Raw genomic sequence first — 56,016 nt, 5'->3', positions numbered from 1 at the left:
GTGAAAGACCTTCCCTTTGGCAAGCATTTTTTTCAATTTTTTCATGCATTTGCATTTGAGCCCCGGCGAACGCTGACCGACCAGTCAGCCTTACTGCTTTACCTCGCCCCTGGCGCTGGGTAACGTCGTCGCCACGCCAACAAAAGGACTCTGCCATGAGCGAGCTGATTACCTACCACGCCGAAGACGGCATCGTCACCCTGACCCTGAACAACGGCAAGGTCAACGCCATCTCGCCAGACGTCATTGCCGCCTTCAACGCCGCGCTCGACCGCGCCACCGAAGAGCGCGCGGTGGTGATCATCACCGGGCAGCCCGGTATCCTGTCTGGCGGCTACGACCTCAAGGTGATGACCAGCGGCCCCAAGGAGGCGATCAGCCTGGTCACCGCCGGCTCCACCCTCGCCCGCCGCCTGCTGTCGCACCCGTTCCCGGTAGTGGTCGCCTGCCCGGGCAACGCCGTGGCCAAGGGCGCCTTCCTGCTGCTGTCGGGCGACTATCGCATTGGCGTCGAAGGGCCGTACAAGGTGTGCCTGAACGAAGTGCAGATCGGCATGACCATGCACCATGCCGGCATCGAACTGGCCCGCGACCGCCTGCGCCGCTCGGCCTTCCACCGCTCGGTGATCAATGCCGAGGTTTTTGACCCGCAGGGCGCGGTGGATGCCGGCTTCCTCGACAAGGTGGTGCCGGCCGAGCAGTTGCAGGATGCAGCACTGGAGAAAGCGCGGGAGCTGAAGAAGCTGAACATGCTGGCGCACAAGCACACCAAGCTGAAGGTGCGCAAAGAGCTGCTGGAGGCGCTGGACAAGGCGATCGAGCTGGATCAGCACTATACAGGTTGACCGTACCGGCCTCTTCGCGGGTGAACCCGCTCCCACAGGGATATCGCACGCCTCAAGAGCAGTGAGGTACCCGTGGGAGCGGGTTCACCCGCGAAAGGGCCAGTACAGGCTTGCACCAGGGTTTGCCCCGACCAGTGCACATCCGTACACTGCCCGGCGACTGTCTGGTGTGAGTCGTACCATGCTTTATTCATTGCGCATGTTCCTGCTGGCGCTGCATTTCCTTGTGGTTGGGGCCCTGGGCCTGGTCATTGGCCTGTGCCGCCCCTTCAACCCCGACAACAGCCGCGTGTTCGCACGCCTCTACAGCCTGCCGGCCACCTGGCTGATGCGCATCAGGGTCAAGGCCGAAGTCGGCCCGCTGTGGGATCAGCCGCCAGGCTGCGTGATCGTCGCCAACCATCAGTCCAACTTCGACCTGTTCGTGCTAGGCCAGGTGGTGCCGCAGCGCACCGTCGCCATCGGCAAGAAAAGCCTGGGCTGGATCCCGCTGTTCGGCCAGCTGTTCTGGCTGGGTGGCAACGTGCTGGTCGACCGCAAGAATGCCTACCAGGCACGCAAGGCCATGCAGAAGACCACCCGGGTACTGCAGGACGACACCTCGATCTGGATTTTCCCCGAAGGCACGCGCAATCCCGGCGAGCACTTGCTGGCCTTCAAGAAAGGCGCGTTTCACATGGCCATCGAGGCCGGAGTGCCGATCGTGCCGGTATGCGTCAGCCGCTATGCCGGGCGCCTCAGCCTGAACAGCTGGCGCCAGCGCACGGTGATCGTGCGCTCGCTGCCACCGATCGCCACGGCGGGCATGACCCTGCAGGACCTGCCGGCGCTGATCGAACAGTGCCGCGGGCAGATGCAGCAATGCATCGACCGCATGGAAGGGGAACTGGCCAAGAGCTAGGTTGCTCTTGAGCCCACTACAGCCCAAGCTGTAACCCGTGTCCAACCGGAATAAGCGAACAACCATGGGTCGAGTCGTGGCATCGGCGGTATACAGCGCCGGCAGAAAGGTCACCAACATCAGCATCGACGAAGGCAGCGAATGGGCACGCAAGCCAGGGCATTTTGTGTGGATTGGCCTGGAAGAGCCCAACGCTGAGGAACTGGCCAACCTGCAATGTCAGTTCAATTTGCACGAACTGGCCATCGAAGACGCCCTGGAAAAGCACAGCCGGCCCAAGCTGGAAACTTTCGGCGACGCCCTGTTCATCGTCACCTATTCGCCGGTGCGCCACGAAGGCAAGCTGGAGTTCATCGAAACCCACATCTTCGCCGGCAACGGCTACATCATCACCTGCCGCAACGGCCACTCCAAATCCTATGCCCTGGTGCGCCAACGCTGCGAGGCGCGGCCGTTGCTGCTGGAGCACGGCGAAGACTTCGTGCTGTACGCCCTGCTCGACTTCGTCACCGAGAACTACCAGCCGGTCAGCGAGGCCATTCATGGCGAGATCGAGGAGCTGGAGCAGAGCGTGCTTGGCGGTTCGCTGCAAGAGGACGATATCCGCCGCTTGCACAGCCTGCGCCGCGACATCCTGCGCCTGCGCCGCTACGTGGCACCGATGGTGGAAGTGAGCGAGGAACTGCAGCGCCTGAGCTTCCCGTTCATCGACAAGAACATGCGCCCGTACTTCCGTGACGTGCAAATCCACGTGACGCGGCAGATGGAAGACCTGGCCGGTATCCGTGACATCGCCAGCCAGACCATCGAGATCGGCATGCTGCTGGAGTCGTCACGGCAGAGCATCGTGCAGCGCAAGTTTGCAGCCTGGGCGGCGATCCTGGCGTTCCCCACGGCAATTGCCGGGGTTTACGGGATGAACTTCCAGAACATGCCGGAGTTGGGGTGGCACTATGGGTACTTCGGGGTACTGGGGGTGATCGGGCTGGGCTGTACCGCGTTGTATGCCAGCTTCAAGAAGTCTGGCTGGCTTTGAGATTGTCGGGGCCGCTTTGCGGCCCCCGTGCCCTCACGCCGCGTCGTGTTTGCTCACCGGTTGCTGGATAAACCGCAACATCCACTCCCCCACCAGGTCGCCCTGGTGCTCGGTGGCCAGGCTGGCCACGGCCTTGTGGTACACCTCATCACCCAGAAACTCCTGGCGCGCATCGAGCAGCGCGCGGGAGTAGTCGTGCACGAACTCGGGGTGCCCCTGGAAGCACAGCACCTGGTCACGAATGTGGTACGCAGCGTTCGGGCAGAAATCGCTGGAGGCGATCACCGTGGCGCCTTCCGGCAGCTCGGTCACCTGGTCCTGGTGGCTGATCAGCAAGGTCAGCTCCGACACCTCCGGGTCCATCCACGGCGCATGGGCCGCCAGCGAATAGCGGTGGATACCCACGCCCCAGCCCTGCTCGGCACGCTCGGCCTTGCCACCCAGGGTCAACGCCAGCAACTGGTGGCCGAAACATACACCCAGCAACTTCTCGCCGCGCTCGTACAGCTTCAGCAGGTAGGCCTTGAGCGTCTGGATCCACGGGTCGGTACCAAACGAGTCGGCCTTGCTGCCCGTCACCAGATAGGCATCGAACACTTCGTTGTCGGCGGGGTAATCGCCGTTCATCACGTTGTACACACGAAATTCGGCGGCGATCGGCTGACGCGAGAAGAGCTGCTCGAACATCCTGCCGTAGCCCTGGTACTGCGCGGTCAACTCCGGTCGCAGGACATCGGTTTCAAGGATGCAGATGCGTAACGACATAGGGATAGTCCTGAACGACATGGGTGGGAATCTGCTGTAGAGACTGACGCGAAAGGCACGTACAAGCAAGTAGGCCGCACTGACGAACGGTCACATTTCATCGGTGCCCTGCTGGCACTTGCGCCACCGTCTAGCGAGAGCATGCCAGCCGGCTGGCACTTGGCCTCATAGCTCGAAGAAATTAATGACCGACCACATTAGAACAAAGGGTTCTCAAACATGGATGACGCACACCCTACTGTTGGTTGTATATCCACTTTCAAGAGGCAGGCAGTTCAGGCGTCACGCAACGCCACTGCGATCGACCCGAAGCGCGACAGGGAAGCCAACGGGTATTCAGGAATAACAACAAGAAGGCGGTCCGCCATGTTCAGACAATCGAAAATTCGCCAAGCTGGGCTCATTCTCTTCGCCACGACTTTGCTGCTGATCCTGCCGAACCTTACACGTTTGTTCGGCTGACTGCCGCTGTGGCGCCAACAGGCAACGCACAGGTAACCTGCTGGCCTTGATGGTCGGAGATTACCCATGCGCCACTGCCTTGCACTGTTAGTGTTGCTCCTGAGCCTGCCGCTGTCGGCGGCGCAACTGCACCTTGAACTGGGCGCTACGACGCGCCAATGGAGCAGTGAAGAACTGCTCGACCACCCGCAGGCCCGGGACATCAGCATCGACCAGGACGTTTCCTACAAGCAGCCCATGCGTTATCGGGCTGTGCCGCTGGCCGCGCTGCTGGACGGCGTGAGCGCCAGCGACCACCTGCAGGCAGTGGCGCTGGACGGTTTTGCCGCCGAAATGCCCGCAGCGCCACTGTTGCAGCAGGGGCCGGCACAGGCCTGGCTGGCGGTGGAGGAAACTGACCGGCCATGGCCACCACTGGGCCAAGGCAAGCCGAGTGCGGGACCGTTCTACCTGGTGTGGACTGCACCGCAGGCCAGCGGTATCCGCCCGGAGCAGTGGCCGTTCCAGATTTCCACGATTCGCAAGCTGGCCTCCGTCGAAGCGCGTTTTCCGGCGCTGCTGCCCGACCCGAAGTTGCCGGCCGACAGCCCGGTGCGCCGAGGCTTTGCCTTGTTCCAGCAGAATTGCCTGGCGTGTCATAGGTTGAATGGCGCAGGGGATGCACAGGTGGGGCCGGACCTGAATGTGCCGCATAACCCGACCGAGTATTTTCGGCCGGAATATCTACGCCAGCTGATTCGTGACCCGCAAAGCCTGCGGCAGTGGCCGCAGGCGAAGATGCCGGGGTTTGCAGAGAGTGTCTTGAGTGAAGCGGAGCTGGATGAATTGCTGGCTTACCTGGGGCATATGGCTGGGCGCAGGCCTTGAGGGCTGTGTGTGCTTCTTCGCGGGCTTGCCCGCGAAGAAGGCAACACAAAACTCTCAGGCTATGGGCCGCTCCTGCTTGACCCCCCACCCTTCCACCTCACCGCCATAAGGTGTCACCAGCTGCTCGAAGGCCTCTTCAAAGTCGCCAATCCCGCCATGGGTGGCATACATGACCTTGCTCAGTTCCAGATGCCATGCACCGTCGCCCAGTTCCTTGACCTGGGCATTCAGCGATTCCCCACGAAACTGCCCGGCCGCACGGCGGGCCCCTGCTTCGTCGGGGAATATGGCGTAGAACTCGATGGGATGGATCTGGGTGAAGTCGAAACCGCCTGCCTTCATCTGGCGCAGGACGTTGCTGCTGATATCGTCGTTCTGGCTGCTCATGAAACGTCCTCCTGAATAATGCGATGGATAGACTTTCCGTGCACTACGCACCTGCCGGCAGCGGCCGGGCAGTTCGAGCTGATGCAAGACGCGAAGGGATGCGGTGCCGACCCGCAGAATAGGCCGGCACCTTCATGCAGCGTAGTGCCTGCAAGGGCACCACGCAAACGTGTGGTTCAGGGCGTTTCGTGGATGCTGGTGATGGTCACGCCACTCTGCTCCTTCAGCCAGCGTGCGGTGGGGGAAATGGTGCGGTCCTGGAAGTCGTTGAGGTCCAGCTCGTCCATCACCGGGAACAGGTGCGAACGGATGGCCCGCGCGGCGTCCTCCTCGCTGGGGCACTGGTCGCCGTGCAGCGTCAGGGTGGTGAGCACGCCCTTCTGGTCGGCAAAGATGACTTCCCACTCTTTCATTGAACGAACCCTCTAAGTCAACGAACACCGGGTGTGTGATGCCTGAAACAAGTGACCTTGAGGTGGGGAGAATGTTCAGTCTGTGCCGGCCTCTTCGCGGGTAAACCCGCTCCCACAGGGATTTCACAGGGTCTGAGGGCAGTGATATCCCTGTGGGAGCGGGTTCATCGATGCGTCGAACCGCCGCGAATGGGCCGCAAAGCGGCCCCTGTTGCAGCCTTACTTAGGCGTGCCGTGCACTACACCAGCAGTGTTATCCAGCAAGCTCTTGGTCGCAGTCTGGATATACGCTTCCAGCTTCTTCAGCATTTCCGGCTGGTCCTGGCTTTCGATCAGCTCGGCCTTGAACTCGCTGCCCAGCTGGTAGCGGTACATGCGCGGGGTCATGTCCTTGGACTCGATCAGGATACGGTCGCCCTGTACCAGGCCGACGATCTGCTCGCTGCCCGATGGCTTGATCATGCCCATGCCCTGGTCGCCCTCAGGCAGGTTGAGCAGGTCGCGGCCCCAGCACTGGTGACGGGCCTGGCCACCCAGGCGGCCCATGATGGTCGGCACGATGTCGACCTGGGTACCCACGGTGTGGTTGACCGCACCGAACTTCTCCTGGATGCCTGGGGCAATCAGCAGCAGCGGCACGTTGAAGCGGCCCAGGTCCAGCTCGGTGACCTGCTGGTGGTTGCCAAAGCCATGGTCGCCAACGATGACGAACAGGGTTTCCTTGAAGTACGGCTCCTTGCGCGCCTTCTCGAAGAACTGCCCCAGCGCCCAGTCCGAATAGCGCATGGCAGTGAGGTGCTCGTCCAGGCGGCCCTGGCCGGTTACCGGCTCTACCGGCAGGTCTTTGGGCAGTGCGTACGGGGTGTGGTTGGACAGGGTCTGCAGCAGCGCGTAGATCGGCTTCTTGCCATCGTGCTTGGCCAGCTCTTCGGCGCCGCGGTCGAACATGTCCTGGTCGGACACGCCCCAGGTCGGGTCGGAGAACACCGGGTTGACGAAGTCGTTACGGCCAATGAAGGTGGTCATGCCCTGGTTGCCGAAGAACCCGGACTGGTTGTCCCAGGCAAAGTCGCCGTTGTAGACGTAAACGTCGTCGTAATCGCGGGCGCTGAGCAAGGCTGGCAGGCCGGAGAGCTTGTGGCCGCCTTCCGGGGTCTGCATCAGGTACTCGAAGCCTGGCAGGTTGGGGAAGCAGGCCATGGTGGCGAACATGCCCTGGTGGGTATGGGTGCCGTTGGAGAAGAAGCGGTCGAACAGCAGGCCTTCTTTGGCCAGCTTGTCGAAGTACGGGGTGATGTTGTTGGGGCTGCCCAGCGCGCCCACCGAGTGGCCGGCGAAGCTTTCCATCAGGATCACCACCACGTTCTTGATCGGCAGGGTGCGCTCGGCCGGCGGCACGAAGTCGCGGCGGATTGCAGCCTCGTCGGCATCGACCAGGGTGTCGTGGGCGGTCAGCAGCTGCTCGCGCACGCTCTGCGTGGCTACGTCCTGCTCCAGCACCGGCTTCCAGATGTTGGCGCGGTCTTCGCCGAAGCGGCTCTTGGCAGCATCGATCAGGGTCAGGGTGCCGTTCAGGCCCAGCTGGTTGACGAAGTTGGAATCGGTGGTGAAGGCATCACCCCAGCGCATCGGCGGGCCCTGACGCAGGGTGCCACGGGCGGCGACCACGGCCACCAGCAGGATCACCATGAACACCGCCAGGCGGTTGTACCACGGCGCTGCACGGCGCTGCAGGGTGACCTCGCCGGCACCGTTGCCACGGGTCATGCGGTCGATGCCCTTGAACAGCAGGCTCAGCAGCCAGGTGCCGAACAGCCAGGCCAGCAGGTAGCGCACCACCGGGAAGCCGTACCAGAGCATGCTCAGCACGGTCTTCGGGTCTTCCTTGATGTACTGGAACACCAAACCGTTGAGGCGCTGGTGGAACTCGCGATAGAAGTCCATTTCCATCAGGCCGAGGAACATCACCACGCTCGAGGTGATGGTCAGCCAGAAACGGAACAGGCCACGCCGGGCCATGGCCCAGGGACTGAGGATGGCCAGCAGCAGCGGAATGCTGATGTACACCACTACCCGCAGGTCGAAGCGCAAGCCATTGAGAAAGCCTTCTGCGACGGTCGCGCTGGGGGTATCGCCGATCATGTCGCTGTTGTAGACCAGCAGCGCCAGGCGCACGAGGCTGAGCATCAGCATGATCACCAGGCCGCTGAGCAGCGTGTAGGCCAGGTGGGATTTCAGAGTGGGCGAGAACGACGCTCGCGCGCCCCGTTGCTTCAAGGCGTCCAGGTTAGCCATGAATGGGAAGGTCCTAGGATTGCGGGTTTGCGGAGATGGCGCAGGTGTATACCAACGCAGCATTGTGCGGGTGCGGATTCTGTTTAAACCAATGTGAAAATTTTGTCACGGGGGTGTTGCCGCTTTTGTCTGTTACGGCCTCTTCTCGGGCACGCCCGCTCCCACAGGGGGATCACTGCCCTCAGGTCCAGTGATCCCCCTGTGGGAGCGGGTTCACCCGCGAAGAGGCCAGCACAGCCATTCAGATCCGCACATTCCCCCGTGGCCCGGCGATCGCCCAGATCACCAGCCCCACCACCGGCAGCAAGGCGATCAGCAGGATCCACAACACCTTGATGCCCACTTCGCTGCCACTCTTGATCACATTCAGGATGGCCCAGATATCCAGCGCCAGGATGATCAGCCCGACCAGGCTGTTGAACGTCGACCCCATGCCAAAACTCCTGTCAAAGGCTTTGCTGCACAGCATAGTCAGCTATCAAGGCGATAGAAGGGAATCCTTGGCGATTGCCGCAGGTCCCTGAGTAGACTGCCGTTAATCACTGATTCGAGGTTCACATGCCCCCCGCCCACACTCAAAGCGCCGCCCCGACCTCGCTGCTGAACGCCTGGCGCCAGCAAGCCGTGAACACCCCGTGGCTCAGCGCCGGCCTGGGGTTGAGCCTGCTGGCGGTGTTGCTACTGCTGGCCGCCAGCCTGTGGAACGCAGTGAACGGCGACCACGCCGAAAACCTGCACCTGGCCGCACTGGGCGGGTTGTCCGGCTTTGGCGCCACGGCGCTGGGCGCGGTGCTGGCAGTGGTGCTGCGCGATGTCAGGGCCCGCACCCAGGATGTGATGCTGGGTTTTGCCGCCGGCATGATGCTGGCGGCCAGTTCGTTTTCGCTGATTCTGCCGGGCCTGGATGCCGCCCGCGAAATTACCGGCAACGGCCCGGCCGCGGCCTTTACCGTGGTGCTGGGCATGGGCCTGGGCGTGCTGCTGATGCTGGGCCTGGACCGCTTCACCCCGCATGAACACGAAAGCACCGGCCCTTGCGGCCCGGAGGCCGAGCGCATCAGCCGGGTGTGGTTGTTCGTGCTGGCGATTACCCTGCACAACCTGCCTGAGGGCATGGCCATTGGCGTGAGCTTTGCCAATGGCGACATGAACATCGGCCTGCCGCTGACCAGCGCCATCGCAATTCAGGACATCCCCGAGGGGTTGGCCGTGGCGCTGGCCTTGCGCGCTACCGGGTTGTCGAACCTGAAAGCCGCGCTGGTGGCGATCGGGTCGGGGCTGATGGAGCCGCTGGGTGCGGTGATCGGCCTGGGGATTTCGACCGGCTTTGCCTTGGCCTACCCGGTCAGCATGGGGCTGGCGGCGGGGGCGATGATTTTTGTGGTGAGCCACGAGGTGATTCCCGAAACCCACCGCAATGGGCACCAGACGGCGGCGACCCTGGGGTTGATGGGTGGGTTTGCGGTGATGATGTTCCTCGATACCGCGCTGGGCTGAAGATTGAAGCTGCCTGTACCAGCCTCTTCGCGGGTAAACCCGCTCCCACAGGGATCTCACTGGGCCCGAGGGAAGTGATATCCCTGTGGGAGCGGGTTTACCCGCGAAGAAGCAAACGCGGAAATCAGACGTGTACGGCGACCTTCAACGCCTCAAGCGCCGGCTCGACCTTGATCCCCACCTCAGCACCCAGCTCCAGCACCCGCGCCAGGTCGTTCTGCCCTACCATCACCATCTGCAGCTCGTCATCCAGCAACTGGCTGAAGTTGAGCAGCACATACCCACCCGCCTCCTTGTTCAGCGCCCCCATCTGCACCTGAATGCGATTGAGCGCGGTCAGCGGCTCGGTGCGGGCCAGTTGTTTGGGCTTGAGGGTGAACGGCACGCTCTGGTCGAACGAGTCGCTGATCTGCTGGAACAGGTCCTGGTAGCTGTCGGCCTGGAACACCACGGTGTCCGGCAGGCTGCCCAGCACCACCCATTCGCCCAGCGGAATGGGGAAGCTGTCGTCGTAGTTGATGTCGGGGTTGGCGGCCAGGAAGGCAGCGGGGTCGGCGTAGGCCTGGGCGGCCTCGTCGGCGATGCGCTCGATGTCTTCCTCGCGCATGCAGCCAGCGCCAATGAGGCTGATGAATTCGAGCAACTGAGTTTTCATGAAAGGGGGCCTGCGACGGGTGAAAAGTCGCCAAGGATAGCCGCAAATGCCCCCTTGCGGTTAGCCGGCCAGCACTTGCAGGCGCGCTGCGGCGTCCACGGCCCCCATGGTTTGCGCTGCCACCAGTGCGGTGATACCGCGGGCATCCTGACGGGCCGGGTCGGCCCCCTGGGCCAGCAGGTACTCGAGGATTTCGCTGCGGTTGAACATGGCTGCCAGCATCAGTGCGGTGCGGCCATCCTGCGCGGCGGCGTCCACCGGTACGCCGTGCTCCAGCAACAGGCGAATCATGGCCAGGTCACCCTTGAACGCGGCGCCGGCGATGGGCAGTTGGCCGTTATCGTTGGCAATCAGCGGGTCGGCGCCATGCGCCAGCAGCACACGCACTGCGTCGTGGTGGCCGTGGTAGCTGGCCAGCATCAGCAGGGTGTCGCCCTTGTGGTTGCGCAGGTTGGCCGGCAGGCCGCTGGCCAGCAGGCGCCCGAGCATCTCGGCATCGCCCTGGCGGGCACGTTCGAACACCTGCTCGGCAAAGGCGGCGGTTTCGTCGTCGGTCATGGTGGTGGGCGTGGGTTGGCTGGACATTTGGAACCTCCTGGCAGAAATCGTTGCCCAAGTCTTTGTCAGGCAAGGCTGCCGGGTCAAAGGTTCAGATTCTATCGGGCTGATAGCTGGCCGCGGGTCGTGCAATATGCACTGTGCAAAATGCACGACCATGCAGGTTGCACGAAAGCGCCTCGACGAAAAATACGTAACCTACTGAAATTAAAGGATTTTTTCAGAAAAAGCTTCCTGGCACGGTCACTGCAACGATCAACTCACGTCTGCCACGCAACAGCCAGGAGTTGATATGGACCTCATCCAGGAAAAGTTCGTTTCGGTATTTTCGGCCTACCAGGTGAATACCCAGGCCCGCCCAGACGGCGGTGTGCTGCTGACTCTGCGCGCAGCTGATGGCAAGGTCACCCGCCGCGTGCTGACCTACGCGCAATTGCACAGTGCCGAGCAGCTGTCCTGGGCGATCAGTGCGATTCGCCGCGATTTGGCCGAGCAGGCCAGTGAATTGCCGGTGATTTCGATGCTGCAGAGCCAGCAGCGGTTTGCCTTGCCGACTTATCGCTGAGTTTTGTATTGGTTGATCTGGCCTCTTCGCGGGCTCGCCCGGGAAGAGGCCGGTAAAGCCATTACAGTTCGTCGATGCCCAGAAACGCCCGCGCAGTCACATCCCCGGTAAACCTCGGCTGCATCCCTTCCTCGCTGCTGTACAACCGCAACGCCAAGCAAAACGGTGTATCGCCCAGCTCGACCCAGCGCCGAGTCCCCGCCGGGAGCACCAGCTGGTCGCCCTTCTCGCACAGCACCGAATACACCCAATCCCCCGCACGCAGGCCAACCTGAGCCCGCCCGCTGACCACGGCAAACACCTCGTCGGCGTCATGCACATGCTCATCGCGAACGTCCACCTGCGCAGGGGCCTCACCCTCACGGTTGAGTAACACGAAAGCCTTGCTGCCATGCGCCGTCATCAACTGGTCAAGGTGCTCGCGACAGGCCTCCAGTACCTCCTCCTGGGCGGTGCCAGGGCGCACACGCAGGCCATGCTCGGCATGGGCAAAGCGCACGCCCTGCTCGGCCAGAGTGGCAACGATATCGTCGTGGTGGGTCAACACCTTGTTCGGCAGTTCCGGGCTGGAGGGGTGGAAAACGCTGAGAATGCTCATCAGGGGCGGGTCCTGGTCGGTTGCGAACAAAGGGCAATGATAACGGCTGCAGCCAAGGCTGCGGCACTGGCCATACCAAAGGTGAAGGTGGGCCCCAGCAGTTTCCAGCTGTAACCCGAATACAATGCCCCCAGCGCACCGCCAGTGCCCGACAGCGCCGCATACAGCGCCTGGCCCTGGCCCTGCTGGCGGGCGCCGAAGCTGGCCTGCACGAAAGCGATGCTGGCGGCATGGAAGCAGCCGAAGGTGGCCGCGTGCAACACCTGGGCAAACACCAGCACCGCCGGCTCGCCGGCCAGGTTGCCCAGCAACAGCCAGCGCAGCGCCGCCAGCACGAAGCTGGCCAGCAGCACCCGCTGCACCGAAAAGCGCGCGAAGATACGGCTCATGGCCATGAACACCAGTACTTCGGCCACCACCCCGAGTGCCCACAGCAGACCGATGGCACCCCGGGCATAGCCCAAGTGCTCCAGGTGCAGGGTGAGGAAGGTGTAGTACGGCCCATGGCTGAGCTGCATCAGTGCCACGCAGGCGTAGAACGCGACCACCCCCGGCGCCCGCAGTTGCTGCAGGAAGCCGCCCGCGCCACTGCGCTCGCCCTGCTCCACCGGCTGGGCATTGGGCACCCACAGGCTGGCGGCGACGATGCCGGCCATGATCGTGACCAGCGCCACCGGGTAGATGTCCAGGCTCAGCCACTCGAACAGCCGGCCCAGGCCGACCACGGTGAGTATGAAGCCGATCGAGCCCCACAGGCGCACCTGGCTGTAGCGCGCGGTTTGCCCGTGCAGGTGGGCCAGGGTGATGACCTCGAACTGCGGCAGCACCGCATGCCAGAAGAACGCGTGCAGGGCCATGACCAGCGCCAGCCAGGCGTAGCTTTTGCCAAGGAAGATCAGGGCGAAGGTGGCCAGGGTCGACAATGCGCCCAGCCGCACGATCAGCAGGCGCTGGCCGGTGCGATCACCCAGCCAGCCCCACAGGTTGGGGGCGATGCAGCGCATGAGCATGGGTATGGCCACCAGCTCGCCGATGCGTGCCGGAGAGAAGCCCAGGTGGTCGAAGTACAGCGCCAGGAACGGGGCGGTGGAGCCGAGCAGGGCGAAGTAGAACAGGTAGAAGCTGGACAGGCGCCAGTAGGGGATTGGTTGCATGGGGTGACCTTGTGGGGACCTGTGCCGGCCTCTTCGCGGGTAAACCCGCTCCCACAGGTACCTCACCGCCCTCAGGCCCAGTGATATTCCTGTGGGAGGGGATTGGTTGCATGGGGTGGCCTTGTGGGGACCTGTACCGGCCTCTTCGCGGGTAAACCCGCTCCCACAAGTACCCCACTGCCCTCAGGCCCAGTGATATTCCTGTGGGAGCGGGTTTACCCGCGAAGAGGCCGGTACTGGCGAATCAGAGCTGGCCCAGCACCGGGGTATTCACCTTCACATCGGCATTCTGCGCGCGGTGGCGCAGCAGGTGGTCCATCAGCACGATGGCCATCATCGCCTCGGCGATCGGCGTGGCGCGGATGCCCACGCACGGGTCGTGGCGGCCTTTGGTGATGACGTCCACCGGGTTGCCGTCGATGTCGATGGAGCGGCCCGGGGTAGTGATGCTGGAGGTCGGCTTCAGCGCCAGGTGAGCAACGATCGGCTGGCCCGAGGAAATACCGCCGAGGATGCCGCCAGCGTTGTTGCTGAGGAAGCCTTCCGGGGTCAGTTCGTCACGGTGCTCGGTGCCGCGCTGGGCCACACTGGCGAAGCCGGCGCCGATTTCCACGCCCTTGACCGCGTTGATGCTCATCAGCGCGTGGGCCAGTTCGGCATCGAGGCGGTCGAAGATAGGCTCGCCCAGGCCCGGCATGACGCCTTCGGCGACCACGGTGATCTTGGCACCCACCGAGTCCTGGTCACGGCGCAGCTGGTCCATGTAGGCCTCCAGCTCCGGCACTTTGCTCGGGTCAGGGCTGAAGAAGGCGTTCTGCTCCACCGACTCCCAGGTCTGGAACGGGATTTCGATCGGGCCCAGCTGGCTCATGTAGCCGCGCACGGTGATGCCTTGGGTGGCCAGGTATTTCTTGGCGATGGCACCGGCGGCCACGCGCATGGCGGTTTCGCGCGCCGAGCTGCGGCCACCGCCGCGGTAGTCGCGAACGCCGTACTTGTGGTGGTAGGTGTAGTCGGCGTGGGCCGGGCGGAACAGGTCCTTGATCGCCGAGTAGTCCTTGGACTTCTGGTCGGTGTTGCGGATCAGCAGGCCGATCGAGCAGCCGGTGGTGCGGCCTTCGAACACGCCGGAGAGGATTTCCACCTCGTCGGCTTCCTGGCGCTGGGTGGTGTGCCGGCTGGTGCCGGGCTTGCGCCGGTCAAGGTCGTGCTGCAGGTCGTCGAGAGAAATCTCCAGGCCCGGTGGGCATCCATCGACAATGGCGACCAACGCCGGGCCATGGCTCTCGCCAGCGGTGGTGACAGTGAACAGCTTGCCGTAGGTATTGCCGGACATGGACGCTCCGCGAGATCTGCCTGAAGTGAACGAAAGCGGCAGTATACAGATGGATTGATCGCCTGTGCTGGCCTCTTCGCGGGTAAACCCGCTCCTACAGGGTCATCACAAGATGCGAAAATTGTGCTGTACCTGTGGGAGCGGGTTTACCCGCGAAGAGGCCAGTACAGGCAACCTCCCCTTCGAACCTTCCCGCAAACACTGGGTCAAACCCTCATCTCCCCATGTAGTACCGAATGATGTCGCGCCTCGTCGCCCTCTTCTTCCTGCTGTGCACCGGCCTGGCCCAGGCCGCCGCCCCCACCGTGCTACAACGCCCGATCGACCTCGACACCGGCCAGGGCGTGCTGCACGGCAGCCTGCTGCTGCCGCAACAGCCAACCCCGCCACCGGTGGTGCTGATCATCGCCGGCTCCGGCCCCACCGACCGAGACGGCAACAACCCGGCGTCAGGCCGGGTCGACAACCTCAAGCGCCTGGCCCTGCTGCTGGCCAACGAACACATCGCCAGCGTGCGCTACGACAAGCGCGGGGTGGCCGCCAGCCAGCCGGCCACGCCCGACGAGCGTGACCTGAGCGTGGAGCGCTATGTAGCCGACGTGGTCGCCTGGAGCCGCAAGCTCAAGGCCGACCCGCGCTTCGGCCCGTTGATCCTGATCGGCCACAGCGAAGGCGCGCTGATCGCCAGCCTGGCCGCCGAGCAGGCCGGCGCCAGCGCGGTGATTACCCTGGCTGGCAGCGGCCGACCGCTGGCCGACGTGCTGCGCGAACAGCTGGCACAGCGCCTGCCGCCGGCACAACTGGCCGGCGGCAGCGCCCTGCTCGACCGCCTGCAGGCCGGGCAGACCAGCCTGGAGGTACCGGCGCCGCTGCGTCAGGTGTTCCGCCCCAGCGTGCAGCCCTACCTGATTTCGCTGTTCCAGCAAGACCCAGCGGCGGCCTTCGCCCGCCTGCCCATGCCCGCGCTGATCGTGCAGGGGCGCAACGACGTGCAGGTAGGCGTGATCGACGCCGAACGACTGAAGGCGGCCAAGCCGGATGCACAACTGGTGTTGATCGATGGCATGAACCACATGCTGCGCATCAGCCCCAAGGCAATGAGCCAGCAGCGCGACAGCTACCTCAACCCTGGGTTGCCGCTGGCAAGGGAGCTGGGCGAGCAGATTGTGACGTTTATCCAGCATTTGCCTTCTGCCTGACCCTCAGGTCTTGGACGGTACGGCCGATAAAGGGAGTAACGGCGAAGATTGGGGCCGCGGCGCGGCCCATCGCGACGCAAGGCCGCTCCCAAAGGGACAGTGCCAGGTTCAGGCTCGGCGCCGTCCCTGTGGGAGCGGCCTTGCGTCGCGAAAGGGGCACGCAGTGCCCCCTCTTGCAGCCGGCACGCACTTGAGGACAAGCCCTGATGACAACCGCCCCCGCCGCCGTAGAGCCAGCCGAAGAGCCCGAGGAAAGCCCTGCCCTGCCCTGGGCCGAGCTGGCCGCCGAACACTTCCAGCTGTTGCGCCTGGCCGCCCTGCCCACCGACCGCAACACCGGCGCGCGGCCCCTGCGCTTCGTGCAGTTCGGCTATGCCGAACGCCACGACAAGGCCCACAGCCTGCTGCGCATGGAAATCCAGCTGCCCGGGCAGAAGGTGCACAAGGAACAGAACCGCCTGGACATTCGCGTCGACCACTCCGCGCGCCTGGTGCGCATTGGCAATGAACATGGCCTGCAACTGGAGCCGCTGAACCGTGGCATCGGCCGCTTCCTGCTGGCCCAGGCCGCGCAATGGCTGCAGCGCAAGTGGTCGCACTACCGGATCGAGGGCATGGCGCTGCCGAGCAAGGATGCGCTGAACGAAGACTCACGCCTGCGTCGTGACCACTGCCTGCGCGGGATGGGTATCGAGGTGGAGTACGAGGATAGCCAGCATCTGAAGGGCCGTACCGTGGAAATGACGGTGGGCGAGCTCAAGGGGGCGTGGAACAGCGAGCGCTTGCAGCGAGTGGGGATACTGGATGCTGCCGGCCTGCTGCAGCAGGCTGACCAGCAGTTGCAGGAGAAGGAAGGGCAACTGCGTGAGCGAGATGAACGGGTTGCCAAGTACCAGCGTGAAGACAGCGGGTTGCGCTTTACGATTACCTGCCTAGTGGCGTTTGCGGTGTTCCAGGCGGGGTTGCTGATCTGGATTGCCACGCGCTGAGACCGCGTCGCCTAATTCGCGGGTAAACCCGCTCCCACAGGGTCCGCGTCGCACCTGAGGGCAACGCTATACCTGTGGGAGCGGGTTTACCCGCGAAGAGGCCCTGGAATCAGACCCGGGCCTTGAACAGTTCCTGATGCTGGCGGCACTGCTCGGCGGTCAGCATGAACACCCCGTGCCCACCGCGCTCGAACTCCAGCCAGGCAAAGTCCACCTCGGGGTATAGCGCCTCGACATGCACCTGGCTGTTGCCCACCTCGACAATCAGCAAGCCCTTGTCGGTCAAGTGGTCCGCCGCCTCGGCCAGCATGCGCCGCACCAGGTCAAGGCCATCGTTGCCGCAGGCCAGGCCCAACTCGGGCTCGTGGTGGTACTCGACCGGCATGTCGTCGAAGTCTTCGGCATCGACATACGGCGGGTTGGACAGGATCAGATCGAAACGCTGCCCCGGCAAACCACCAAAACCGTCGCCCTGCACGGTGTACACGCGCCCGTCCAGGCCGTGGCGTTCGATGTTCTGGTTGGCCACTTCGAGCGCTTCGAACGACAGGTCGGCCAGCACTACCTCGGCCTCGGGGAACACGTCGGCGGCAACGATGCCGATGCAGCCAGAACCGGTGCACAGGTCGAGAATGCGCGCCGGCTCGCTCGCCAGCCACGGCTCGAAGCGTTTCTCGATCAGCTCGCCAATCGGCGAACGCGGCACCAGCACGCGCTCGTCGACGATGAACGACATGCCGCAGAACCAGGCTTCGCCCAACAGGTAGGCGGCCGGCACGCGTTCTTCGATACGGCGCTTGAGCAGGTGCTGCAGGCGTACCCGCTCGTCGTCCTCGAGCATGCAGTCCAGGTAGCTGTCGGCCACCTCCCACGGCAGGTGCACCGCCCCCAGTACCAGCAGGCGGGCCTCGTCCCAGGCATTGTCGGCACCGTGGCCGAAGAACAGGTCGTGCTCGTGGAAGCGGCTGACCGCCCAGCGGATGTAGTCGCGCAGCGTGCGCAGGCGGGATGTGATCACGGGGTACTCCTAATTCAGACCGGACAAAAGTCTAACAGCCCCACCCGCACATTTGTTCCTTTGCCTTACCCAATGGCTAGCCACAAGCCAGTAACCATGCCGCTTGCGTTGTCAACCATTCCCATTGGCGCCAAGGCAGGGGAGAATAGGTATACAAAAGCCCTATCCAAGGAGCCCTTGATGTCCGTTCCAACCACGATGTTTCGCCTCACTGGCCGCGACTACCCGCCGGCCAAGCTGAGCCACGCCAGCCTGATCATCATCGATGCGCAAAAGGAGTACCTCAGCGGGCCCCTGGCGCTGTCGGGCATGGACGAGGCCGTGGCCAACATCGCCAGGTTGCTCGACGCCGCGCGCAAGAGCGGCCGTCCGATCATCCACGTTCGCCACCTGGGCACTGTCGGTGGCCGCTTCGACCCACAAGGGCCGGCCGGCCAGTTCATTCCAGGGCTGGAGCCGCTGGAAGGCGAAATCGTCATCGAAAAACGCATGCCCAATGCATTCAAGAACACCCAGCTGCATGAGACCCTGCAGGCGCTGGGCCACCTGGACCTGATCGTCTGCGGTTTCATGAGCCACTCCAGCGTCAGCACCACGGTACGCCGCGCCAAGGACTATGGTTACCGCTGCACCCTGGTGGAAGACGCTTCGGCGACCCGCGACCTGGCATTCAAGGATAGGGTGATCCCGGCCGCGCAGATCCACCAGTGCGAAATGGCCGTGATGGCCGACAACTTCGCTTGCGTGGCCCCCACCGCCAGCCTGATCTGAGCGGCTGAGTACAACCGCCCGGCAGCCGGGCGGAACCCGATGGGCGGCCCCAGGTCGAATTCCGGATATCCACAGAGGAGAGCGGAATGAAGCTCAAAGGCAGTTTCGACGCCAAGCGCCTGCGCCCGCGCGAACCGCGTAACTGGGGTGCCCGCCTGGCGGCCGGCCTGGCGGCCATGCTGGCGACCCTTGGCGTGCTGTTGGCGATGGCCGGCGTTGCTGGCTTGCTGGGCAACTACCCTGCCCTGGCGGAGCTCAATGCCAACAAACCACTGGCCGGCATCCTCACCGTGGCCGGTTTGCTGCTGCTGTGGCTGGGCGTGCGCTTCTGGCGGCGCAGCCGCATTCGCCTGCGCCGCGGGCGGGAACTGAACCTGTCGCCGCACCTGATGAAAAAACACGATTGAGGCACTGCTGACGCGGTCCCTGTGGGAGCGGGTTTACCCGCGAAAGGGCCGGCACAGGCTGCACAAGGCCCCACAGTCGCGTAAACTACGCCGCCCACGTGGAGGCATCATGCAAGACGACGATTTTTCCCTGTTCAAGGCCGAAGTGCGCGGTGTCAAACCGATCAGGCACGACCGCGCCGAAGTCGGCAAGCCCAAGGCCGACCGCCAGAAGCTGGCCGGCCTGCGTCAGGCGGCGACCGTGCGCAGTGACAAGGCGCTGGTGATCGACGGCATGTCCGACCAGTTCGTCATCGACGTTGGTGCCGAAGACGAGTTGCTGTGGCGCCGCGATGGCGTACAGGAAGGCCAGCTGCGCAAGCTGAAGCTGGGGCAGATCCCGTTCGAGGGCAGCCTCGACTTGCACGGCATGACCGTGGAAAAGGCCCGCGAAACCCTGTGGGATTTCATCGCCGAGGCCACCAGACTGGAAGTGCGCTGCGTGCGGGTTACCCACGGCAAGGCCGCGCGCCTGGACGGCAAGCGCCCGATGATCAAGAGCCACGTCAACACCTGGCTGCGCCAGCACCCGCAGGTGCTCGGTTTTGCCTCGTGCAGCGCCCGCCACGGCGGCACCGGCGCGGTGTATGTGATGCTCAAACGAACCATGCTCGAAGGCCGCGACGAGTAACGCCGCGCTTGCAGCGCCGCCCTCACCGCCGTAACCTTCGTTTTTGCGATTTTTTCCCACAGGTAGATCCATGTCCCTGGAACAGAACTACACCGAGATCCTCAGCCAGATTGGCGAGGACGTCTCCCGTGAGGGCCTGCTCGACACGCCCAAGCGGGCTGCAAAGGCGATGAAGTACCTTTGCCGCGGTTATGAGCAAACACTGGAAGAAGTCACCAACAACGCGCTGTTCAGCTCTGACAACAGCGAAATGGTGCTGGTCCGGGACATCGAGCTGTATTCGATGTGCGAACACCACATGCTGCCGTTCATCGGCAAGGCGCACGTGGCCTACCTGCCCAAGGGCAAGGTACTGGGCCTGTCGAAGGTGGCGCGCATCGTCGACATGTACGCTCGCCGCCTGCAGATCCAGGAAAACCTCAGCCGCCAGGTTGCCGAGGCCGTGCAGCAGGTAACCGGTGCCGCCGGCGTTGCCGTGGTCATCGAAGCCAAGCACATGTGCATGATGATGCGCGGTGTCGAGAAGCAGAACTCGACCATGATCACCTCGGTGATGCTGGGTGAGTTCCGCGAAAACGCCGCCACCCGCAGCGAGTTCCTCAGCCTGATCAAGTGATTGGCTGCTGACCCCGAGCCGACCCTGCCGGGTCGGCTTTTTCATTTCAGGAGTTGCCCATGATCGTCAAAGCCCTGCGGGTTGGCCTCGGCCAGCTCATCGTGTTCGGCGACTGGATCAGCCGCCCGGCCAAGCGCAAACGCGACGCCACCGCCCAGGCTCGCGTCGAGCAAGCGGCCAAGGGCCTGGCGCTGTACCAGTTCCACGCCTGCCCGTTCTGCGTCAAGACACGCCGCACCCTGCACCGTTTGAACGTGCCGGTGGCGCTGCGCGATGCCAAGAACGACCCAGTACACCGCCAGGCCCTGCAGGAAGGTGGCGGCCGGGTGAAAGTGCCGTGCCTGCGTATTGAAGAAGCGGGCAAGGTGACCTGGATGTATGAGTCCAAGGCGATCATTGCCTACCTGGATGAGCGGTTCGCGTCGGCCTGACCGTTTGCAGGTGGCCTGTACTGGCCCTTTCGCGGGTAAACCCGCTCCCACAGGTACTCCGCTACCCTCAGGCCCTGTGATTTCCCTGTGGGAGCGGGTTTACCCGCGAAGAGGCCGGCACAGGCTATAAACTAGCCCACCATCGGCACATGCCGCGGGTGGCTGCTGACCCGCTCCAGCCAGGCCCTCACTGCCGGGTAGTCGGCCAGGTCGAACCCACCCTGCTGCGCCACATGGGTGTAGGCATACAACGCCACATCGGCAATCGAATACTGTTCGCCGACCAGGTACGGCGTCATCTGCAACTGCCGCTCCATCACCTTCAGTGCCTTGTAACCCCCCTTGTGCAGCTTGCGGTATTCCTCCACTCGCTCGTCCGGCAACCCCAGGTAGAACTGGATGAAACGCGCCACGGCAATGTAGGGCTCATGACTGTACTGCTCGAAGAACTGCCACTGCAGCACCTGGGTGCGCAGGCGTGGCTCGGTGGGCAGGAACTCGCTGCCGTCGGCCAGGTAGTTGAGAATGGCATTGGACTCCCACAGGTAGCTGCCGTCTTCCAGCTCCAGCACCGGTACCTTGCCGTTGGGGTTCATCGCCAGGAACTCGGGCGTTTCGGTCTCGCCCTTCAGGATGTCCACCGGGTGCCATTCATATGGCCGGCCCAGCAGGCTCAACATCAGCTTGACCTTGTAACAGTTGCCCGACTGGTAGTCGCCGTAGACCTTGTACATCGCCCCCTCCACTCCCAAGCAGTTCTGCATTTGCACCCAATAGTTGGCGACTGTACGGCTAAAAGCAATGGTCGCTGTATGGCAAGGATCAACCTTGCTCGCTGTAGTCTGAAAAAACTGCTTACACCTTTACAAGGATTTTGTTCATGACCGATGCCACTTCCATACGCCTGCGGCCCCTGGCAGACAGCTCCCCGTCGGCGGTGGTCGCCGGCTTCATCGCCATGCTCACCGGCTATACCAGCTCGCTGGTGCTGATGTTCCAGGCCGGCCAGGCAGCCGGGCTGACCACCGCGCAGATTTCCTCATGGATCTGGGCGTTGTCGATCGGCATGGCGGTGTGCAGCATCGGCCTGTCGCTGCGTTACCGCACACCGATCACCGTGGCCTGGTCCACCCCCGGCGCCGCCTTGCTGATCACCAGCCTGGGCGGGGTCAGCTATGGCGAAGCGATCGGCGCCTACATCACCTGTGCCGTGCTGGTGCTGATCTGTGGCCTGACCGGCAGTTTCGAGCGCCTGGTCAAGCGCATCCCGGCCTCGCTGGCCTCGGCGCTGCTGGCGGGTATCCTGTTCAAGATCGGCAGCGAAATCTTCGTTGCCGCCCAGCATCGCACCCTGCTGGTACTGGGCATGTTCTTCAGCTACCTGCTGGTCAAACGCCTGTCGCCGCGTTACTGCGTGCTGGCCGCGCTATTGGTGGGTACGGCGCTGTCCGGCGCCCTGGGCCTGCTGGACTTCAGCGGCTTCCGGCTGGAAGTGGCCACGCCAGTGTGGACCACGCCAAGCTTCTCGCTGGCGGCGACCATCAGCATTGGCATTCCGCTGTTTGTGGTGGCGATGACCTCGCAGAACATGCCGGGTGTGGCCGTGCTGCGCGCCGACGGCTACCAGGTGCCGGCCTCGCCACTGATCTCGGCCACCGGTTTTGCCTCGCTGCTGCTGGCGCCGTTTGGTTCGCATGGGGTCAACCTGGCGGCGATCAGCGCGGCGATCTGCACCGGGCCGCATGCCCATGAAGACCCGGCCAAGCGTTATACCGCGGCTGTGTGGTGCGGGATTTTCTATGGCATTGCCGGGGTGTTCGGCGCGACCTTGGCGGCGCTGTTTGCGGCGCTGCCAAAAGAGCTGGTGCTGTCGATTGCGGCGCTGGCGCTGTTCGGCTCGATCATGAACGGGCTGACCGTGGCCATGAGCGAAGCGCGTGAGCGCGAGGCTGCGGTGATCACCTTCATGGTGACCGCTTCGGGGCTGACCTTGTTCTCGATTGGTTCGGCGTTCTGGGGGATTGTGGCGGGGGTACTGGCCCTGATGATTCTCAACCCGCGCAGAGCCTGAGTTTTTTATAGCCTGAACGGGCCTCTTCGCGGGTAAACCCGCTCCTACTGAGATCACACAACATTCAGCCCTGCGGTATTCCTTGTAGGAGCGGGTTTACCCGCGAAGAGGCCCGTTCAGGCCACACAAAGCCCAGGCCCAGATCACAACCTGAAATGCCCCACCATCCCCTTCAGGTCGGAACCCAACTGCGCCAGCTCGATACTCGACCGGGCATTGTCCTGCATCGCCAACGCCGCCTGATCGGCACTACCACGGATCTGCGTGACGCTGCGGCTGATCTCTTCTGCCACCGAACTCTGCTGCTCGGCCGCCGCGGCAATCTGCTGGTTCATCTGCTGGATCAATGAAACCGCCGCCGCAATGCTGCCCAGCGCGCTTTCGGTCTGCAGCGCATCAGCCACCGCCAAACGCACCAGCTCGGTACTGCCGCGAATCTGCGCCACCGACTGCTGGGCATTGCCCCGCAGGCTGGCGACCAAGGTCTCGATCTGTTCGGTAGACTGCCGGGTACGCCGCGCCAGCGCACGCACCTCGTCAGCGACCACGGCAAAGCCACGCCCCTGCTCACCCGCGCGAGCGGCTTCGATAGCAGCATTCAGCGCCAACAGGTTGGTCTGCTCAGCCACGCTCTTGATCACTTCCAGCACGTCGCCAATGGTGTGGATCTCGGCACTGAGGCTGTCGATACCGGCGCTGGCCGTCTCCGCCGCCGACGCCAGTTGCTCGATGCGCTGCATGCTCTGGCGCACCACCTGCTGCCCGGAATCAACCTTCTCATCCGCAGCCTGGGCCGCCTGCGCCGCCTCCTCGGCATTACGCGCCACATCGTGCACGGTGGCGGTCATCTGCTGCATGGCGGTGGCCACCTGCTCGGTCTCTTCCTTCTGGCTGCCCACCTCGCGGTTGGTCTGCTCGGTCACCGCCGACAGCGCCTGCGCATTGCCGGCCAGTTGCTCGATGCCCTGCTGCAAACCGCTGACAATGCCCGACAGGCCCGCCGCCATCTGCTGCATGGCCTGCATCAACTGCCCTACTTCGTCCCGGCGCGGTGCCTGGGCGTCGAAGCTCAGCTCGCCGGCAGCGATACGTTGGGCGCGGGCAATCACATGCTTGAGCGGCCCGACCACGGCGCGGGTGATCAGCCAGGCGGCCAGCACACCTACCAGCAGCGCCAATGCGGTAGCCAGGCCGATGGCTACGGCATTGCGTTGCAATTCGCCCTGCAGGGCCTGCTCCTGCCCCAGGTAAGCCTGGTCGACCCGACTGGTGACTTGCTCGGCACTGGCCTGCAACTGCGCCTTCAAGCCCTGCTCGCGGGCTAGCTGGTCCGTGTATTCGTTGAGCTTTTCCGAGAAGCTGCCAATGTGCCCCGCCACTTCGCCCAACACACTCTGGTAGCCAGCATCGCTGACAGCGCCCTGCAACTGGCTGACAAGGCTGGCGGCTTCGACGGTCTGGGCAATGCGCTCCTGGCTGACGCCCTCTTCGCCCTTGCGGCTTTTTTCCAGGCGTACCCGCGCTTCGTCCATGGCCTGCAGCATCAGCCGCGACACCTGCGCCACCTGCGTGGCCTGCTCGAGGAACGCGCCGCCCTGCTGGCCCTGGGACTGCTTGAGGGTATACACGCCGTCGTCAGCCAGGCCGGCCTGCAGTACGTCGAGGTTGTTGGCCACGCTGGAAACCGACCAACTGGCCATGTCCAGCGCCAGCTCCTTGGCCTGCACCGCCTCGACAAAGGCCTCGAACGCCTGGCCATAGGCTGCCAGGTCGGTTTCCGCCGCCGCCAGCGCCGGCAGGCCACGGGCGCGTTCGACCAGGCCCTGCAAGCCGCTGCGCAAGGCCTCGGCCTGTTGCAGGTCGGAGCGCAGGGCAAAGGCCTGCTCGTGCTGGCGCAAGCGCAGCAGGTCAGTATTGAACTGGGCCAGCTGGCGCAAGCTGTCGAAGCGCTGGCTAACGCTGTGCAGCGCGGCAATGCCAATGCCGGCCACCGCCAGGGTCAGCACCAGCACCAGGGCAAAGCCCAGGCCGAGTTTGCGGGCCATGCCCAGGTTGGCCAGCATACCGTGCTTGCTCGCGCCCATGCCGATTCCCCTTCTGCGTGCGAGGTTATCCCGAAAGCCAAGGGTGGCAACGTTGCCAGCCGATGAACAAGAGGCTGGCGTCAGAATAGTGTCAAATAGCTATGAGCGTGTCGGTATCAGCTTGGTGGGGGTCGCATGGCGTATGGAAGGATGGTTTGGGCGGGGGAATCCTGCCCGAGGGCGACATTGATGCGCAGCCGGACTGCTAATCCGCCCCCACAGGCTGAGGAGGCCCCGTGGGAGCGGGCAAGCCCGCGAAGAAGGCGACGCGGTGCCTGCTCAGATCGCCGTAGCCCCACCATCCACCGTCAGGCAATGCCCGGTGGTGAACGCCGCGCCGTCACTGCACAGGTACAGCACCGCGCTGGCAATTTCCTCGACCTTGCCGATGCGCCCCACCGGGTGCATGGCGGCGGCGAATTCGGCCTTGCGCGGGTCTGCCTCATAGGCGCGGCGGAACATATCGGTGTCGATCACCGCCGGGCATACGGCATTCACGCGGATACCCTTCTTGGCGTACTCGATGGCCGCCGACTTGGTCAGGCCGATCACCGCGTGCTTGCTCGCGCTGTAGATGCTCATCTTCGGCGCCGCCCCCAATCCCGCCACCGAAGCGGTATTGACGATCACCCCGCCGCCCTGGGCCTGCAGCAACGGCAACTGGTACTTCATGCACAACCACACGCCCTTCACGTTCACGCCCATGATGGCATCGAACTCGGCCTCGCTGCCTTCGGCCAAGCGGTGCTGTTCTATTTCGATACCGGCATTGTTGAAGGCGTAATCCAGCCGGCCATACGCAGCAATCAGGCGCTCGTGCAGCTGGTGCACCTCGGCGTCGCGGGTAACGTCACAGGCCATGAACAGCGCTTCGCCGCCCGCCGCCTGGATGTGCGCCACGGTGGCCTCGCCGCCGACCGGGTCCAGGTCGGCCACCACCACTTTCAGGCCCTGCCGGGCGAAGGCCAGGGCGGTTGCCCGGCCAATGCCGGCCGCAGCGCCGGTAACCAGAGCTACCTGGCCAGAAAAGGTCATGCTCATCGCGTGCTCCTGTGACGCTATGGTGGGGTTCAGAGCATAGTCAGCCACCGCCCGGCCGGGCAGCATCATCACCCCACCGGTTGGGCTACCATGCCTGTCAGTGATGTTAAGGACCTGCCTTAATCAACAAGGTAGATTGAACGCCTGATTCCCTCCACTGCCCACAAGGACCCCGCCATGACCCAGACCAACCGCCGCTTCCTGCTTGCCAAACGCCCGGTCGGCGCCGTGCGCCGTGACGACTTCAATTTCGAGACCGTGCCTGCCGAACAACCCGGCGCAGGCCAGGTGCTGGTGCGCAACCTGTACCTGTCGCTGGACCCGGCCATGCGTGGCTGGATGAACGAAGGCAAGTCCTACATCCCGCCTGTGGCCCTGTGCCAGGTGATGCGCGCGTTGGGCGTGGGTGAAGTGGTGGCCTCCAACCACCCGAATTTCAAACCGGGGGACCACGTGAGCGGTGCGCTGGGCGTGCAGGATTACTTCACCGGCGAGCCCCAGGGTTTGCACAAGATCGACCCCAACCTGGCGCCCCTGCCGCGCTACCTGTCGGCGCTGGGCATGACCGGCATGACCGCCTACTTTGCCCTGCTGGACGTCGGCCAGCCCAAGGCGGGCGACACCGTGGTGATTTCCGGCGCGGCCGGCGCGGTGGGCAGCATTGTCGGGCAGATTGCCAAGGTCAAAGGTTGCCGCGTGGTGGGCATTGCCGGCGGTGCCGAAAAGTGCCAGTACCTGCTGGATGAGCTGGGCTTTGACGGGGTGATCGACTACAAGGCCGAAGACGTGCTGGCCGGGCTGAAGCGTGAATGCCCGAAAGGCGTAGACGTGTACTTTGACAACGTGGGTGGCGACATCCTTGATGCGGTGCTGACGCGCATCAACTATAAGGCGCGCATCGTGATTTGCGGCGCGATCAGCCAGTACAACAACAAGGAAGCGGTGAAAGGCCCGGCCAATTACCTGTCGCTGCTGGTGAACCGTGCGCGCATGGAAGGCTTTGTGGTGATGGATTACAGCAAGGACTACGGCAAAGCCGCACTGGAGATTGCCGGCTGGCTGGCCAGTGGGCAGGTGAAGAGCAAGGAAGATGTCGTGGAGGGGCTGGAGACCTTCCCTGAGACCTTGTTGAAACTGTTCAGCGGTGAGAATTTTGGCAAGTTGGTGTTGAAGGTTTAAGCGCATGTCATGCCATTTGCAGCGGCTGTGAGATTGAGCGCCGCTTTATCCACAAAAAAAGGCCAGCGCTCGCGTGCTGGCCTTTCTCCATCGCCGGGCTAGTTACCCCCGAATCTCCGCCACCACCGCCGCCAACGCCTGCGCCGGGTCGGCAGCCTGGCTGATCGGGCGGCCGATCACCAGGTAATCGGAACCGGCATCCAATGCCTGGCGCGGGGTGAGGATACGGCGCTGGTCATCCTGCGCGCTGCCCGCCGGGCGAATGCCCGGGGTTACCAACTGCAGCGACGGGTGCGCCGCCTTCAATGCCGGGGCCTCCAGCGCCGAGCACACCAGGCCGTCCATGCCGGCCTTTTGCGCCAATGCCGCCAGGCGCAGCACCTGCTCTTGCGGGTCGACATCCAGGCCGATACCGGCCAGGTCTTCACGCTCCATACTGGTCAGCACGGTAACGCCAATCAGCAACGGCTGCGGGCCGCTGCGCTTGGCCAGCTCTTCACGGCAGGCCGCCATCATGCGCAGGCCACCGGAGCAATGCACGTTGACCATCCACACACCCATCTCGGCCGCCGCTTTTACCGCCATGGCCGTGGTGTTGGGGATATCGTGGAACTTGAGGTCCAGGAACACTTCGAAGCCCTTGTCACACAGGGTTTCGACAATGCCCGAAGCGCTGCTGGTGAACAGCTCTTTGCCCACCTTTACCCGGCACAGCGCAGGGTCAAGCTGGTCAGCCAGCTTCAGGGCGGCCTCACGGGTAGGGAAATCCAGGGCGACGATCAGGGGCGTCTGGCAGGCGGACATGGGCAGGGTCTCTTGGCAAGTCGAAAACGGCGCGCATTGTAAACGAAGTGGCGCAGGCTTTGGGGCCCGCGGGTCACGGAATTGGCCCGGCACGGGCTGACACCTATAATTGAACCAACGGAACGGGTAATCGCTCAAATTTCATACAAGCGTTGCCCACGGCCCGATCAAAGGAGAACGACAATGCCCTGGTATGCCTGGCTGATACTCATCATAGCCCTCGGCTCCATCGTCGGCGGGTTGATGATGCTGCGCGATACGGCAAAAAAACTGCCGCTGACCGAAGAGCAACTGCGCAAGGTACATGAGCGCAACGCCGAGGCGGACGCCAAGGACGCGCAAGACCGCTAGAAGGCCCAGCGCTGCTCATTGTGTTTGCGCAGGAAACAGCGACCACAATGTGGGAGCGGGCTTGCCCCGCGAACACCGGCTTAGCCGGTGCCACATACTTATTTGACAACATTCGCGGGAGATGCCCGCGTAGGGCTTTACGCGGCTGGGGCTTCTTCTGTAAGTTTCATTCGCCCTCATCTGGATCGGTGTAAGAAACCTGCCCCTTGATCCATGGGTCCACAATAATTGCATGGATATTGCGCAGATACGCCCCCCCATTGCTCTCTGCTATGTGCATCCGGGCCCATGATTGTCAGCAACAGATACTCATCCCGGAGCAGGTCATAGGCATAAACCACCCAAAAATCCTCTTCCGGTTGACCCGGATCTGTCGTCCGCCTGAATTGCATCTTGGCAGCGCGCTACTTCGCCTGTACTGCATCAGTGGCAGCGAGATGAATGTGGAACATATCCGCGAGGTCAAGCTCCTCGTCCCGTCCAAAAATGTCAGGAAGGTCACCGCAGAGCTTGTAATCATGAAAATCAATGAAAAAGTCGTACCACCCCGTCGACTCTTTGAAGAGGTCAGAAACCTTTACTGCAGACAAATAAGCTCACTTAGTGACTGGTAGCGTTCCGTTCTCGACATAGTAGCGGAAGGCAGATTCACCACCACGCGCAGCGGTACGCACGTCTTCATGCGTAAGTTGCTTGTCGGTCTTCTTGCGCTTGGCAACCACCTTCTTAGGGGCTGCGGCTTTTACCGTCATATCCGCCTCCTGTCGCGGGTTTCCTCTTGCACATGATAGGTGCTGCTTTTTTTTTTGATCAACTTGATGCTAGCCAGGCGTATCTCGCTGATCAAAGCCTTAACATCTCCGGCCCCTGAAAAGGCCGGGCCAGGGCATCACCCCGGCCCCTCCCCGCTTACTCCACCATCACCTTATCCCGATTACGCTCCAGCAGCGCATTCCCGATGCCCTTGATCTCCAGCAGTTCATCCACCGAAGCAAACGGCCCATTGGCCTCGCGGTAGGCCACGATCGCCTCGGCCTTGGCCTTGCCGATGCCGTTAAGCTCCTTCTGCAGGGTCAGTGCATCCGCCGTGTTCAGGTCCAGCCGCGGCGCCTGCTGGGCCTGCACCTGGGCCACCACTGGCACCGGCTCGGCCACTGTTGTGGTACTGGCCGGGGCGGCGCTTAGGGAGAAGGACAAACTGGCGAACAGCGGCAGCAGCAGGTACGACAGAACGTTATTTCGCATGGTCAACACTCCTTGGGTTGGTCATTTTCCAGCAGCCGTTTTCCTTCGGCTGCGCAAACAACCCTAGCGATTAACCCGCCCGCAAAACACCCACCAGCCCTGGCGAATGGTTACCGAATCGGTCAGCAAAACGACCTGCTTCGCCCACTCACAACCAGCGCCCTTTTCACCGCCGCCGGCCCAAGCCCCGGCAGCTCAAGCCCTTGGCCCTGTACGCGTAGGCAAATCCCCGTTTATCCGATAACCCCTACCTACCCATGTATTGCCAATTTCCCACAGCGCCCGCCGAACAAGGCCCGCCACGCAAACCACCCCACCCGCCGGCCGGCAAACACCCCCCAGCAAACTGGCACCCCACTGCCCGCCTGCTAGATTTCTTGAGCAATGGAAACCGCCGTGCTCAAGGACCCGAGCAAGAGGATCACCGCCGTGCCCCTCAAGACCCTGACTGTTTTCGGTACCCGCCCGGAAGCCATCAAGATGGCCCCGCTAGCCCTGCAACTGGCCCAGGACAACCGCTTCGATGCCCGTGTATGCGTCACCGGCCAACACCGGCAAATGCTCGACCAGGTGCTGGAGCTGTTCGGCATCCGCCCCGACTACGACCTGAACATCATGAAAGCCGGCCAGGACCTGACCAGCGTTACCACAACCATCCTGCAAGGCATCCAGCCCGTGCTGGCCGAATTCAAGCCCGACGTGGTGCTGGTGCACGGCGACACCGCCACCACTTTTGCCACCAGCCTGGCGGCTTACTACCAGCAAATCCCCATTGCCCACGTAGAAGCCGGCCTGCGCACCAACAACCTTTATTCACCCTGGCCCGAAGAAGGCAACCGGCGCCTCACCGGCGCCCTGGCCGCGCTGCACTTTGCCCCCACCAGCACCTCACGCGACAACCTGCTGCGCGAAGGCACCGACCCCGCGCGCATCTTTACCACCGGCAACACCGTGATCGACGCCCTGCTGCAGGTAGAGCAAAAGCTGCAAAGCCCGGCGCTGAACGCCCGTTTCGCCAGCCACTTCAGCTACCTGGCCGCTAACCGTCGGCTGTTGCTGGTCACCGGCCACCGACGCGAGAACTTTGGTGGCGGCTTTGAACGCATCTGCCAGGCCCTGGTGCAGATTGCGCGGCAATTCCCCGAAGTGGACGTGGTGTACCCGGTACACCTCAACCCCAACGTGCGTGAGCCGGTCAACCGGCTGCTGGGGGATGTGCGCAACATCCACCTGATCGAGCCACTGGATTACCTGCCGTTCGTGTACCTGATGACCCGCGCGTACGTGATCCTGACCGACTCGGGGGGCATTCAGGAAGAAGCGCCCGCGCTGGGCAAACCGGTGCTGGTGATGCGCGACACCACCGAACGGCCCGAAGCTGTGGCGGCGGGTACGGTCAAGTTGGTGGGGACAGAAGTGGCATCAATTGTGGGGGCGCTGAGTACCCTGCTGACCGACGAGGCGGTGTACCGCGAGATGAGTGTTGCGCATAACCCGTATGGTGATGGCAAGGCGTGCGCGCGCATTCGCGAAGCGCTGGCGGCGTTTGCAGGTGCGTGATGCAGCGCCTGTGAGACCGTGGCTCATCATCGACAGAACCTCCTGTAACCTTATTTTTTGAATGAACTCAAGGAGCAGGTTACACGGCTAGCGTCAGAGGATTAGAGCTGTTTGCGAGGCATTTCGCCGAATACAAAGACCGCTACGTCTTGATCGGGGGGGTGGCATCCGCGCTCACCAGGGATGAAGCCGCGACTTCAGAGCTACCAAGGATCTCGATATTGTTCTGATATTCGAGGCCCTGGATGCTCAGTTTGTGCCGCAATTCTGGGATTTTCTGTCAGGCCTGCTGACAGGAGAGCATATAGAGTTGAGCGAAAGTATTTTGGCTGATTTGCAGGTGTTCTTGACACTATTGGCAAAGGAAGAGGTGAACTTGAAAGACCTCGGCCTGCGAGGAAGCCTTGATGATCTCGTCACACGACTTGAGCAGAGCTTCGGGCTGGAGCATGAAAGAAGAGATGCTTGATGCGATACGCAGTGTTGGCCAGAGGCAGGAAGGCAACCCTCACCTGAACATTTCACCCCAACGATCCTGTGAGGCGCTAAACACCTGCCGCCACACATTAAGTATCAAGGCCTGTTCGTGACAGGCCGCTTTAGACCCCAAGGGCACTCTGGCACAAATCACAGATGCGCCAACCGTTGTGGGGGCGGGTTCACCCGCGAATGCGTCCGCACCAACACCACCACATGCACGGTAGAAGCTGGCCAGCAGGCGCGGGCCTTTCGCGGCGGTTCGACGCGTCGATAAACCTGCTCCTACAACGGTCGGCGATCGCAGCGAAGACATTTGCCCGGGCGCGCAGGGGCATTCGCCTTCCGCCTCACAGTATGCCCACCCCGTCAGACTTTCCTGAAACCTAGCCCCCCCCTTCAACTCGGATAACCAGGCGAACTATCCTACACACCAGTCAGAAGCAGCTGAATTGTCGGGGAAATGCCCTAAGGATAACGTCACCGGGTCGCCATGTTGGTGACCGGGTGTGAGAACCTGACAAGCACTGCTGCTCGACTGTTCAATGGCAGCCATTCGCGGGCAAGCTTCGGCTTGGCCGGTTTTCAGTGCATCGGTTTCTCACCCCGCGCAATGGCTGCCACCTTTGTCCGTGAGAGAACAAGCGCCACTAAAACGCGCGCCTCCAAGCCAGGCGAGGCCCTACCTCGCCTACCGAGCTTTTTGGTAGGAGCGGGTTCACCAGCGAATACGCCCGCACCGACAACACCACATGCCCGATAGAAACCGGCCAGCAGCCCCACCCTTTCGCGGGTAGACCGCCCCTACACCAGAGTGGCCTGCTATGGAAGTGGCCCTTCTCCCAGGCAGAGATCCCCCACCCCAGTCCGCAAAAAAACGCAAGCCATAAAGCGTTAAGAACTTGTAGGAAAAATGTGAAAGTCCTGTAACATTGGATCCATTGAAAGAGTAGCTTTTTGATATTACAAGGTTGACGCGTGATTGGCGATTCAAAGATCTGGCAAAACGAATTCCCTTTTACATTGCGCCATGGCAGCGGCACCCTGCACCTTCAGGGCCCCGTTGCCCCTTACACTCGGCAAGCCCTAGAACAGCTGATCGCGCAGACACCAACTGCCAAACGGGTGAGCGCCCCGCTCTGCTGCGAGCGTAGCCAGTTGTTCACAAAACGCGAGAAACTCGACTCCCTTAAAAAGAGGCTGCGCGTTCAGCGTGGCAGACCTAAGCGCAATGGCTTGTATGACTGGTCCCTAGAGGAGCTGATCAATACCCATGAAGCCTCTCGTCGTGGTGCGCGGGTGCCAAGGCTGGTCGGCTACGGTTACAGCCGCTCCAAATTCGGTCTGATGCAGGACTTCTTCCTGATAACTGAGTTGCTCGGGGAGCATGAGGACGGGCTGGCCAGAATCCGCAACGCCCCTGAAGCTGTACACGAGGTTATGGCGGCAACCTTCGAGCTGCTGTTCGATCTGCACTGCCTGGGCATCACTCATATGGACCTATGGGCAGCTAACGTGATGATGCCGAAACAAGGTAAAGCGAAGGCAATTGACCTGGAAAACAGCTTCTCAGAGCCAAGCAATTTTTTCAGCGAAACCCTAGGCTTCCAGTTCGGATTTTTCTACTTCCGGGAGATTTACCGATACATCACGGAAGCTGACTTCGATGCAGCGGTCGAATGTGCATTGGCCAAATACTTCCCGGACGTGGAGCGCTCCGCGTTCGACCGCGTGTATGCGCTTGCCAAGCATGAGGATGTCGGGCGCCTGAAGCGCCGTAAAATCTTCACTCATGGGGTACTCAAAAGCTGCTGGTAGGTCATCATGGCCAGCCGTTTGCCTGGGCCGATCTTGCCCTGTGCTGGATGGACTGGCCACCCGCTGGCGCGTGCCAACGTGCTGACCGTATCACAAAGTTGCCCCTTCCTTTAGAATGGCCATAGCCTGAGTAAACCATTCAATTTGCCGTCACTCCCGGCCTGAGCAATCAGGCGGTCTGCATCAAAGCGCCAGAAAAAACGGGTTAAAGCTAAGGATTTGAAATGTGTTCCGAGAATCACGCCGTTAGCGAAACTCCGTTGGTGACAGTGATCATCGCGTCTTATAACCATGCGCGCTATATCGAAGCAAGTATCAACAGTGTCGTCAACCAGACCTACAAGAACATCGAACTCCTGGTAATTGACGACGGCTCCAAGGATGACAGCCCTGCAGTGCTCAAGCGACTTCAGGAAAAGCACCATTTCAACCTTCGTTTTCAGGCAAACCAGGGTTTGGCGCGCACCCTCAACGAAGCGATCGCGCGAGCCAAAGGCGACCTCATCGTGCCTTTTGGCTCCGACGACATCATGCTGCCGCACCGTATCGCCACCCAGGTGGAATACATGAACGGCAAGCCCGTAGTGGGCATTTGCTCAGCCAACATTGAAACCATCGACCAAGACGGCAAGGTGATGGGCGCCCGCGAACAGCGCAACCGCAACCTACCCTTCCGCCGTTTGGACTTCGACGACCTATTTCTGGACCGCAAGCCGGGGCCTATGGCAGCCACCTTGATGCTGCGCCGCGAGGCGCTGAACAAGGTGGGTGGCTTCAATCAGGATATCCGGCTGGAAGACGTCTATATCGAGTTGTCGATCGCACGGGCCGGTTACTTCATCGACGTGCTGGGCGAGGTACTGGCACAGTACCGTGACCACCCGACGAACACCTTCAAGAATGGCCGCTTCATGGTGGATAACGTGCTGCGCACCTTTGCCGTGTTCAGCGACCATCCGCAATATGAGCAGGTGTGCATGAAGTTCCGTAACTCCATGCTGCTGAAGTACGCCAACCGCGACAAGGCACTGAGCCGGGAAATCCTTTCGGAAATCCCTCTCAAATACTGGAACCGGAAGACCCTGCGCGGCATATGGCGATTGATCTGGTCCTAAGCAGCCTGGCGACGCCTCCAGTGGACCAGTGACTGCCCATAGACCAAGGCCAACGGGATCCAGATCAGGAACCAGTGCTCCTTCGGGCGTGACATGAATGCACTCCCTTCAGTCAGGCCCGAGGCAAAACCGAAGATCAGCCAGGTTGCCGCCAAGGTAACGCCCGGATGCTTGCGGTATTTCCAGCAGAAGTGAATGGCCAAGCTGTAAATCGCCATCCATAAAACCAAACCAACCACTCCGCCTGCGTACAGCACACCGAGCTCGATGTTATGAGGGTCGGCAAGTGTTTGCGCAAGCCCCGGAATAATTACAGTCATGGGCGAGTCGTAACCATGACCCAACCAAGGGTGTTCAGCGATCTGGCGCAGGGCCTCCAGCCAAATGGCTGGACGATAAGAAACGCCACGCTGAGTGATGGCTTCCGGGTATGCCAGCACCACACCCAGCAGTGCGATCACCACTGCTGCCAGCGCCAGAAAGCCGCGCTTGCGATCACCCACAATGACCAGCCAACCCAACGCGGCAGTCATGCCCACCAACGGTGTCCTGGAACCTGTGGCAAGGATCGCCAAACCCAACACTCCCAGACAGATTAGCGACATCGGGTCTAGTGTGCGCTTGGCCTGAAACCAGTACACCAGCCAAACGGCGGCGAAGGCACCAAGCACATGAGCGGTTAGTAGCGGATTATACAGCGCCCCATAACCCTCCAGACGACCAGCGCCGGCTGGCAGCTGGTACATCAGGAAGTAGCCCAGGTAAATGGCTGCAGCCAACGCCACCACTGTGGCAGCAAGGCGCACGCTCTGCTGAAGATGGGCCGGCGCCTGCAGACTTATGACACCCGCCGACAGCAGCAGCATCGCAATGTAAAGGGGTCGCTTCAACAAGCTGCCGGTAGCATTCTGCGAGTCGGACCAGGCAATGCTCAGCATCGTATAGGCACAAAACACCAAAAATGCGATGAACAAAGGATTGCACAACAGCTTCTTGAGCATGCCTGGCTGCAGCAGCAATGCCACAAGCGTAGGCGCGGCGAGCAGGATGTAGAACAGTTTGTGGTAAAGGGAGCGCTCCCCCGCCCAAAACATCCCGGTGAGCATCACCAACCAACCCAAAGGTAGAACGTAGCTGTTTATCTTCCTCCCCCAGCGCTGGGCCGGGGATTCGACGAATACATCGCTTGACATCTGACTTTCTCGATAGAAGGGGTGAGGTTCACTGGCTACCTATACGGTGATACCGTAACACAGGGTTGTGAACATCACGTTTTTCGCAAAGCGCCTTTGTTTACTGGCCATTTGGCACTCAGTTACGAAATTTCTACCAGGACCGCACCGCGCGCCCAGGCCAGCTTTGCGATCTGGCTGCCAACCCTGACCCGGCACAGCGCAGGCTCAACTTGCTCAGGCCAGCCCTGCAGGGGCCCCGGACAGGCGCACGGGCACGTGTCTGTTGGCAATTCGAAATGGTCAAGCAGTGTAAACGAAGTGGCGCACGCTTTGGAGCCTAAGGGTCACGAATATGACCGAGCGCTGCGATACCTTCGAGCGCTCAGGGTGATGATGCGCTCATCACTTACAGATAACTATCATGCTTCGGCTAGTGAATCCGGCAGGATTGATACCGAACAGAAAGTCCCCAGCCTCCTCCTCGGTATCACCGGAGCGCGCTACGACGCGGTACCCTCGTGTACTGCAGGCGGTCTCAGCTTTCTGGTAACAGCGGTCCCATGACGAAGATAGGCCTGAACAGTTGATGTGAACACCTGTCTTGCCTCGCACCGTCTTCATTTCCGAGGACGCTGCGCATCCGGTAAGGGCAAATACAGCAAGTAGCAGAAATGCATTGTACATTCAGATCCTCGAGCAACAACTGGGACTGAGGCCCATCCAGGAGCATTGGCACCAGGATGGATGACAAAATCTGCGAACTAACTACCCCTTGACTGTACCACCTCTGTGTCGAGGGGTGAGCCTGCCTTTCACTACCATGATGCGCTAGCGTTCCCGTCGACCACCAGCACCGCTCGCGAGCCCCTTCGTGCCGAACAAGTCCTGATCAGGGTCAGCCCCGGTGTTTCCCTCGGAAGTAATTGATCAGGCCTTGGGTAGAGCCATCTTCAGCGCTGTCTTCCAGGCTGCCGACCAAGCGCTGGTAAACGCCCTTGCCCAGTTCCTTGCCAAGTTCCACGCCCCACTGGTCAAAGGCGTTGATACCCCAGACCACGCTCTGCACGAACACCTTGTGCTCGTACATCGCCACCAACGCGCCCAGACGGCGCGGGCTGATGCGCTCGACCACCAGGGTGTTGCTCGGGCGGTTGCCCGGGATCACCTTGTGCGGGGCCAGCTTTTCGATGTCCGCTTCGTTCAGGCCTTTGCCACGCAGTTCGGCTTCGGCTTCTTCGCGGGTTTTACCCAGCATCAGCGCCTGGCTCTGCGACAGGCAGTTGGCGTACAGCCACTGGTGATGGTCGGCCACCGGGTTGAAGCTTACGACCGGCACGATGAAGTCGGCCGGAATCAGCTGGGTGCCCTGGTGCAGCAACTGGTGGTAGGCGTGCTGGCCGTTACAGCCGACGCCACCCCAGATTACCGGGCCAGTATCGGTTTTAACCGGGGTGCCATCCTGCAGCACGCTCTTGCCGTTGGACTCCATGTCCAGCTGCTGCAGGTGCTTGGTGATGTTACGCAGGTAATGGTCGTAGGGCAGGATCGCGTGGCTGCTGGCGCCCCAGAAATTGCCGTACCACACGCCCAGCAGGGCCAGCAGCACCGGCATGTTCTTGTCGAACGGCGCGGTCTGGAAGTGCTGGTCCATGGTGTAGGCACCGGACAGCAGCTCCTTGAAGTTGGCGGTGCCGATGGCCAGGGCGATTGGCAGGCCGATGGCCGACCAAAGCGAGTAGCGGCCACCCACCCAGTCCCACATCGGGAAGATGTTCTCTTCACGGATGCCGAAGGCCACGGCAGCGTCCTTGTTGCTGGAGACCGCAATGAAGTGGCGGTACAGCTCGGCTTCCGAGCCGCCCTGGGCCAGGTACCAGGTACGCGCGGCCATGGCGTTTTTCAGGGTCTCGAGGGTGTTGAACGACTTCGACGAGACGATGAACAGGGTGGTTTCGGCGCGCAGGTTGGCCGACAGCTCGTGGAACTCGCTGCCGTCGATGTTGGCCAGGTAGTGGCAGCGTACGCCGCGTTGGGCGTAGGGCAGCAGCGCTTCGGAGACCAGCTCGGGGCCGAGGAACGAGCCGCCGATGCCGATGTTGACCACATCGGTGATCGGCTTTTCGTTGTAGCCGCGCCACAGGCCGTCGTGGATGCGACCGACCAGTTCGGTGATCTGGTTGAGTACCTTGTGCACTTCCGGCATGACGTTCACGCCGTTGACGCTGAGTTTGTCACCTACGGGCCGGCGCAAGGCGGTATGCAGTACCGGGCGGCCTTCGGAGGCGTTGATGATTTCGCCGCTGAACATCGACTGGATGGCGTCCTGCAGACTCACTTCATTGGCCAGGTTGACCAGCAGGTCGCGGCTTTGTTCGGTAATCAGGTTTTTCGAATAGTCGAGGAACAGACCGCAAGCGCTAAGGGAGAACTGGTCGAAGCGCTTGGCATCGGCGGCAAAGGCTTCGGACATGCTGAAGCCTTGCATGACTTCGCGGTGTTGCTTAAGCGCCTTCCAGGCTGGCAGAGCAGTGACATCGTGAGGTGTACGGTAGAACGCCATTGCAAAAAGATCCTTGATACGGGTAAAGCCAGAACCTATCAATCGTTGTCAGGTTCCACGTCGGCGACATTATAGGCAATGCCCATGCGCAAGAAAGGGAAAAGCCGCATTCACGCGCGCGAAATACCACTCACAAACGCCTGGCAGCCTCGTCATGCTCAAAAGGCAGCAGAAAAATTGCAGAATCGGCACAACCACGGTTAGCAAGGGCGCGCTGACTATTATCCCTTTGCCATGTCCTGCGGGTTGCCCCTAAGGACCTATCGAGTAAAAAATGATCAAGATCAACTCCACAATCGAATGCTCCAACTCGGCTCCTTTTGTGTTATTCGGCGGCATCAACGTCCTCGAGTCTGAAGACCTGGCCCTGACCGCCTGCGCGGAATACGTGCGCGTCACGCAGAAGCTGGGCATCCCGTACGTGTTCAAAGCCAGCTTTGATAAAGCCAACCGCTCCTCGATCCATTCCTACCGTGGCCCTGGAATGGAAGAAGGGCTGCGGATCTTTGAAAAGGTGAAGGCAGAATTTGGCGTGCCGATCATCACCGACGTTCACGAAATCTACCAAGCCGCCCCGGTGGCGGAAGTCGTCGATGTGCTGCAGCTGCCGGCCTTCCTCGCCCGTCAAACAGACCTGGTTGTTGCATTGGCCAAAACCGGCAAGCCGGTGAACATCAAAAAGCCCCAATTCCTCAGCCCTTTGCAGATGCAGAACATCGTGCACAAGTTCAAGGAAGCGGGTAATGATCAGTTGATCCTGTGCGACAGGGGCACTTGCATGGGCTACGACAACCTGATCGTGGACATGCTTGGCTTCGGCGTCATGAAGCGTACTTGCCAAGATCTGCCGATCATCTTTGACGTCACTCATGCCCTGCAGAATCGCGACCCATCCGGCGCGGCTTCTGGCGGTCGGCGCGAGCAGGTGGTAGAGCTGGCACGTGCCGGCATGGGCGTCGGGTTGGCTGGCCTGTTCCTGGAAGCCCACCCAAACCCTGATCAGGCCAAGTGTGATGGCCCAAGCGCGCTGCCATTGGACAAGCTGGAACCCTTCCTGGCGCAAATCAAAGCGCTGGATGATCTGGTTAAATCATTCCCGCAATTGACGATCGCCTAAACTGTGACGGTGGGCAGGCGCTTCTGGACAAGAAGCGGCTGCCCACTCCGGCAACGATAATTACCGGCTGTTTCACACTACGGGATTGCCGTCAAAAATCTCGACGACGCCAACAATAGCCCCGCAATCGTCGACCACCGCCAACGCACGGATTTTGTTTTCCAGCATGTAAGCTTCCGCGGCCGACACGCGGCAATCCGCTTTAATGGTGTGTGGGTTCAGCGTCATGAACTCAGTGACTGAGGCATGAATAACCTGGTTATCTTTTAACAAGGCACGGCGCAGGTCGCCATCCGTTACAATACCGACAAGTTCATTACCCTCCATCACCATGGCTAAGCCAAGCCGGCTTTGCGTCATCATCAGCAGGCAGTCTTGAAAACTGCTCGCTGGCGAAACAATCGGTGCCGGCGAGTGCATGACGTCAGCTACGCGAGTCAACAATTTTCGACCAAGGCTTCCGCCGGGATGGTAACGGGCAAAGTCCATCGGTTTGAACTGATTCGCGGTTATCAAAGCCACTGCCAGCGCATCCCCCATGGCCATGGTGGCCAATGTGGACGTGGTAGGCGCCAGGTTATTTGGGCAAACTTCGCGATCCACCGAAATATCAAGCCAGATGTCTGCGTGTTTAGCCAGTGTGGAGTTGCCGCTCCCGGTCATCGCAATAAATTTATTGCCAAATGACTTGAGGCTGGGAATCAACTTGATCAGCTCTTCAGTTTCGCCACTGTAACTTATCAAAATCAGCACATCAACGGGCTTGAGCATCCCCAAGTCGCCGTGAAAAGCCTCTGCCGGGTGCAGGAAAAAACTAGGCGTACCGGTGGAGGCAAAAGTAGCGACCATTTTTTTTCCAATAAGGCCGGATTTACCCATACCACAAACTACGGTCCGCCCTTCACAGGATAGAATCAAATCGACGGCGCTTTGGAATTGACCATCAAGACGATCCGCTAGTTTGGCGACCGCCTGGGCCTGGGCAACGAGGGCTTCTTTGGCGATATCAAGATGGTTCATCTTCACTCTTCAACTCAAAATAAAAAAATTATGTTTCAACCGGGCTCGGCATCAACGGTCCTGCCGCTGCTGTAGGTAGATCCAGTCGACAATTTCCCCTTCTGGTGCATACCCGTTCACTAATTCACGCAACAGTTGACGGATACGGCCAAAGTCATCCACTGCCACTGCATTCAGTAACACGGTAATACGCTCACGCAAGACGTCCCAGCTTACATAGTCTTCATTCGCTACCATGATCATCGGGTGAACGGTCGGGGAAACATCATCGCCAATCAACAATTCTTCAAAAAGCTTTTCACCTGGGCGTAGCCCCGTGAATTCAATAGCGATATCACCGCTGGGGTTGCCTGAGCTACGGACGCTGAGGCCCGAAAGATGAATCATTTTTTCGGCCAGCTCTACAATTTTTACCGGCTCCCCCATATCCAGAACAAATACATCACCGCCCTGCCCCATCGCCCCTGCCTGAACCACCAGCTGAGCGGCTTCGGGGATAGTCATGAAATAGCGGGTAATCTTTGGGTGGGTAACCGTAATCGGGCCACCAGCCTTGATCTGCTTGTGGAACAACGGGATCACTGAGCCAGAGGAGCCCAGCACATTGCCAAAGCGCACCATGGTGAAGCGGGTATTGTTCACCCGGGCGATCTTGCTGCTGTCACCGTACATGACGGGTGCCGCCTCGCGGCTTAGTGCTTGCAGAATCAACTCGGAAAGACGTTTGGTACCACCCATGACGTTGGTTGGGCGCACCGCTTTGTCCGTGGAGATAAGCACGAAGTTGGCGACCCCTGATTGCAGGGCAGCCTGTGCGGTGCACAACGTGCCGAACACATTATTCAGAATGCCTTCGGCCATGTTGTGCTCAACCATGGGCACATGTTTGTAGGCTGCCGCGTGATACACAGTGGCTACCCGCCAAGTGGACATCACGTCGGCCAGGTGCTGCTGATTGCGTACCGACCCCAGTATCGGCAGCAGGCGCACCGACAGCGACTCGCGCGCAACGCGCTGCTCCAGCTCGCTGAGGATGGCGTAAAGGTTGTACTCGCTGTGGTCGAACAGCAGCAATGTCGTTGGCCCAAGCCCGATGATCTGACGGCAAAGTTCGGAACCTATGGAGCCACCGGCCCCGGTGACCAACACCGTCTGCTTGTGGATGCAGCGCTCGAGCAACCCTTCCTTGGCGGGTACCGGGTCACGCCCAAGCAAATCGGCAATATCCACATCTTGAATGTCGTCCACCTTGACCCGGCCACTTGCCAGGTCGGCAAAGGCCGGCACGCTGCGCACGTGCAACGGGTACGGTTCGAGCAAGGCAAGAATCTCCTTGCGTCGGGCGCGCGATACCGAAGGTAGGGCGAGGAGGATTTCCTGTGCGCCGGTTTCCTTGATCATCTGCGGCAGATGCTTGGGCTTGTACACCTGCAAACCGGAAATGACCCGGTTGGCAAGGTCACTGTCGTCATCGATAAACGCCACCGGGCGCATCGCCCGCCCCATGCGCAACGCTGCCAGCAGCTGGTTGCCGGCGGTGCCTGCACCATAGATGGCTACCTTGACCAGGCCATCATCGCGGTTGGCAAAGGGTATCTGATGGGCACCAGTAAACCAGTCGCCCAGGAAGTACTGGCGCATGATCAGGCGTAAACCACCAATGATGACCATGCTCAACCACCAATAGTTGAAGATGATCGAGCGCGGCACGATTACCTGATGGTTGCTGTACCAGTACACAACCACAGCCAGAATAAGCGATGAAAGGGTAACGGCCTTGATGATGGTCACCAAGGCGTCATTGCCGAAGTAGCGCATCACCGCCCGGTACATGCCAAAGCGAATGAACAGCGGAATGGCTACCACGGGTGCAACCACGAACAACCAGGCGTGCTTGATGACCGGGTTGTACATTTCATCGATGCCCAGGCGCACGATAAAGGACAACCATAACGCCAACCAGATCAGCACCACGTCGGCGCACACTTGCACAAGACGCTTTTTCCGCCTGGACAGGTTAACCAGGTACTCACGCACCCTGCTGTTTTTTGTGTCGCTCATTCGGCTCTCCTCAGCGCAAAAGGACCTCGATTGAACAACCGGAGCATGGCGCCCCACTGCGGGCCAAGCCCTGTACGATGCCTTGCGTGCTTGGCCATCCTATTCTGGTTTCCCTGCCTGATAGGTGATGGCCAGCCATATCAGAGGCACATAAGCGATCAGGGTTCCCAGCGCGCCATCGAGGTTCAACAACACTACCGCCAGGGCCACCGGTAATAGCCAGACCAGGTTGATAGCCGCCACGGCCAGGCTCACCGGGCGATGGTGACCATGCCGGCGAGCCGCATACTGATAAGCATGGCTGCGATGCGCCTGGTAAACCTTTTCACCACGCAGCAGTCGCCGCCCCAGGGTGAACGTGGCATCCACTACAAATACACCCGAAAGTATTAACCACCCCCAGAATAGTAGCGGGTTTACCCACCCTGCCACTAATGCCAGCAGCCCTAGCACGATACCCAGAAAGCCACTGCCGGCGTCGCCCATGAAAATACGCGCGGGAGGGAAATTCCAGCACAGGAAGCCCGCCACAGTGGCCGCCAGTAACATCGGCAGCCAGGCTGCCTCGGCATGACCCGTGAGCCAGTAGAGCAGGCTCCCGCCCATGCACACGCAGATGGCCTCGATACTGGCGATGCCATCGATGCCATCCATGAAGTTGTACAAGTTGAGCAGCCATACCAAATACAGCAAGCCGATGGCGATACCCAACCAGAACGGCGCCAGCGACAGACCGAAAACGCTGAGCGGCGGCATCCCCCCAAGCCAGGCGAGCCCCCAGGCGGCCGCCGCAAAATGCCCGAGCAGCCGCCAACGTGCGGCGATGTGCCCGTGGTCGTCCATGAAGCCTATCAGCGCAACCAGCCCCCCTGCTCCCAACACACTGGCCAGCACTGCCGGAGCAACGTACCCGCCCCACCCCAGGCCCAGCAGCGCAGCCAGGAAGGCGACCACAAAAGCCAGGCCGCCGCCTCGCGGGGTTGGCAGGGTATGCGAGCTACGCGCATTAGGGATGTCCAACAGGCTACGGGACAGCGCATAGCGGCGCAGCACGGCGGTCATCAAGCACGAGGCAACAGCTGCCAGCACAATCAGCCATATCATGGGCGGCGCGCATCCAGAAAAGATCGAGCGGTCATGTTCAGTCCTTGTTCCAATGTGCAAGGGGGGCACCAGCCGAGCAATTGCCGGTTTTTTGTAATGTCTACCTGCAGCGAGCCAAACAGCCGCTGGGCAAGGTCTCGCCGGCCAACCAGCAGCGCCGCGCCGCGCAACAGGCCTGCGGGGACAGGCAGCAGCCGGGCGGGCCGCCCGAGCGCAAGGCCCAGTGCACGTAGCAGCTGGGTCAGCGAGACATCGTCGCCGTCGCTGGCCAGGAAGGTTTGGTTGGCAGCGCGAGGATGATCAATGCAGGTAATGATCAGGTCGACCAGGTTAGCCAGCGAGACCAAGCTGCGACGGTTGCAAACTGCACCGAACGGCAAGGGCACGCCACGCTGCAGCCAGCGCATCATACTGTGGAAATTGGCCTTGACGCCTGGCCCGTAGACCAGCACCGGGCGAATCACCACAACTTCCATGCCCGTAGCGGCCGCCAGCTGGCGCAGCCCCTGCTCCGCCTCGTGCTTGGACACCCCGTAGGCGTCCTGAGGTGCGGGGCTATCATCGGCACGCAGCGGCTGCCCTGGCTGGCTGAATTCGCCATTGACCTTGATCGAACTGATGAAAACAAAGCGCCGCACGCCTGCCGCCGCAGCCTGGCGGGCAAGGTTGAGGCTGCCGTCGACATTCACCCGGCGGAACTCGGCCAAGCTATCGCTGGCGGTTTCCTTCATTACATGTACACGGGCTGCGGCATGCACCACCACGTCGACCCCTGCCAATGCCCGCGCCCAGTCGGTGGTGGCGCTCAGGTCTGCCACGGCCACCGCCTGAACACCGGCCACGGTGGCCGCGTCAGGGTGGCGCAATGCAGCCCGGACAGCGAAACTGCCCGAGGTGGCCAGCTGGCGACACAGCGCGCCACCGACAAAGCCGCTAGCGCCTGTAACAAGTATTGTGCGTGTGTCCATGGGCTCGATCTCAATTCACACAGGCCGCTTCGTGCCCGTCTCGCGGCGCAGGGCCACCCTCATAGAACAACGCATGAGCGACTGATCAAACAGAAACGCCTGCGGCAGCAGTGACGAACAGCGTTCGTGGCCTGAAAACGCAGACCGGTTGTCTACAACAGGCTACGGTAGAGATCGGCATACGCACCGGCCATGGCCGAAGCGGTAAATACTTCCTCATAACGTTGCAACGCCTTGGCCCCCATCGCCTGTGCCATGGCAGGCTCATCCCACAAGCGTTGCATGGCCTGCGCCAATGCTGCGGCATCCCTGGGCGGCACCACCAGGCCGGTCTGGTCAGCCAGGTTGATGAAGGTCGTACCCGAGCCCATCTCGCAGGAGATCAGCGGCTTGCCATACATCGCGGCCTCAAGCAGCGAGATGCCGAACGATTCTGACCGTAAATGCGAGGGGAACACGAAGCCGTAGCACAACTGCAGCAGCGCTGCCTTGTCCTCATCCGCCAGGCCACCCAGAAAGTGCACGTTGCCCAGGCCCAACGCTGCCGCCTGCTGCCGGAGTTGCGCCTCAAGGAAGCCGCCGCCCAGGATCACTACCGGCAAGCGATTAATGCACGCGGCCTCCAGCAGGAAGTCCAGGCCCTTGTAGTAACGCAAGGCCCCCACAAACAGAAAGAACCGCTCACCCAGGCGCCCACGCCAGTACGCCAGCTTCTCGGCGCTGACCTTCGGGTAAGTCGCCCGGTCCAGGCCATAGGGAATGATCGAAACCTTGTCCTGGAAGCGGGTCAACACCGGGCTATGCGCCGCGTAATTGGGCGAAGATGCCACCACGCGGTCCACGCTGGTAAAAAAGCTGTGCATCAATGGCTGGTAGAGCTTCAGCAGCCACTTTTGCTTGATGATGTCCGAATGGTAACTGACCACCGTAGGATTTTTAAGCCGCGTAATGAAATGCACCAGATCCATGTATGGCCACGGGAAGTGGTAATGGACAATGTCAGCCTGGCGAGCCAGTTCGGCAAAGTCCTTCATGGCCGACAGCGAAAACCCCGTGGAAGCCACATGCAAGTCAAGCCTTGAACGGTGCGTCAGATGATTGGCCACTGCCTCGTTACGCGCAGCGCCGCGCGCACTCAGATAAAGCACCTCTGACTGCACGCCATGGGCGCGGGTACCTTCCGCAATCTGGAAAATGACCTGCTCGATGCCCCCCATGGAGTCTGGGTAGTACGTTTTGAAAAAATGCAGAACCTTGATCATCGTTCCCTGACCGATTTGTAGACCTCAACGGTGGCCTGTGCACAGCGCTCCCACGAGAAGCCACCGGCATGCAACAGGCCCTGCTGCACCGCACCAGCCCGCCAGGCTTCATCCTCCAGCCCCTGACCCAACAATGCACTCAGCCCCTCTACATCATCAGGTGCGCACATCAGCGCTGCCGGGCCTGCTACCTCCGGGAGCGACGAGCTGTTGGAGCACACCACAGGCACCCCGGAACTCATGGCTTCGAGTACAGGCAAGCCAAAGCCTTCGTAATGCGAAGGGAACGTAAACAGGCGTGCCCCGGCGAACAGCAAAGGCAGGTCTTCACTGGCAACGAAACCGAGGTAACGCGCCCAGCCTTGCTGCTGCGCCTGGGCAATACGGCTGTGGATAGCCTCGCTGCGCCAGCCATGGTAGCCGCTGAGAATCAATGGCCAACGCTGGCGAAGCGCTAGCGGCAGGCGACCATAGGCATCCAGCAGGGTTTCGATGTTCTTGCGCGGCTCGATGGTCCCGACAAACAGGCTATAGCCGCCCGGTTCCAGGCCATGGCGGGCCAGGGCTGGGCGCAGTGCATCCGGGCTGCGCGGGTGAAACTGCGGTGAACTGGCCAGAGGTACCGCGTGAATGCGTTGCAGGGGCCAATTGAAATAGTCCGCCAGTTCCTGCCGCATGCAGTGCGAAACGGTGATCAGGGCATCTGCACGTTCAAGGCTTTGCCTAAGCTCTTTTTGCAAGTAACGAGCAATTTGCGGCGTATGGCAATGCGCCCAGGTAAACGGCGACAAATCGTGGAAGGTCGCTACCCTGGGCCCCGCAAATGGTGGCAGGTAAAAATTGGTGCTGTGGTAGATGAAGTCTTCATGCCCACGCAGGGCGCGCTTGCGCAAAAAGGGCATTAGCCGGCGATACGCTTCCACAGCCAAGGCGTTCTTCTGCACAAAACGCTTAAGGCCGTGCACCGCATCGGACTGGTCCGAAGGCTTGAGCAACTCGGGCAAGAACCTGCGCCCGGCGAACAGCCGCAAATCGCTGATTTCAGCAGCGTGCTGCAGCCGCGAAGCCAATTCATAGGTGTAGCGCCCGATGCCGGTCAGCGGGAAGCGGACCGACTCGACAGAAAGGATGAGCTTCATTGATCAGCAAGCATCCAACCTAGCGTTTCATCCAGCGAGGGCGTTTGCCAGCCAGGCACCAGTGCGCGCAGCTTGCCATTGTCGCCACACAGGGTTTTTACCTCGTTGGCGCGGACAAAGGCCTGGTTCACCTGCACGTGCAGCTGATGCCCGGTAATGGCCGTGCATTTGGCGATGACTTCGCGAAGCGAGTGGGTGTGCCCGGAGCTGACGTTTACCGTTTGCCCCAGCGGGCGGGCTTCGATCAGGCCACGATAGGCCCGGACAACCGCGCGCACGTCACTGAAATCGCGCCATACGTCCAGGTTGCCAAGCTCGATGACATCGGCCTTGCGGCGGAAGTGCGAAACGATCTTGGGCAGCAAAAAGTTGTCTGCCTGGCCAACACCAGTGTAATTGAAGGGACGCGTGATAACGATAGGCAGCCGGTCGCACCACAGCCGCGCCATGTACTCCATGGCCAACTTGCTGACCGCGTAATCATTGGCCGGCGCTGGCGGAGTCTGTTCGTCCAGCATCCCTTCGGAAACGTTGCCATACACATTGGCACTGCTGGCAATCAGCACGCACTCAGGCGTTTTGCCGCAGCCAGCGATGGCTTCGAGCAAGTTGCGCGTGCCTATCAGGTTGACCTGGTAGAACGCGTCAGCTGCACCATGCCCGACAAAAGCAATGGCAGCCAGATGCACGACCACATCCGGCTGCAGTTCGGCCAGCAACGCGCACAGGCCCGGCCCATCGGTCAGGTCAACCTGGCGGTAGTCAGGCGCCTGCAATGGCTGGCTGCCTGTTCCGAACACTTCATAACCACCGGCCCGCAACTCGGCCGCCATGTAGCGGCCAGTGAACCCGTGAATACCAGTAATCAGCGCGCGTTTGCTGGCCTTTTGCATCAGAACGAGAACCCTTTTTCGTTACGACGCAAGTCGGCTTCGACCATCATGCGGCAGAGTTCTTCGAGGTTGGTCTTCGGTTCCCAGCCCAGTACCTGCTTGGCCTTTTCCGGGTTGCCGATGAGCAGCTCGACTTCGGCCGGCCGGTAGAATTTCGGGTTGATGACAACCAGCACTTTGCCAGTGGCTGCACAGGTGCCTTGCTCGGCCTCGTCCTTGCCGGCCCAGGTGATTTCAATACCGGCAGCCTTGAATGCCATGGTGACGAAGTCGCGCACGGTTTCGGTACGGTTGGTGGCCAGCACGAAGGTGTCTGGCACCTCTGCCTGCAGCATGCGCCACATGCCTTCAACGTATTCTTTGGCGAAGCCCCAGTCGCGCTTGGCGTCAAGGTTGCCCAGTTCCAGCTTGTCGAGCAGGCCCAGCTTGATTTTGGCAACGGAGTCGGTGATTTTGCGGGTGACAAACTCACGGCCACGCAATGGCGACTCGTGGTTGAACAGGATACCGCTGGTGGCGAAGATGTTGTACGACTCGCGGTAGTTGATGGTCATCCAGTGGGCATAGAGCTTGGCCACACCGTAAGGGCTACGCGGGTAGAACGGGGTAGTTTCGACCTGCGGAATTTCCTGGACCTTGCCGAACATTTCCGAAGTCGACGCCTGGTAGAAACGCGCCTTCGGGTTGACGATGCGAATGGCTTCGAGCAGGTTGACTGCACCCAGGCCGGTAATTTCGGCGGTGGTCAGCGGCTGCTCGAACGACACACCGACAAAGCTTTGCGCAGCGAGGTTGTAGACCTCGGTAGCTTCGGTGGTTTGCAGCAGGCGGATGCTGGCAGACAGGTCGGTGAGGTCGTACTCGACCAGGTGCAGGTTGGGGTTGGTGTGGATGCCCAACTCCTCGATGCGCCAGAAGTTAACCGAGCTGGTACGGCGATAGGTGCCATAGACTGTATAGCCTTTTTCCAGCAGCAGTTCGGCCAGGTAGGCACCATCTTGACCAGTAATCCCAGTAACGATTGCTTTCATGCGACTTAACCAACTCCGATAGTGCCGTGCGGGCATGTATGTTCAATAGGGGTCACGCGGGCAGTTCCAGCCGCGCTCTCTTGGTTCCATACCGCAGTATACATAGGTCGTACGCAGTACTCGACTTACAAAGTACCGGTGCGCCATGGGCTGTCGACTGAAGGTGGCCTGCCACTGACCTGCGGCAAGGCTAACCTCGCTGAACGACTTGGGTGCGGTGGGGGTGGAAGCATAGGGCGCTGCACCCTGAAGCGCCACTGCTCAGTGTGTAGGAAATATCCGAATCGGAGCGTTTGCGATGGAAGATGGAGAGGTATTGAAGTGAGGGGCTGGCAGGCGCGGGTCTTGGGTTGTGTGCGAAGGCGCTCGATCGAGTAGTCAGCACAACCACCATGACGAACACCCCCGGCACACCTGCAGCAATCAGCTACGGCCATCCACCCGAGCCACTTCACCACCCGGCAGGCTGGTTTCCGGCACCGGGCTGAGCCAGACATTGACGTTATTGACGCTCTCTTCACTCAATTCGCCCGCCCAGCGGTTGAGCAGGAACAGGTTGGTAATGAAGTCATATTGCGTCTTCAACAGATCGCGCCGGGCCTTGAACTCATTCTGCACCGCCGTGAGCACATCCACCGCATTGACCACGCCAAAGGTGAAAGCCTTCTGCGCCGCAACACTGGACTGCTGCGCCGACGAAAGCGCATTGCGGTTCGCCCGGATTTTTTCGACGGCCGCCTGTGCCGTCAGGTAAGCCGTGGTAGTTTCCTTCACCACCTGGCGCCGCACGCCTTCCAGCTGCTCCTCGGCTGCCAGTTGGTCATCGTACAAGCCACGCACCCGGGCGGAAGTGGAACCACCGCTGTAGATCGGGATTTTCAACCCCAGCGAGGCCACATAGCTGTCACTGCGTGGCGTCTGAGTGTTGTCATAACCCTGGTCGTTCTGCTGCGCGCTCAAACTCAAACCCAATTGCGGGTAGTGCTCGCCCTTGCCCTCGCGCACCGCGGCATTGGCCGCATCTGCCCCGCTTTGGTACGACTTGAGCAACGGGTTGGTTTCAATCGCCTGGGTCACCCAGCTCTGCAAGGGCCGGGTGGGGGCCTGCAATGTCACATCATTGCGTACCCGGCTGAGCGGCTCGGTAATCGGCCGCCCGACAATCTCGGCCAAGGCCTCGCGACTTACCAGCACCTGATTACGCGCCTCAACTTCTTGCGCAAGCAAGAAATCTACCCGCGCCTGCATGTCGAGCTTGTCGGTGATCTTGGCCATCTGCCGCTCGAACATGCTGCTGACGCGATCGAGGTTTTTCTGGGTTGCCCGACGCTCAGCCTGCACCAAAGCCAGTTCGTCGTCGGCGGCCAGGGCCACGAAGTAGCGCTTTGCAAGGTCAACCGTGGCCTCTGCCAGTGTGTCTTCAGCTTCATGACCTTTTTGGTCTTTGACACTCTTGGATTTCTGGTAACGCTCCCAAGCCGGCTTGTTGTACAGGTATTGGGTAAGGCTGAGCGAGTAGGTTTCGGTGTTATAAATGTCACGCTCGGCTTCGTTCTTGCGCAGGATGCGGCTGGAGTTGGCATTGGCCGAAACCTGCGGCAGCAGATTACCCAGCGCCGCCCGTTGCTGCTCGCTGGCAGAGCGCGCACGTGCGTAAGCAGCGAGGACCCGCGGGTCCTCCAGGCGCGCCTCACGGTAGAGCCCAACCAGGTCCAACGCGTAGGTAGAGGCCGAAACCCCTTTCGGCACTACACCCTCACCACCCTTCCCTTCAACGGCCACAGCCTGCCAGGCGACCATGCACATCATTACTCCCGGTAGCAAACGCAGCACAATCATTCCTCGATCAGCGATTCAGCGAACATGTTGCGCGCCGGTTTCATCAGGTACTGCAGCATGGTGCGGTCGCCTGCGTTGATGAGGACTTCGGCTGGCATGCCAGGTTGCAGCTTGCGGTTGGCCAGTTTTTTCATGCCGTCTTCAGTGACCTTGACGCGGACCAGGTAATATTGTTCTCCAGATCGCTCATCTACCAAGCTGTCCGCCGAAATGCGCGTCAACTTGCCTTCAATGACCGGGGTAGTGGCCTGGTTGAATGCAGAAAAGCGGACATCCGCAGTCTTGCCTAGCTCCAGCCTATCAATGTCACGAGGCTCAACTTTCGCCTCAACTACAAGTTCAGACTGAGCGGGCACTATGTCCAACAGCGGCGTAGCAGCGCTTACAACGCCACCAATGGTATGCACTTTCATATCCAGCACCATGCCGCTTTCCGGCGCACGGATCACCACACGCGAAAGCCGATCACGTAGAGCCGCCTCCTTTTCCTGCAGGTCGAAGACCTGCGCCTGAACGTCAGACAGTTCCTTGGCCACATCCGCATCAAATTTCTTCTTGAGCTGCACGATCTGTAGCTCGGTCTCACTGATCTGCAGCTTGGTCTTAGTTATATTGGATTGATGGTCAGCCACATCTGTCTTGAGCATATCCAGTTTCCGCTCCTGCTCAAGCAAGCGCTGGTTGTCGACGAAACCCTCTGCCAATAACTCCTTCAATTGTTTAATTTCACCTGAGTAGGACTTGTTGAGCCCTGCTTTGGTGCGAATCATGTCATTCAGACCAGCAATCTGCTGCTGCATCTGCTGGATCCGTTCACGGTTGACCGAGATTTCGCCTTGCAATGAGTCGTGGCGAGCCTTGAACACCTGCTGCTCACCGGCCAAAGCCTCCTGGGCACGCTCCGAATCAATGCCCTCCATTGCCACCGGCGGAATCTCCCCTAACCCATCACGCTCTGCGCGCAAGCGCGCTTCTTTGTAGCGAGCTACGATCAGTTGGTTGCGAGTGGACTCATACTCTGCACTGAGCTGCGACTCATCCAGCACGATGAGCGGATCACCTTTGTCCACCAGATCGCCGTCCCGCGCATACAGCTCTTTTACAATACCGCCCTCTAAGTGCTGAACGGTCTTGCGATAATTTTGCACAGTGACTACTCCAGTGCCGTGCACTGCGCTGCTCAAGGGTGCAAATGCGGCCCAAGTACCAAACACTCCAAAAGTCAAGAAAACTACAGTTAACCCGAAACGGCGAATACCTCGATCAGAGGTGGGCATGTCATCGAAGTTATGGTCAAACGTGGTGATAGCCTTGCTGCTCATTCAGAAATCCTTTCAAACACCAGCGCTGTTAGCGACTGCGGACGCGGCAGCCGGACCTACAGTCGGATTGGAGTTGGCTGCAGAAGTCTGAGCAACCCTCTGCTGGGCCTTCGCTTGTTGTGCCGCTAGCTCGGCGATGACACGATCACGTTCACCGTATAGCGAAACGGTGCCGGCAGACATCACCAAAATGCGATCGAGCCTTGCCAAAATATTGGGGCGGTGCGAAACGATGAATACAGTTGCGCCAGTTTCTTTGAGCTTCTGCAGGGCCACACCCAATGCACGCTCCCCCACGTCATCAAGATTGGAGTTTGGTTCGTCGAGAACGATCAAGCGCGGACGACCATAAACGGCGCGTGCCAGACCTATGCGCTGACGCTGTCCGCCTGACAAATTTACGCCAGAGCTGCCGATGACCGTGTCATAGCCATCCGGCAACATCAGGATCATTTCGTGAACGCCGGCCATCTGCGCAGCCTCGATTACCTTATCCGGATCGATCTTGTCAAAACGGGCGATATTTTCGCTAATACTGCCTTCAAAGAGTTCAATGTCCTGCGGTAAGTAGCCCACATGAGGGCCGAGAGCTTGCTTGTCCCAACTCGCGATATCCGCGCCATCAAGGCGCACGACCCCGTGTTGTGGAGACCAAATACCCATTAGCGCTCGGACTAATGTGGACTTTCCTGCCGCACTAGGACCCACGATGCCGACGATCGCACCAGCTGGAACCACGAAACTCACATTCCTCAGAACCGGAGCTTTTGCACCTGGAGGCGTGACAATAATGTTTTCGACTTGAATCTGACCTTCTGGAGCGGGCAGCGGCATCCGCTCAGGCTCCTTATTCAAATCGCTCATAACTTTGTTCAAACGGTCGTATTGAACTTTCGCGGCTACGAATCCTTTCCAGCTACCTATCATCTGATCTATAGGCGACAAAGCCCGTCCAAGCAGGAGAGAACCTGCCATCAACAGCCCAGGATTAATTTGGTGTGTGATAACAAGATAAGCCCCCAACGCCAGCATAAGGGATTGGGACCAGGTACGGAACATTTTCGATACAGAGCTAACAACCCCCCCTTTATCGCTCGCCTGTGACTGGAGCATCATTACGTTCCGCTGGCGTTTAGCCCAGCGATTCATAAGTGTTTCCAACATCCCCATCGACTCGATGACCTCAGCATTACGTAGCGTCTTAGTGGTTATCACATTCGATGCTACGTTCTCTTTATTCGCTGAGGCTAAAGCCTTGCCTGTCACACGATGATTGACCACTGCTAGAACACTAAGGACCGTACCACATGCCAATGTCATCCACCCGAACCACGGATGAAATAGGAACATTATGACTGTATAGATAGGGAACCACGGAGCATCAAAGAAAGCAAAAACGCCCGCACCAGTGAAAAACTGCCGCAAGGAAGTCAGGTCGTTCAGAGACTGCGCAGTAGCATCACCGCCACCGCTTTGCAGGGCTCGTTTGAAGCTAGCTCGGTAGACATCACGGCTTAGCAGCACATCCAGCCGATTGCTGATACGCACCATTATCCGCGACCGCACCCACTCTAGCGACCCCAGAGTAAGCAACAATAAAGTCAAAATCAGCGTCAACATCAACAACGTAGACGTGCTACTGGAGGGCACGACCCGCCCCGACACCTGGATCATATAGAAAGTAGGCACCAGCATCAGCGCGTTGACGCAGAAGCTGAAAAAACCGACCGAAAGGAAGCTGCTTTTACAAGCTTTGAGAGCAGCTTGCAGGTTATTTTCGGATTGTGTACTCATGGCATCCATACTGAGGTAGGCGAAAGCGGCGGGCAGTGTACCACCCGCATCGGTGCAACTGCGTGTCAGATTGTCCGGAATCCGGCTCGTTCCCCGGTGCTCCCTTTGGATCATGAATTTTTTTTGCGATCCGACACACTCAAAATCGTGTGCGCGATGCCGTTCATCCGCGAATCGACAAACGGCAATTGAGAGAAAAAAGCCGTTGACCCCACGTCAAAAAAAACCACAAAATACTAGCATATTGCATGCCATCAGCCGCAGATCACTGATTTTCCGTCATTTTTTTCTTAGAATTTTTAGTCCAAGCGTCGTGATCAGGTATCGAAAAACCACCCGGCAGATCGCCACTAACCGCGCTAAGTTCCCATCGGATATGAAATTTTTTTTAGAATTCTTTGTTGACAACATTTCCCTCTGACGGCATCTTCGCCACTCGCAGGGAGCCATCACTGGCCGTTTTGTGCACGCACGGGGTTGAGCAAGTTAGCTACCAGTGTTTTTGCTTAAAAGGAGCTTAACAACGCCATGTCTATGCCTTCGCAGACCCTTGACGGCCTGAAAATCAGCTCACGGGTTACGCTGCTCGAGCCGGGCATGTATATCTTCCGATACGCCTCGCAGCCTCCTGCTGACAAGCCCGTGTGCATTGCCTTGCAGCAAGCACCGCTGGGCAAAGGCTCTATCGACTTCTTCCCCGCCGAGGGCGTCAGCAAAAACATGCTGACCAAGCTGGGCGACACCATTGTCGCACGGGTGAAAGGTGGTGTGACCACCGTGCTGATTACCGAATACCACATGTTCGACGAAGTGATCGAGCCCGTCGACCTGCGCATCGACCGCATCGACACGTCACCTGCCATCATGCGCACGTACGCCGTGGTTGCCACTGCCGAACCCGCCCACTCTATTGCTGCCAGCACCAAACCGCTGCCTATCACGATTACAGCCCACCTGAAGAACATGGGCGAAGTGGTATCCGGCGAAGGCTGGGTTGGCGCACCGGGCACTGACGATTTTATCGACTCCTTTGCCGTCGACTGGGCAGAAAAGCCCGTCGGCGTCGACTTGCTTTATACCTGCATGGTGGCCGGCTCCGGCCCCTGCCGCAACGTCTCCACCGGTACCTTTGTCGGTGCCCGCGCCCAGGGCCTGCCGCTGCTGTGCGTAGGCTTCAGCCTGGTAGGCCCGCTGCGCAAACACTACGAATTGACAGGCCTTGTTGTGTTCGGTAACGCCGAGCCACAACGCCTGGTCGCCAATCAGATGATGCATGGCCCCACCGGCAACGAGCCGTTGGTGGCGCTGCATATCGCCCTGACCCCCGTAACGAAGATGAACGCTGCCCGCCTTAAGTCTCCGTGGGAAAACTCTGCAACTGAGCAGAACACTATTGGAGCAGGCCAAATGGCTTGACGTAACAGGAATACACCATGCAATACGATAATCCCGTATCGAGCAGCGACGTACAGGCTACTCTGACCGCCGAAAGCGCCAACCTCTCCGACTCCACTATCGAGGCCATCAACAGCCTGCTGAACCTGGATAACGTAGAGACCGTGGAAGTTGCTGGCATCACCGGCTCCACCGTTCAGCTGCCAGAATCCGGCACTGCAAGCATCGTTCAAGGCACTGTTGCCGGCGTCAAAGGCGACACCGTCGTTGTTGACCTGGCTGCCGCTGAAGCCGCTGGCGCCACCGTTTACAACCTGCAAAGCGATGCCAACCTGGTTGTGAACCTGGAAGGCCAAGCTGCCGCTGGCGCTGCCGACGTACAACTGTTCGCTGCCCTGGCTGTCGACACCTCGGCCATCGACCTGGTAGTTACCACCGGCAACGGTGACGACGTAATCACCGTGAAAGGCGACCAGAACACCCTGATCGACGCTGGCGACGGCAACGACACCATCGTTACTGGCAACGGCAACAACGTCGTTATCGCTGGCGCTGGCAACAACAACGTTACCACCGGTACCGGCGATGACACCATCATCCTGAGCGGTAGCAACCACGCTGACATCGTCAACGCTGGTGCTGGCTACGACGTTGTCCAGCTGGACGGCTCGCGCGATGACTACGACTTCGCAGTCGGCAACAACTTCAACGTCAACCTGACCGGTAACCAAACCGCTTCGATCACTGGCGCTGAGTTCCTGACCTTCGTCAACGGTGAAGAAGTTGAAACCGTTGCCCTGGCTCAGAACGACAACGAAGCCGCTGCCCTGCGCCTGTACCAAGGCATCCTGGACCGCGACGTAGACCAGGAAGGCGCCAAGTTCTTCACTGGTTATGTCAACAACGGTGGCTCGCTGACCGACGTTGCCAATGCCCTGCTGAATTCGTCTGAATTCGCAGGCGTTAACAACGCTGCTGACGTTAACGACCTGTACCAGGCCTTGCTGGGTCGTGGTGCTGCTGACGACGCCGGTTCCAGTGTTTGGACCGACCTGCTGGCCAACGGCGGCAGCCTGGCTGACGTAGCAGCTGCCATTTCGGTTTCGGCCGAAGCTCAGGCACTGGATGCGTCGAACGGTACCTTCGTTGAGAACCT

The 56,016-nt window shown here is 60.7% G+C and carries 54 protein-coding genes and 1 pseudogene (1 of these 55 only partly in view); 23 read left to right on the top strand and 32 right to left on the bottom strand.

Annotated elements, in window-relative coordinates; translation table 11 throughout:
• Positions 1 to 155 precede the first annotated feature (155 nt).
• From NY023_RS07690 to NY023_RS07680, 3 genes are all read left to right on the top strand, one after another.
• Positions 156 to 845 (top strand): crotonase/enoyl-CoA hydratase family protein, encoded by a 690-nt coding sequence (locus tag NY023_RS07690; protein WP_013971521.1) that lies wholly within the window; start codon positions 156 to 158, stop codon positions 843 to 845.
• A gap of 181 nt (positions 846 to 1,026) precedes the next feature.
• Positions 1,027 to 1,746, top strand: coding sequence for a lysophospholipid acyltransferase family protein (locus NY023_RS07685; protein ID WP_003260398.1), 720 nt, complete (start codon positions 1,027 to 1,029; stop codon positions 1,744 to 1,746).
• A 64-nt stretch (positions 1,747 to 1,810) separates the two neighbouring features.
• Positions 1,811 to 2,782, top strand: coding sequence for a magnesium and cobalt transport protein CorA (locus NY023_RS07680; RefSeq protein ID WP_015269363.1), 972 nt, complete (start codon positions 1,811 to 1,813; stop codon positions 2,780 to 2,782).
• Positions 2,783 to 2,815: 33 nt separating this feature from the next.
• On the opposite strand, the gene NY023_RS07675 is transcribed toward NY023_RS07680, so the two are convergent.
• Positions 2,816 to 3,547: an amidotransferase gene (locus NY023_RS07675; protein ID WP_013971519.1), complete on the bottom strand. Its 732-nt coding sequence runs from the start codon at positions 3,545 to 3,547 to the stop codon at positions 2,816 to 2,818.
• A 528-nt stretch (positions 3,548 to 4,075) separates the two neighbouring features.
• On the opposite strand from NY023_RS07675, the gene NY023_RS07670 reads away from it, so the two are divergent.
• Positions 4,076 to 4,876, top strand: a complete 801-nt coding sequence (locus NY023_RS07670) for a c-type cytochrome (protein WP_024086506.1) — start codon at positions 4,076 to 4,078, stop codon at positions 4,874 to 4,876.
• Between the two features lie 54 nt (positions 4,877 to 4,930).
• On the opposite strand, the gene NY023_RS07665 is transcribed toward NY023_RS07670, so the two are convergent.
• The 4 genes from NY023_RS07665 to NY023_RS07650 all read right to left on the bottom strand — a co-directional run bounded on the left by NY023_RS07665 (position 4,931) and on the right by NY023_RS07650 (position 8,404).
• A complete protein-coding gene (locus NY023_RS07665) occupies positions 4,931 to 5,263 on the bottom strand; it encodes a ribonuclease E inhibitor RraB (RefSeq protein WP_003260395.1) in 333 nt (110 codons plus the stop codon).
• A 176-nt stretch (positions 5,264 to 5,439) separates the two neighbouring features.
• Positions 5,440 to 5,676 carry a hypothetical protein gene (locus tag NY023_RS07660; RefSeq protein ID WP_013971517.1) on the bottom strand — a complete coding sequence of 79 codons (237 nt, stop codon included), beginning with the start codon at positions 5,674 to 5,676 and terminating at the stop codon, positions 5,440 to 5,442.
• A gap of 219 nt (positions 5,677 to 5,895) precedes the next feature.
• Positions 5,896 to 7,971 carry an LTA synthase family protein gene (locus tag NY023_RS07655; protein WP_013971516.1) on the bottom strand — a complete coding sequence of 692 codons (2,076 nt, stop codon included), beginning with the start codon at positions 7,969 to 7,971 and terminating at the stop codon, positions 5,896 to 5,898.
• A 241-nt stretch (positions 7,972 to 8,212) separates the two neighbouring features.
• On the bottom strand, positions 8,213 to 8,404 hold the full coding sequence (locus tag NY023_RS07650) for a PLDc N-terminal domain-containing protein (protein WP_012271091.1): 192 nt from the start codon (positions 8,402 to 8,404) through the stop codon (positions 8,213 to 8,215).
• A gap of 125 nt (positions 8,405 to 8,529) precedes the next feature.
• On the opposite strand from NY023_RS07650, the gene NY023_RS07645 reads away from it, so the two are divergent.
• A complete protein-coding gene (locus tag NY023_RS07645) occupies positions 8,530 to 9,468 on the top strand; it encodes a ZIP family metal transporter (RefSeq protein WP_013971514.1) in 939 nt (312 codons plus the stop codon).
• A gap of 124 nt (positions 9,469 to 9,592) precedes the next feature.
• On the opposite strand, the gene NY023_RS07640 is transcribed toward NY023_RS07645, so the two are convergent.
• Together NY023_RS07640 and NY023_RS07635 are read right to left on the bottom strand one after the other, a co-directional pair.
• Positions 9,593 to 10,123, bottom strand: coding sequence for a hypothetical protein (locus tag NY023_RS07640; protein WP_013971513.1), 531 nt, complete (start codon positions 10,121 to 10,123; stop codon positions 9,593 to 9,595).
• A 60-nt stretch (positions 10,124 to 10,183) separates the two neighbouring features.
• Positions 10,184 to 10,708, bottom strand: coding sequence for an ankyrin repeat domain-containing protein (locus NY023_RS07635; protein ID WP_013971512.1), 525 nt, complete (start codon positions 10,706 to 10,708; stop codon positions 10,184 to 10,186).
• Between the two features lie 265 nt (positions 10,709 to 10,973).
• On the opposite strand from NY023_RS07635, the gene NY023_RS07630 reads away from it, so the two are divergent.
• On the top strand, positions 10,974 to 11,246 hold the full coding sequence (locus NY023_RS07630) for a DUF3509 domain-containing protein (protein ID WP_013971511.1): 273 nt from the start codon (positions 10,974 to 10,976) through the stop codon (positions 11,244 to 11,246).
• 61 nt (positions 11,247 to 11,307) lie between these two features.
• Here the strand turns inward: NY023_RS07630 and NY023_RS07625 are convergent, their stop codons facing one another.
• The 3 genes from NY023_RS07625 to aroC all read right to left on the bottom strand — a co-directional run bounded on the left by NY023_RS07625 (position 11,308) and on the right by aroC (position 14,334).
• On the bottom strand, positions 11,308 to 11,844 hold the full coding sequence (locus NY023_RS07625) for an oxidase (RefSeq protein ID WP_024086505.1): 537 nt from the start codon (positions 11,842 to 11,844) through the stop codon (positions 11,308 to 11,310).
• Positions 11,844 to 12,998 carry an MFS transporter gene (locus NY023_RS07620; RefSeq protein WP_015269353.1) on the bottom strand — a complete coding sequence of 385 codons (1,155 nt, stop codon included), beginning with the start codon at positions 12,996 to 12,998 and terminating at the stop codon, positions 11,844 to 11,846. The genes NY023_RS07625 and NY023_RS07620 overlap by 1 nt, the downstream gene beginning before the upstream one ends.
• Before the next feature lie 244 nt (positions 12,999 to 13,242).
• A complete protein-coding gene (gene aroC / locus NY023_RS07615) occupies positions 13,243 to 14,334 on the bottom strand; it encodes a chorismate synthase (protein ID WP_003260967.1) in 1,092 nt (363 codons plus the stop codon).
• A gap of 236 nt (positions 14,335 to 14,570) precedes the next feature.
• On the opposite strand from aroC, the gene NY023_RS07610 reads away from it, so the two are divergent.
• Together NY023_RS07610 and NY023_RS07605 are read left to right on the top strand one after the other, a co-directional pair.
• Entirely contained in the window at positions 14,571 to 15,533 is a 963-nt protein-coding gene (locus tag NY023_RS07610) for an alpha/beta hydrolase (protein ID WP_013971508.1), read from the top strand.
• Positions 15,534 to 15,739: 206 nt separating this feature from the next.
• Entirely contained in the window at positions 15,740 to 16,522 is a 783-nt protein-coding gene (locus NY023_RS07605) for a hypothetical protein (RefSeq protein ID WP_013971507.1), read from the top strand.
• Between the two features lie 109 nt (positions 16,523 to 16,631).
• Here the strand turns inward: NY023_RS07605 and prmB are convergent, their stop codons facing one another.
• On the bottom strand, positions 16,632 to 17,540 hold the full coding sequence (gene prmB / locus NY023_RS07600) for a 50S ribosomal protein L3 N(5)-glutamine methyltransferase (protein WP_013971506.1): 909 nt from the start codon (positions 17,538 to 17,540) through the stop codon (positions 16,632 to 16,634).
• Between the two features lie 180 nt (positions 17,541 to 17,720).
• Here prmB and NY023_RS07595 point away from each other — a divergent pair, with 180 nt between their 5' ends.
• From NY023_RS07595 to NY023_RS07575, 5 genes are all read left to right on the top strand, one after another.
• Entirely contained in the window at positions 17,721 to 18,311 is a 591-nt protein-coding gene (locus NY023_RS07595) for a cysteine hydrolase family protein (protein ID WP_015269349.1), read from the top strand.
• Positions 18,312 to 18,397: 86 nt separating this feature from the next.
• On the top strand, positions 18,398 to 18,718 hold the full coding sequence (locus tag NY023_RS07590; RefSeq protein ID WP_013971504.1) for a hypothetical protein: 321 nt from the start codon (positions 18,398 to 18,400) through the stop codon (positions 18,716 to 18,718).
• 109 nt (positions 18,719 to 18,827) lie between these two features.
• Positions 18,828 to 19,388 carry a Smr/MutS family protein gene (locus NY023_RS07585; RefSeq protein WP_013971503.1) on the top strand — a complete coding sequence of 187 codons (561 nt, stop codon included), beginning with the start codon at positions 18,828 to 18,830 and terminating at the stop codon, positions 19,386 to 19,388.
• Between the two features lie 70 nt (positions 19,389 to 19,458).
• On the top strand, positions 19,459 to 20,004 hold the full coding sequence (gene folE / locus NY023_RS07580; protein WP_013971502.1) for a GTP cyclohydrolase I FolE: 546 nt from the start codon (positions 19,459 to 19,461) through the stop codon (positions 20,002 to 20,004).
• A 59-nt stretch (positions 20,005 to 20,063) separates the two neighbouring features.
• Positions 20,064 to 20,435: a glutaredoxin family protein gene (locus NY023_RS07575; protein WP_013971501.1), complete on the top strand. Its 372-nt coding sequence runs from the start codon at positions 20,064 to 20,066 to the stop codon at positions 20,433 to 20,435.
• Positions 20,436 to 20,566: 131 nt separating this feature from the next.
• Here NY023_RS07575 and NY023_RS07570 read toward each other — a convergent pair whose 3' ends face one another.
• Positions 20,567 to 21,169: a glutathione S-transferase family protein gene (locus tag NY023_RS07570; RefSeq protein WP_013971500.1), complete on the bottom strand. Its 603-nt coding sequence runs from the start codon at positions 21,167 to 21,169 to the stop codon at positions 20,567 to 20,569.
• Between the two features lie 146 nt (positions 21,170 to 21,315).
• Here NY023_RS07570 and NY023_RS07565 point away from each other — a divergent pair, with 146 nt between their 5' ends.
• Positions 21,316 to 22,506, top strand: a complete 1,191-nt coding sequence (locus tag NY023_RS07565) for a benzoate/H(+) symporter BenE family transporter (RefSeq protein WP_044046915.1) — start codon at positions 21,316 to 21,318, stop codon at positions 22,504 to 22,506.
• Between the two features lie 143 nt (positions 22,507 to 22,649).
• On the opposite strand, the gene NY023_RS27690 is transcribed toward NY023_RS07565, so the two are convergent.
• The 3 genes and pseudogenes from NY023_RS27690 to NY023_RS07555 form a co-directional block, all read right to left on the bottom strand.
• The gene (locus NY023_RS27690) at positions 22,650 to 23,354 is read right to left on the bottom strand and encodes a methyl-accepting chemotaxis protein (protein ID WP_410479880.1); all 705 of its coding nucleotides are present in this window, start codon (positions 23,352 to 23,354) and stop codon (positions 22,650 to 22,652) included.
• 204 nt (positions 23,355 to 23,558) lie between these two features.
• Positions 23,559 to 24,038 (bottom strand): annotated as a pseudogene (locus tag NY023_RS27685) (methyl-accepting chemotaxis protein); the annotation flags it as partial.
• Between the two features lie 831 nt (positions 24,039 to 24,869).
• Positions 24,870 to 25,631, bottom strand: a complete 762-nt coding sequence (locus NY023_RS07555) for an SDR family oxidoreductase (protein ID WP_013971497.1) — start codon at positions 25,629 to 25,631, stop codon at positions 24,870 to 24,872.
• Between the two features lie 177 nt (positions 25,632 to 25,808).
• Here NY023_RS07555 and NY023_RS07550 point away from each other — a divergent pair, with 177 nt between their 5' ends.
• Positions 25,809 to 26,810, top strand: coding sequence for an NADP-dependent oxidoreductase (locus NY023_RS07550; RefSeq protein ID WP_013971496.1), 1,002 nt, complete (start codon positions 25,809 to 25,811; stop codon positions 26,808 to 26,810).
• Between the two features lie 102 nt (positions 26,811 to 26,912).
• Here NY023_RS07550 and pyrF read toward each other — a convergent pair whose 3' ends face one another.
• The gene (gene pyrF / locus NY023_RS07545) at positions 26,913 to 27,614 is read right to left on the bottom strand and encodes an orotidine-5'-phosphate decarboxylase (protein WP_012271070.1); all 702 of its coding nucleotides are present in this window, start codon (positions 27,612 to 27,614) and stop codon (positions 26,913 to 26,915) included.
• A 183-nt stretch (positions 27,615 to 27,797) separates the two neighbouring features.
• On the opposite strand from pyrF, the gene NY023_RS07540 reads away from it, so the two are divergent.
• Positions 27,798 to 27,965: a DUF2897 family protein gene (locus tag NY023_RS07540; protein WP_003252762.1), complete on the top strand. Its 168-nt coding sequence runs from the start codon at positions 27,798 to 27,800 to the stop codon at positions 27,963 to 27,965.
• A 596-nt stretch (positions 27,966 to 28,561) separates the two neighbouring features.
• Here NY023_RS07540 and NY023_RS07535 read toward each other — a convergent pair.
• The gene (locus tag NY023_RS07535) at positions 28,562 to 28,717 is read right to left on the bottom strand and encodes a hypothetical protein (RefSeq protein WP_193384128.1); all 156 of its coding nucleotides are present in this window, start codon (positions 28,715 to 28,717) and stop codon (positions 28,562 to 28,564) included.
• A gap of 157 nt (positions 28,718 to 28,874) precedes the next feature.
• Positions 28,875 to 29,210: a ComEA family DNA-binding protein gene (locus tag NY023_RS07530; protein WP_044046913.1), complete on the bottom strand. Its 336-nt coding sequence runs from the start codon at positions 29,208 to 29,210 to the stop codon at positions 28,875 to 28,877.
• A gap of 429 nt (positions 29,211 to 29,639) precedes the next feature.
• Between NY023_RS07530 and wecB the strand changes: the two genes are divergently transcribed.
• The 4 genes from wecB (at position 29,640) to NY023_RS07510 (ending at position 34,180) form a co-directional block, all read left to right on the top strand.
• Positions 29,640 to 30,770, top strand: coding sequence for a non-hydrolyzing UDP-N-acetylglucosamine 2-epimerase (gene wecB / locus NY023_RS07525; protein WP_044047224.1), 1,131 nt, complete (start codon positions 29,640 to 29,642; stop codon positions 30,768 to 30,770).
• Positions 30,771 to 31,026: 256 nt separating this feature from the next.
• A complete protein-coding gene (locus NY023_RS07520; RefSeq protein ID WP_049798436.1) occupies positions 31,027 to 31,239 on the top strand; it encodes a hypothetical protein in 213 nt (70 codons plus the stop codon).
• A gap of 986 nt (positions 31,240 to 32,225) precedes the next feature.
• Positions 32,226 to 33,065 (top strand): lipopolysaccharide kinase InaA family protein, encoded by an 840-nt coding sequence (locus NY023_RS07515; protein WP_013971493.1) that lies wholly within the window; start codon positions 32,226 to 32,228, stop codon positions 33,063 to 33,065.
• Between the two features lie 224 nt (positions 33,066 to 33,289).
• Positions 33,290 to 34,180: a glycosyltransferase family 2 protein gene (locus tag NY023_RS07510; protein WP_044046912.1), complete on the top strand. Its 891-nt coding sequence runs from the start codon at positions 33,290 to 33,292 to the stop codon at positions 34,178 to 34,180.
• On the opposite strand, the gene NY023_RS07505 is transcribed toward NY023_RS07510, so the two are convergent.
• From NY023_RS07505 to pgi, 3 genes are all read right to left on the bottom strand, one after another.
• Positions 34,177 to 35,373: an O-antigen ligase family protein gene (locus NY023_RS07505; protein ID WP_013971491.1), complete on the bottom strand. Its 1,197-nt coding sequence runs from the start codon at positions 35,371 to 35,373 to the stop codon at positions 34,177 to 34,179. The two genes, NY023_RS07510 and NY023_RS07505, sit on opposite strands and share 4 nt — an antisense overlap.
• 384 nt (positions 35,374 to 35,757) lie before the next feature.
• Complete coding sequence (locus NY023_RS07500; protein ID WP_080563752.1) at positions 35,758 to 36,039, bottom strand: hypothetical protein; 282 nt, start codon at positions 36,037 to 36,039, stop codon at positions 35,758 to 35,760.
• A gap of 211 nt (positions 36,040 to 36,250) precedes the next feature.
• On the bottom strand, positions 36,251 to 37,915 hold the full coding sequence (gene pgi / locus NY023_RS07495) for a glucose-6-phosphate isomerase (RefSeq protein WP_196184006.1): 1,665 nt from the start codon (positions 37,913 to 37,915) through the stop codon (positions 36,251 to 36,253).
• 274 nt (positions 37,916 to 38,189) lie between these two features.
• Here pgi and kdsA point away from each other — a divergent pair, with 274 nt between their 5' ends.
• Positions 38,190 to 39,032, top strand: coding sequence for a 3-deoxy-8-phosphooctulonate synthase (gene kdsA / locus NY023_RS07490; RefSeq protein WP_013971489.1), 843 nt, complete (start codon positions 38,190 to 38,192; stop codon positions 39,030 to 39,032).
• A gap of 72 nt (positions 39,033 to 39,104) precedes the next feature.
• On the opposite strand, the gene NY023_RS07485 is transcribed toward kdsA, so the two are convergent.
• From NY023_RS07485 to NY023_RS07435, 11 genes are all read right to left on the bottom strand, one after another.
• The gene (locus NY023_RS07485; RefSeq protein ID WP_044046911.1) at positions 39,105 to 40,052 is read right to left on the bottom strand and encodes an SIS domain-containing protein; all 948 of its coding nucleotides are present in this window, start codon (positions 40,050 to 40,052) and stop codon (positions 39,105 to 39,107) included.
• 51 nt (positions 40,053 to 40,103) lie between these two features.
• On the bottom strand, positions 40,104 to 42,113 hold the full coding sequence (locus NY023_RS07480) for a polysaccharide biosynthesis protein (protein WP_044046910.1): 2,010 nt from the start codon (positions 42,111 to 42,113) through the stop codon (positions 40,104 to 40,106).
• Between the two features lie 99 nt (positions 42,114 to 42,212).
• Positions 42,213 to 43,217: an MraY family glycosyltransferase gene (locus NY023_RS07475; protein WP_044046909.1), complete on the bottom strand. Its 1,005-nt coding sequence runs from the start codon at positions 43,215 to 43,217 to the stop codon at positions 42,213 to 42,215.
• Positions 43,214 to 44,185, bottom strand: a complete 972-nt coding sequence (locus tag NY023_RS07470) for a UDP-glucose 4-epimerase family protein (RefSeq protein ID WP_013971485.1) — start codon at positions 44,183 to 44,185, stop codon at positions 43,214 to 43,216. The genes NY023_RS07475 and NY023_RS07470 overlap by 4 nt, the downstream gene beginning before the upstream one ends.
• A gap of 152 nt (positions 44,186 to 44,337) precedes the next feature.
• Positions 44,338 to 45,447, bottom strand: a complete 1,110-nt coding sequence (locus tag NY023_RS07465; protein ID WP_013971484.1) for a glycosyltransferase family 4 protein — start codon at positions 45,445 to 45,447, stop codon at positions 44,338 to 44,340.
• Positions 45,444 to 46,586, bottom strand: a complete 1,143-nt coding sequence (locus NY023_RS07460; protein WP_013971483.1) for a glycosyltransferase family 4 protein — start codon at positions 46,584 to 46,586, stop codon at positions 45,444 to 45,446. The genes NY023_RS07465 and NY023_RS07460 overlap by 4 nt, the downstream gene beginning before the upstream one ends.
• Positions 46,583 to 47,479 carry a GDP-mannose 4,6-dehydratase gene (locus NY023_RS07455; RefSeq protein WP_013971482.1) on the bottom strand — a complete coding sequence of 299 codons (897 nt, stop codon included), beginning with the start codon at positions 47,477 to 47,479 and terminating at the stop codon, positions 46,583 to 46,585. The genes NY023_RS07460 and NY023_RS07455 overlap by 4 nt, the downstream gene beginning before the upstream one ends.
• Positions 47,479 to 48,510: a GDP-mannose 4,6-dehydratase gene (gene gmd, locus NY023_RS07450; RefSeq protein WP_013971481.1), complete on the bottom strand. Its 1,032-nt coding sequence runs from the start codon at positions 48,508 to 48,510 to the stop codon at positions 47,479 to 47,481. Before gmd ends, NY023_RS07455 begins: the two co-directional genes overlap by 1 nt.
• Before the next feature lie 423 nt (positions 48,511 to 48,933).
• Positions 48,934 to 50,310, bottom strand: coding sequence for a TolC family outer membrane protein (locus NY023_RS07445; RefSeq protein WP_410479879.1), 1,377 nt, complete (start codon positions 50,308 to 50,310; stop codon positions 48,934 to 48,936).
• 35 nt (positions 50,311 to 50,345) lie between these two features.
• A complete protein-coding gene (locus NY023_RS07440) occupies positions 50,346 to 51,671 on the bottom strand; it encodes an HlyD family type I secretion periplasmic adaptor subunit (RefSeq protein WP_013971479.1) in 1,326 nt (441 codons plus the stop codon).
• A gap of 12 nt (positions 51,672 to 51,683) precedes the next feature.
• A complete protein-coding gene (locus tag NY023_RS07435; protein WP_044047222.1) occupies positions 51,684 to 53,465 on the bottom strand; it encodes a type I secretion system permease/ATPase in 1,782 nt (593 codons plus the stop codon).
• 534 nt (positions 53,466 to 53,999) lie between these two features.
• Between NY023_RS07435 and NY023_RS07430 the strand changes: the two genes are divergently transcribed.
• Together NY023_RS07430 and NY023_RS07425 are read left to right on the top strand one after the other, a co-directional pair.
• Positions 54,000 to 54,881, top strand: coding sequence for a hypothetical protein (locus NY023_RS07430; RefSeq protein WP_013971477.1), 882 nt, complete (start codon positions 54,000 to 54,002; stop codon positions 54,879 to 54,881).
• Between the two features lie 17 nt (positions 54,882 to 54,898).
• Positions 54,899 to 56,016: the 5' portion of a DUF4214 domain-containing protein gene (locus NY023_RS07425; RefSeq protein ID WP_013971476.1), read on the top strand. It continues 322 nt past the right edge of the window; the window shows 1,118 of its 1,440 coding nt (coding positions 1–1,118); its start codon is at positions 54,899 to 54,901; its stop codon lies off the right edge, out of view.

This window comes from Pseudomonas sp. NBB, from assembly GCF_032701105.1.
GTDB lineage: Bacteria > Pseudomonadota > Gammaproteobacteria > Pseudomonadales > Pseudomonadaceae > Aquipseudomonas > Aquipseudomonas asiatica.
The sequence above is the reverse complement of the archived record's forward strand: the minus strand, read 5'-3'. Positions and strand labels throughout refer to the sequence as shown.

Coding starts and splice junctions, on each gene's coding strand:
- NY023_RS07455 (WP_013971482.1), bottom strand. CDS start 47,479: ATGCAAAAGGCCAGCAAACGCGCGCTGATTACTGGTATTCACGGGTTC.
- NY023_RS07440 (WP_013971479.1), bottom strand. CDS start 51,671: ATGAGCAGCAAGGCTATCACCACGTTTGACCATAACTTCGATGACATG.
- NY023_RS07610 (WP_013971508.1), top strand. CDS start 14,571: ATGATGTCGCGCCTCGTCGCCCTCTTCTTCCTGCTGTGCACCGGCCTG.
- NY023_RS07605 (WP_013971507.1), top strand. CDS start 15,740: ATGACAACCGCCCCCGCCGCCGTAGAGCCAGCCGAAGAGCCCGAGGAA.
- NY023_RS07585 (WP_013971503.1), top strand. CDS start 18,828: ATGCAAGACGACGATTTTTCCCTGTTCAAGGCCGAAGTGCGCGGTGTC.
- folE (WP_013971502.1), top strand. CDS start 19,459: ATGTCCCTGGAACAGAACTACACCGAGATCCTCAGCCAGATTGGCGAG.
- NY023_RS07675 (WP_013971519.1), bottom strand. CDS start 3,547: ATGTCGTTACGCATCTGCATCCTTGAAACCGATGTCCTGCGACCGGAG.
- pgi (WP_196184006.1), bottom strand. CDS start 37,915: ATGGCGTTCTACCGTACACCTCACGATGTCACTGCTCTGCCAGCCTGG.
- NY023_RS07670 (WP_024086506.1), top strand. CDS start 4,076: ATGCGCCACTGCCTTGCACTGTTAGTGTTGCTCCTGAGCCTGCCGCTG.
- NY023_RS07465 (WP_013971484.1), bottom strand. CDS start 45,447: ATGATCAAGGTTCTGCATTTTTTCAAAACGTACTACCCAGACTCCATG.
- NY023_RS07595 (WP_015269349.1), top strand. CDS start 17,721: ATGTCCGTTCCAACCACGATGTTTCGCCTCACTGGCCGCGACTACCCG.
- NY023_RS07625 (WP_024086505.1), bottom strand. CDS start 11,844: ATGAGCATTCTCAGCGTTTTCCACCCCTCCAGCCCGGAACTGCCGAAC.
- NY023_RS07650 (WP_012271091.1), bottom strand. CDS start 8,404: ATGGGGTCGACGTTCAACAGCCTGGTCGGGCTGATCATCCTGGCGCTG.
- NY023_RS07445 (WP_410479879.1), bottom strand. CDS start 50,310: ATGGTCGCCTGGCAGGCTGTGGCCGTTGAAGGGAAGGGTGGTGAGGGT.
- NY023_RS07505 (WP_013971491.1), bottom strand. CDS start 35,373: ATGTCAAGCGATGTATTCGTCGAATCCCCGGCCCAGCGCTGGGGGAGG.
- NY023_RS07555 (WP_013971497.1), bottom strand. CDS start 25,631: ATGAGCATGACCTTTTCTGGCCAGGTAGCTCTGGTTACCGGCGCTGCG.
- gmd (WP_013971481.1), bottom strand. CDS start 48,510: ATGAAAGCAATCGTTACTGGGATTACTGGTCAAGATGGTGCCTACCTG.
- NY023_RS07460 (WP_013971483.1), bottom strand. CDS start 46,586: ATGAAGCTCATCCTTTCTGTCGAGTCGGTCCGCTTCCCGCTGACCGGC.
- aroC (WP_003260967.1), bottom strand. CDS start 14,334: ATGTCCGGCAATACCTACGGCAAGCTGTTCACTGTCACCACCGCTGGC.
- NY023_RS07680 (WP_015269363.1), top strand. CDS start 1,811: ATGGGTCGAGTCGTGGCATCGGCGGTATACAGCGCCGGCAGAAAGGTC.
- pyrF (WP_012271070.1), bottom strand. CDS start 27,614: ATGTCCGCCTGCCAGACGCCCCTGATCGTCGCCCTGGATTTCCCTACC.
- NY023_RS07660 (WP_013971517.1), bottom strand. CDS start 5,676: ATGAAAGAGTGGGAAGTCATCTTTGCCGACCAGAAGGGCGTGCTCACC.
- NY023_RS07685 (WP_003260398.1), top strand. CDS start 1,027: ATGCTTTATTCATTGCGCATGTTCCTGCTGGCGCTGCATTTCCTTGTG.
- NY023_RS07620 (WP_015269353.1), bottom strand. CDS start 12,998: ATGCAACCAATCCCCTACTGGCGCCTGTCCAGCTTCTACCTGTTCTAC.
- NY023_RS07635 (WP_013971512.1), bottom strand. CDS start 10,708: ATGTCCAGCCAACCCACGCCCACCACCATGACCGACGACGAAACCGCC.
- NY023_RS07565 (WP_044046915.1), top strand. CDS start 21,316: ATGACCGATGCCACTTCCATACGCCTGCGGCCCCTGGCAGACAGCTCC.
- NY023_RS07510 (WP_044046912.1), top strand. CDS start 33,290: ATGTGTTCCGAGAATCACGCCGTTAGCGAAACTCCGTTGGTGACAGTG.
- NY023_RS07475 (WP_044046909.1), bottom strand. CDS start 43,217: ATGATATGGCTGATTGTGCTGGCAGCTGTTGCCTCGTGCTTGATGACC.
- NY023_RS07590 (WP_013971504.1), top strand. CDS start 18,398: ATGAAGCTCAAAGGCAGTTTCGACGCCAAGCGCCTGCGCCCGCGCGAA.
- NY023_RS07500 (WP_080563752.1), bottom strand. CDS start 36,039: ATGTACAATGCATTTCTGCTACTTGCTGTATTTGCCCTTACCGGATGC.
- NY023_RS07575 (WP_013971501.1), top strand. CDS start 20,064: ATGATCGTCAAAGCCCTGCGGGTTGGCCTCGGCCAGCTCATCGTGTTC.
- NY023_RS07640 (WP_013971513.1), bottom strand. CDS start 10,123: ATGAAAACTCAGTTGCTCGAATTCATCAGCCTCATTGGCGCTGGCTGC.
- NY023_RS07430 (WP_013971477.1), top strand. CDS start 54,000: ATGCCTTCGCAGACCCTTGACGGCCTGAAAATCAGCTCACGGGTTACG.
- NY023_RS07570 (WP_013971500.1), bottom strand. CDS start 21,169: ATGTACAAGGTCTACGGCGACTACCAGTCGGGCAACTGTTACAAGGTC.
- NY023_RS07655 (WP_013971516.1), bottom strand. CDS start 7,971: ATGGCTAACCTGGACGCCTTGAAGCAACGGGGCGCGCGAGCGTCGTTC.
- NY023_RS07645 (WP_013971514.1), top strand. CDS start 8,530: ATGCCCCCCGCCCACACTCAAAGCGCCGCCCCGACCTCGCTGCTGAAC.
- NY023_RS07665 (WP_003260395.1), bottom strand. CDS start 5,263: ATGAGCAGCCAGAACGACGATATCAGCAGCAACGTCCTGCGCCAGATG.
- NY023_RS07630 (WP_013971511.1), top strand. CDS start 10,974: ATGGACCTCATCCAGGAAAAGTTCGTTTCGGTATTTTCGGCCTACCAG.
- NY023_RS07690 (WP_013971521.1), top strand. CDS start 156: ATGAGCGAGCTGATTACCTACCACGCCGAAGACGGCATCGTCACCCTG.
- NY023_RS07485 (WP_044046911.1), bottom strand. CDS start 40,052: ATGAACCATCTTGATATCGCCAAAGAAGCCCTCGTTGCCCAGGCCCAG.
- kdsA (WP_013971489.1), top strand. CDS start 38,190: ATGATCAAGATCAACTCCACAATCGAATGCTCCAACTCGGCTCCTTTT.
- NY023_RS07435 (WP_044047222.1), bottom strand. CDS start 53,465: ATGAGTACACAATCCGAAAATAACCTGCAAGCTGCTCTCAAAGCTTGT.
- NY023_RS07535 (WP_193384128.1), bottom strand. CDS start 28,717: ATGACGGTAAAAGCCGCAGCCCCTAAGAAGGTGGTTGCCAAGCGCAAG.
- NY023_RS07530 (WP_044046913.1), bottom strand. CDS start 29,210: ATGCGAAATAACGTTCTGTCGTACCTGCTGCTGCCGCTGTTCGCCAGT.
- NY023_RS27690 (WP_410479880.1), bottom strand. CDS start 23,354: ATGACCGCCACCGTGCACGATGTGGCGCGTAATGCCGAGGAGGCGGCG.
- NY023_RS07540 (WP_003252762.1), top strand. CDS start 27,798: ATGCCCTGGTATGCCTGGCTGATACTCATCATAGCCCTCGGCTCCATC.
- NY023_RS07550 (WP_013971496.1), top strand. CDS start 25,809: ATGACCCAGACCAACCGCCGCTTCCTGCTTGCCAAACGCCCGGTCGGC.
- NY023_RS07470 (WP_013971485.1), bottom strand. CDS start 44,185: ATGGACACACGCACAATACTTGTTACAGGCGCTAGCGGCTTTGTCGGT.
- NY023_RS07480 (WP_044046910.1), bottom strand. CDS start 42,113: ATGAGCGACACAAAAAACAGCAGGGTGCGTGAGTACCTGGTTAACCTG.